A 57,671-nucleotide genomic window follows, 5' to 3' on the forward strand; every position below is an offset into this window, starting at 1 on the left:
AAATAAATGCAGTGGGCACAAGGCATATTTATGTGGCCCGCCACCGATGATTGATGCCGCCATCTCCACCTTGATGCAAAGCCGTTTATTTGAAAAAGACATCCATACTGAACGCTTTTTAAGTGCAGCAGATGGTGCAAATGGGCAATCACGTTCGGCACTTTTTAGACACATCTAAAGTCGAGTGGTTGAACCCTTAAATTATCCAATATAGCAACACCAGCGTGAGTGATCTGCACTGATTCCAGATCGCTCTCAAGATACTCATGCCAAATACTCATATCAATCAAAGGAAGATGATGATGAATAGACAACAAATCGATAGCCTCGTTCAGCAAATGAATGTCGCGACAGCAACAGGTGAAGTCAATCTGCGTGTTCAGCAAATCGTTGTTCGTTTACTTGGTGATTTATTCCAAGCCATTGAAGACTTAGATATGTCTCAAACCGAGCTTTGGAAAGGCTTAGAATATTTGACAGATGCAGGTCAAGCCAATGAACTGGGACTTTTGGCAGCAGGTCTCGGGCTAGAACATTACTTAGATTTACGTGCAGATGATGCAGATACTAAAGCCGGTATTACAGGTGGAACACCACGAACAATTGAAGGACCGCTTTATGTTGCAGGTGCGCCTGAGTCCGTTGGCTTTGCTCGTATGGATGATGGTTCTGAATCTGCGCACGTCGATGCCTTAATCATTGAAGGCATTGTCACTGACACTGCTGGACAGATTATTCCCAATGCAAAAGTAGAAATCTGGCATGCCAACAGTTTAGGCAACTATTCATTCTTTGATAAATCTCAGTCTGCATTTAATTTACGCCGCAGTATTTTCACCGATACACAAGGTCAATATATCGCTCAAACCACCATGCCTGTCGGTTATGGCTGTCCACCTGAAGGTACAACACAAGCTTTACTCAATTTGTTGGGTCGACATGGTAACCGCCCTTCGCATGTTCACTACTTTGTCTCTGCGCCGGGTTATCGCAAACTGACCACTCAATTTAATATTGAAGGTGACAAATACCTTTGGGATGACTTTGCCTTTGCTACTCGTGATGGACTGATCGCTACTGCGCTGGATGTAACGGATCTCGCGAAAATTAAACAATACAATTTGGATAAAGCCTTTAAACACATCAAATTTAATTTCCAATTGGTCAAAGACGTTGATCAAGTCCCCTCTACAGAGGTCGATCGTCGTCGAGTAGCCGCTTAGTCAACAATGTAGTGATACTAAATCCGTTTAACTACAGCTAGCTGCAATAAAAATATCATTGAAAAGGATTTTCTATGAAACAATTAATGTTCAAACTTTCAGTTCCATTGATGCTCGGTTTAACCAGTAGCATTGCCTGTGCCACAGAAAATGGGGCTGACTCATTTGCCCTCGGTGCTGAAGGTATGATGGCAGGCGCACTACCACCTGCTGGCGTGTATCTATTAAGTTATTATCAAAATTACCATGCTGGAAGTTTTGATAATGGCCCAGCGAATTTTCATTTAGATGTAAATGCCTTTATACCCCGTTTGGTCTGGATGACAGAACAAAACTATTTCGGTGGTCAACTGGGTTTCTATGCCATACAGCCTATGGTTGATCTCAGATTATCTGCAGCGGGGATGTCAGATCATAACACTGCCTTAGGTGACTTAATGTTGGGGTCAATGTTAGGTTGGCATCAAGGAGATCACCACTGGATTGCTGCGATAGAAACAGTACTCGCCACAGGTCAATATGATAAGGCCACAGCACAACAGCCTTTGGTCGCCAATATTGGCAAAAACTACAATACTGTTCGACCGATTTTTGCTTACAGCTATGCCCCAAAAAATGGTTTAGATATTTCAACTAAAATTTCTTATAGCTTTAATACTGAAAATGATGATACCCAATACAAATCTGGCGAATATTTTGCTGGTGATTATAGTCTTGGATATAAACTTACTGATCAGGTTAAAGTGGCTGTTGAAGGCTATGCTTTTAAGCAAACCAAGTCAGATAAGCAACAGGGTGAAAATATTGCGATGCGTGGACAAGTTTTAGCAATTGGTCCTGCAATACAATATCAAGATAAAAACTGGTCAATTGAAGCAAAGTATTTAAAAGAAACTCATGTTGAAAATCGTCCTGAAGGCCATACCAGTGTATTAAAATTTGTTTGGGCTTTTTAGTGGCTATGCTTTGCATTCAACAGTATTTGTTTTTTTGTGCTGATGCTCAAATGCAGTTGTTAAATCATACTCTTAACCAGTCATTAACGCCGAATGAGACTCATTCGGCGTTAATTTAGAAACCGGCAATTCAGGTTAAAGTAAAGCTGCAATATATCAACATAAATCACTTCGGTTTACGCCAAGGATTATTTATAAATCTAATACCAATTTTTTGCCTTTGGCACGAGATACACAAATCATCATCGATTGTTGTGATGCCTTTTCATCATCACTCAAATACTGATCAAAGTGCTCTGCCTCACCGTCTAGAATTACAGTTTCACAAGTACCACACACCCCTTCACGACACAAACACTCAACATCAATATTCAATGCTTCAATTGCCTGTAAAATAGTCTGGTTGCCTTGAACTTCAACTTGCTGATTAGATTTCGCCAAAACCACAGTAAACGCTTCACCATCTTCAGGTACGGTTGAAGCAAATTGTTCCCAATGAATATATTCATCTCGATAACGATGAAAATTACAACGATCAATCACCGCATCAATCATTGGCTTTGGCCCACAGACATAAACGTGTGTGCCCTTTGGCTGTGCGGAAATTAATTGATCGAGGTCAAGGCATTTCCCTTCTGAATCGACATAACTAAAAATATGTTCAGCATGTTTTTGTTTAAGCTCTTGCAACAGTGCAGCATGCTCTGGCGAACGATAGGCATAATGCAATTCGTAATCTGCCCCACGTGCAGCCAACTCATCCATTTGCGGCACAAAAGGCGTAATCCCAATCCCACCCGCAATTAAAATATGTTTTGCGCCATTTTCAGCCAGCGGAAATAAATTTTTAGGTTCTGAAATCAGAATTTCACAGCCTTCATTGCATTGCTCATGCATATAGACCGAGCCACCTTTACCTTCTACATCTTTACGTACGCATACTTGGTAAGTGCTAAGATCCTGAGCACAGCTCATCAGTGAATAGGCATTGGAAAGCTGATCATTCATTTTTACAATGATATGACTGCCCCCATTAAACTGAGGAAAATTTTGTCCATCCTGACGTTTAAATGTAAACCGTTTGATCAATGGTGTAAGTTGCTCTACCCCTGTGACCACTGATGCAAACATTTCATAATGACTTGCCATGTCTAAATCCTCTTTACCACATGTTGCTTTTTTAAGTACTTATTCAAGCGCTTTCTCATTGGAGGGCAGCGTGTTGGATGATCATCAATGAATGTCCAACACGCCTTTATCCTATAGCCCTAAACACATATATTTAATGGTCATGAATTCTTCTAAGCCATACTTAGAACCTTCACGGCCTACCCCAGATTGCTTCACGCCACCAAACGGGACCACTTCATTTGAAATTGCAGTTGAGTTCATCCCCACCATGCCATATTCAAGTTGTTCTGCGACACGCCAGATCCGTGAAATGCTTTCGCTATACACATAGGCTGCCAAACCAAAGATGGTGTCATTGGCTTGGGCAACCACATCTGCTTCATCACTAAATCGAATCAGTGGTGCCACTGGCCCAAAGATTTCTTCTTTGACAATTTCCATGCTTTGATCCACATCAGTAAGCACGGTTGGTTCAAAAAAGGTCTGTCCAAGTGCATGCTGTTTACCACCACATGCCACTTGTGCACCTTTTTTTCGTGCATCATCAATCAACTGTTGAGCCTTAAGGACGGCTTTTTCATTGATTAAAGGCCCTATCTGTACATTTTCTTCAAGACCATTGCCAATCTTAAATTTTTCAACTTCTTGCACAAATTTCTCAGTAAATGCCTGATAAACCTTGTCATGTACATAAATACGGTTAGCACAAACACAGGTTTGCCCTGCATTACGGAATTTGGCAAAAATTGCACCTTGTACTGCTTTATCTAAATCCGCATCATCAAAAATAATCAATGGCGCATTTCCACCAAGTTCGAGCGCAAGTTTTTTAATCGTGTCTGAACATTGCTGCATCAATAAACGACCAACAGGTGTTGAGCCAGTAAAAGTCAGTTTTTTGACTTTTTCATGACTGGTAAATACTGCACCGATTTCTTGTGACTGACCTGTTACAACATTGATCACCCCAGCAGGAATCCCTGCCATTTCTGCAAGTTTGGCAATGGCCAAGGCGCAATAAGGCGTTTCATTGGCAGGTTTAATCACAATCGTACAACCCGCAGCTAAAGCTGGCGCAGCTTTACGGGTAATCATAGCGATTGGGAAATTCCAAGGCGTGATCGCTGCAACCACACCTACAGGTTCCTTGGTAATGATAAAACGCTGTTGATTATTGGTGGTAGGAATCACATCACCATAAACTCGCTTGCCCTCTTCTGCGAACCATTGAATAAATGAAGCAGCATATTTCACTTCACCTAAAGCTTCAGCCAAAGGCTTGCCTTGTTCAATGGTCATGATACGAGCCAGTTCGTCAGCATGTGCCAATACCAACTGATACCAAGCCAATAATAAATCTGCGCGTTTTTGTGCAGTTAAGGCTTTCCACGTTGCTAAGGCTTGATATGCAGCATCAACCGCTAGGCTTGCTTCTGCCGCCCCCATATTGGGAATAAGCCCAATCTCTTCACCTGTTGCTGGATTGGTGACGGGTACAGTGGCATTGGATTGTGCATTGATCCACTGACCATTTACCCATCCGCGTTGTTGAAATAGCGGACTACCTTGCAAACTTGACATGTCATGATCCTATAGTTTGAAAGCAAGGTACGACTTTATTTGCCGCACCTTTAACTTGAGCGCTTCTCTAAATAACACATGATTGAGCTCTTGGCCCCAGTGATAATTTGAGAAGCTCCCTTAAATGATTATTTGTGATATTGCGCAACGAGGTTTTGGAAATAAGCAATGCCGTGTTCACTAATCCCCGAACGTTGCTTATCCGTCATGATTCGCCCTTGACCGCGATAACCACGTGACTTTAAGCCACGTTGCACACTTTCAACCAGATTTAAATCTTCTGGGCGGAAGACATTACGATACCATTCAATCAAATCTTTTTGGTCTTGAGTCAGTTCTTCATTGGTAAAGTAAATATCATAATGTTGTAATGTCGTTTCAGCATCTACAGGAAATTCATAGATCACGGTCATAAAATTACCGCCTGGTGGCACATTAAACATGGTGCAAGGCCATGTCCAAAAACCACTAAAGGTTGGATCTTGTACAGATGGATCCAGCTTGAAGGATTTTTCTGAAGAACGTGCATAACCATATTGCAAGGTCCAGTTTTGATGTGTGGTATGCCAATATTTATCCACCTGAACAGAATCAGCAAAGCCCGGATGCGCAGGTCCGCAGTGATAACATTCCATATAGTTATCTACAATCACTTTCCAGTTCGCTGGTGTTTCCGTCACAAAGCGTGCTGCAAGTTTTAAATCTTTGATCACCGCACAAGTTTCATTGAGCTTTTGTGCAAACTCAGGCAATTGATCTTCAACACAAGTGGCATTTTCATCCATATTGATAAAGATAAAACCGGCATACTCTTCAACTTTTACAGGCACCATACTTGAGTTTTGTTTATCAAAGGATTCAACATGATCACAGTTACGTGCCAGTGCCAAACTTCCGTCTAGCTTAAATGTCCATGCATGATAAGGACAGGTAATCACATTCTTCGCTTTACCACTGCCACTTAACAACTCATGTCCACGATGCGGACAAACATTATAAAAAGCCCGTAATACGCTGTCTTTCCCGCGAATCACAATAATATTTTCACCAATGACCTTACGGGTAATATAGTCATTGGCTTGTGCCACTTCACTGCCGTGTGCAACGCAAATCCAGCTTTTTGCAAAAATTTCTTCTTTTTCACGCTCGAAAACTTGAGACGATGTATAGAACACTTTGGGAAATGTCCAAGCAACGTCTGGGTTTGAACAGAAATCTTCTGGTAATTTTTCAACTGCATTCATGTTTTTACTCCATTAAACTCTTTTTTGTCCTAACGACCGTTTGTTTAAAATTGGCTGATGTTCAAATCAATTGAAAATTGGCTTTAACGAACTCAGCATGCGCTGATATAAATCTTGCACCACAGGACAGTCACGTACTAACCGTAAACTGCCATGTAGTAATCCTTTACCGAGATAAAATTCGGTTGCAATATTGGCCTGTTTTAACTTGTCAGCAAAAATACGCCCATCATCACTGAGTGGGTCATACTCAGCGACGGCAATAAAACTACGGGGCATATCGGAAAAATCCTGTGCCAACAGTGGTGATAAACGTAAGTCCTGCCAGTCGCTTGCATTTGGCGCATAGGCTTGCAAGTAATCATGCATATCCGCTAGCGACAGTAACGGTGCATCTGCTTGCTGCTGACAAGATGCCGTATCAAAACCACTACTCAAACATGGGTAAATCATTGCAAGACCACAGGCTTGAGCCCCTGTATGTTGTAATTGCACTGCAAGTGCAGCCGCTAAATTACCGCCCGCACTGTCCCCCATCAAAACAATTTGATTTGGATTAATCTTCCATTGCAAGCCATGTTGATAGAGCCAGTGATATACCGTTTCACAGTCTTCATATGCAGCTGGAAAATGGTGTTCTGGTGTTAAGCGATAATCCACACTCAGCACAGCAACATTTAAATCACGACATAAATAGCGGGTGATAAACTCATGTGAATCAAGATTTCCCACCATCCAACCGCCACCATGAAGATATAAAATACATGGCCAACCTGTCGCTGGTGCTTCGCCCAATGGTGAATACAACCGAACATTGACTGGATGATTGAGCTGCGGCACAGTTTTATTTTCAATATTGACCGTACCATCACGTGGTAAGGTGTAATGTAAGCACATCGCATCATACGCAGCCCGAATAGAATCGATATCATCATCCGCAGGTGAATAAATGCTGCTCCAATACACCAGACTTTGCATTTCTTCACTCAATCTATAGTGCATGCTCGGTTGTTGTGTCATGACAATTCCTTTTGACTGGTTTTATCCGCAGTGGGTCCAATTGCAACATCAATGTGCATATGTTTATTTGCATCTGTTTGATCTAAAGATTCCAACTCACTAAAACTCATTTGCTCTATCAGATGGGATGGAACCTTTGAATAATCCTCAATCAACCATTTCACCAAGCCATAGGTCTGTATCAAAATAATCACAATGAATGGCAAGGCAGTCACAATGGTCGCGGTCTTCATGGTGTCCAAAGGTGCTTTAGAGAAAATCATCGCAATCGGAACAAGGGTTAGCATCACACACCAGAACAAACGGGCATTTGGGGATGGGTCTTGCCCCTCACGTAAACCACGGGTACAAGTTGCCGACACTGCATAGCCCACAGCATCCATATGTGCTGCAAGAAAAATCACCATAATCCCAAGGAAAATCCACATCATCAGCTTGCCAGCAGGCAATAAACCAAGCAGTTGGCTAATCGCAACTTCACCACCTTGTTGGCTTAAAACTTGTGGCACATTGACCATACCGTGAATAAAGTTATAGACACTGTAGTTTTCAAACACCCCAAAGATGAACCATAAACCAACGCTACCACCGATGACCATGGCAAGAATCACTTCTTTGATGGTACGTCCCTTTGAAACACGCGTTACAAATAACGCCACACCTGGTGCATAAGAAATCCACCATAACCAATAAAATACGGTCCATTCACGGGTAAACTTTCCATCGCCCATTGGGTCGGTAAATAAACTCATATCGACAAAATTGGTTGCCATTAAGCCAAAGCTCATCAGCGAGTTATTCATAATGAATTGGGTCGGCCCAAAGCACAGCACATAAATCGCAAACAACACCACACCTAAACACACCATATGGCTGAGACGTTGCATGCCCTTATCCATCCCCACATAAGAACTCAGGGCGAATAAAATCGATACTGCAAAAATAATCACCACTTTGGTCATAAAGGTATTGGGGATACCTGTCAGCTGCGACAAAATATTGGTAAAAGTCACCGCAGTCAGCACCAAAGAAATTGTTAACGCACCGAACATACACAACAAGAACATCAGATCGACAAGGCGCCCAACAGGTCCAGTTGCCTTAAAGCCAGTGACCGCTTCAATCATTGAAGCCAAACTCAAGCCTTTATTCTTTCTGACATGGTAGCTATAACACAGTGAAATTGAAGCCAGCGCATAGATCGACCAAGCACTCAATCCCGAATGAAAGAATGAGTAAGCAACGCTATATTTCAATGCTTCCGCAGATTCAGGAGTTAAATTTAAACCCGGTGTTTGATAATAATAAGCCCAGTCTAAGAAGCCCCAATATAAGGTCGAAGAACCAATACCCGATAAAATGAACATGAAAATCCATGACATGGTACTGTATTGCGGTTTGCCTTCACCTAATTTGATTTTTCCATATTTACTGAACGCCAAAGCAAAGGTAAAAATAATTGATAAAAATGCAAATAAAAGCACTGGTGTAGTAAAAACAGATGTTGTCCACTTCATCCATTGAGCAGCAAGCTGTATAGATTCAGTCGAGTAAATTGCCAAACCAACCACCGAAATAAACACAACGGCAAGACTGGTTATTGCAAGTGTCTTATCTGTATAAAGTTTTGTATTTTGATTATCCATATCCATTCAATCCATCTTGGATCCTGATTGTTTATTCCCTAAGGGCGATTACTCCATCGCGAATAAGTCCATTTTTTGATGTGTTACAAATGCTGCTATCGCATCACCAACATCGTCCGTTTTGGCTGTTCCACCCACATCTGGTGTTTTTGGGCCATGTAGCAATACATGTTCAATCGCCTGCATAATCTCTTGACCTGCTTGAACCACCTGTTCGTCGCCATCTGCCAAGAAATCCAACATCATTGCGCCAGACCAGATTGCAGCAATTGGATTGGCAATTTTTTGACCATAAATATCGGGTGCAGAACCATGTACAGGTTCAAACAACGATGGGAAATTACGTTCTGGATTTAAGTTTGCAGAAGCAGCTAAACCAATCGTTCCTGTACATGCTGGTCCCAAATCCGACAAAATATCACCAAATAAATTTGAAGCAACCACGACATCAAAACGTTCAGGCTGTAACACAAAACGCGCGGCCAAAATATCGACATGCTGTTTGTCTGCCTTGATTTGCGGATATTGTTTTGCCATCTCATCAACACGTTCATCCCAGTACGGCATACTGACTGCAATACCATTTGATTTGGTTGCAGCGGTAACTTTTTTAGCATCGCGTTGATTGGCAAACTCAAAGGCATATTTCAAAATGCGGTCTACACCATGACGGGTAAACACAGCTTCTTGTAAAACAAACTCACGCTCAGTACCTTCAAAAGCCTTACCACCAATCGCAGAGTATTCACCTTCGCTATTTTCACGTACCACGTAGAAATCAATATCCCCGGGTTTTTTACCTGCAAGTGGGCATTTCACCCCGGGCATTAAACGTACTGGACGTAAATTCACATATTGGTCAAAACGACGACGGAACTGTAGCAATGACCCCCAAAGAGAAATATGATCTGGCACTTTTTCAGGCCAACCCACTGCACCAAAGAAAATCGCATCGTATTGCTGTAAAATTTCAAACCAATTGTCGGGCATCATTTTTCCGTGTTCAAGATAGTAATCACAACTTGCCCACTCAAACGCATCGAACTGTAGCGCTATGCCATATTTGTCTGCAGCTGCCTTTACAACCTTGATCCCTTCTGGTAGAACTTCTAGCCCGATTCCATCGCCTGCAATCGTCGCAACTTTATACTTTTTTGCCATAACGCTCCCTTACACCTTTGGTTAATATCCTTAGCTGTAAACATGCTATTTTCAGCAAAAATGATCAATAATAAAACTATCACCCCAATGGACACGGATCGTGAATAATCTACCTAACCTATCGGATTTAAAGGTTTTTTGCACAGTCGCAAAACGTAAAAGTTTTGTTGATTCTGCTGAGGAACTGGGTGTTTCGCCTGCGTTTATTAGTAAGCGCATCAACATTTTAGAAAACAATTTAAACTGTAAATTGTTTCATCGCAGTACCCGTCATGTCAGTTTGACTGAAGATGGCAAACTGATTTTGGAGCGAGTCGCTCATATTTTGGATGAATTTGATGAAATCAGTGAGTTGGTCAATAACCCATTAAGTACGCCCACAGGGCATCTTGATATTGTCAGCAGCTTTGGTTTTGGGCGGAAACATGTTGCACCAATCCTGTCTAAACTGCTGACCATGTATCCAAAATTAGAAATTCAGTTTGATACAATTGATAATACGAAAGATTTAATTCAACACAGTATTGATCTAGATATTCGGATTGGTAATGAAATTGCACCCAATATGATTGCCAAAAAAATGGTTTCTAATTTCCGAATTTTTTGTGCTGCACCAAGCTATTTACTGAAAAATGGAATGCCTGAAAGCTTAGATGATTTGCGTAGTCATGATTGCTTAACCATCAGTGAACGTGACCAATCCTCGGTATTATGGAAATTACGCCACGCTTCAGAAGATATGTCGGTACATGTCACCCCACGTTTTATTTCCAATAATGGTGAAATTATTCACCAATTGGCAGTCGAAGGTCATGGCATTATCTTACGTTCAATTTGGGATGTTGCAGATGAGTTGATTAGCGGTCAGTTACAGCATATTTTGCCTGAATACTGGCAAGATGCCGATGTATGGGCAGTCTATCCGTCACGTTTAAAAAGCTCGTCTAAATTACAGACCTGTATCCTGTTTATCCAAAATGAATTACAGAATCGATTGCAGCATGTTCAGAACCTATCACGTGGACAACTGATTCAACCGGTAGAATCGGTAACACAACACGCTGAAAAGGTATTTTTATAATCGAGATCAGCTGCCTGCTTTCTTTTTTTAACAACATCATGCACATTAATTCAATCATGAGCATGCAGGCAGCATATGAGCACGGCAATATTTGGCCTTATTTTAATCGCAGCGGCATTTCACGCCACATGGAATGCTATTGTCAAAGCAGGCTCAAATAAATTTTTAACCACTGTACTGGTGACTGCATCAGCAGCAGTTTTAGCAGCGCTACTACTGCCCTTTTTCCCGATACCACATCGCGCTAGTTGGCCTTATATTTTGGCCTCAACGGGAATACAGATTCTCTATTTTGGTATGGTTGCCAAAATCTATCGTGTCGCTGACATGGGACTAAGCTATCCACTGATGCGTGGTACTGCACCGCTTATTGTGGCAGTTTTAGGGACATTTTTGCTGCATGAAACATTAGAACTTAATGCTTGGCTTGGGATCATTACCATTTCCATCGGCATTTTATCTATGATCTTCGCGACCTCTCAAACAGGAAGAAAAGGGATTGGCTTAGCCTTGCTCAATGCAGTTTTAATTGCTGGCTATACCTTGGTGGATGGTCATGGGATTCGTCTCTCAGGATCACCCATTTCTTATATCTTATGGAGCTTTGTGCTCTCAGGTCTGATCTTTTTTATGTTTGCCTTGAAAATGCAATATCACCAGATGAGTGATTATTTTCGTCATAATTGGCATTTCGGTTTAATTGGTGGGATTGGCTCATTTTTCTCTTATGGACTTGCATTGTGGGCGATGACACTTGCACCAGTTGCTATTGTTGCCGCACTGCGTGAAACCTCGATTTTATTTGCTACGCTAATTTCGATCTTTATTCTTAAAGAGCAAGTTAATGTGATACGTATTGTCTCGTCATGTATTATTTTAATCGGGGCATTGATCCTAAGAGCTGCCTAACCCTAACAGCCATTTATTCCTAAGTGCCAACTATTCCTAAGAGTGGCTGGCGTAGGCAGAATCGAAAAAACCAGCCTATTTTAAATAGACTGGTTGATCTTCAATGTTAATTTTAGAAGTAATAACCAAGTGATAAGTAAAATAATTTATTCCACTGATTACCGTCGCCTTGTGCAAGACCGTTGGCACTGCCACCTGTCATTGGATCATTACGACTCCAAATATATTCGCCCTGAATCCCTACTGCTTTATAATTAAAATACACCCCAGCAATTAAACGATCTGAATCTTGATAGCCCTTTTGATCTTTAAAGAAACGGCTATAGGACAGATAAGGTTTAATATTTTCTAACTGATAAAAGGGTTGAGCCAAAGTGTAATTAATTTCATTGGCCATAAATTTGCCTTTATTGGCCACTTGGTAGGGGTAATCAAATGCCCCCATGGTTGAGCTATTTGGCAGAAGATTATCGGCATTTTTAATGTTCTGTTCACCTGCGAGGAAAAGCCATTGCCATGCTTGATAATTGGTTGTACTAAATACACTCCATGTACTTCGATGACCATCTTGCTGCGTGCGATTATTTTCCAGATCTGAGTACCAGAATGAACCACCAATCTCAGTTGAAAACTTTTGCGCTGGGTCCAACTCAAATTTTTTAGATAAGCGCGTCACCCACATATTTTTTTCATCGATATCTGTGCCTTGGCTTAAATCATCGGCTTGAACGAAGTTACCACTATAGCGACTTGCGTCTTTGGATGTCCCTGTATAGTTACCGCCATCTGTTGGATAAAAACCTAAAATAAAATTGTATTGATCATTTTTAAACTGATACTTCGCACCTAGATTTTGAATATCTTCTAAGCCAACCGTATTTAGCAAGGTTTCATAATAGCTGTTGCCCCACAGTCGACCAAATCCAAAATCAACTGACTGGAAACCCACGGTAAAGCGTTGTTGGTCTGAAATTTTATATCCAGCCCAAGCATCTTTTAGAAATAATCCATCACATAAACGGCTGTATTGGTAACAGCGTAGATCTAATGAGGCAATCCAATTTGGATTTTCATAACTCAATACTGTTTTAATATCTGCAAGCTGCCAGTCCTTATTTTTAGAACCTTCATTTGCCTCAACGATATAATCTTTGTACATATATCGGGTACGGATTGCGCCAGAAAGTTTAAGTTCACCTGATTCTGTTTTAGGGTCACCTATACTTAAATCTGCTGCAAAACTAGGCATGCTGACCAAAAGCCCCATTGAACCTATAAATAGAAATAACTTCTTCATTGTTGTACATCCTTGTTTAACCTCATATAAAAATGAAGAATTTATGTACAACAAACAATGGGCAAACTATAAAGTCGGAATTTACAGACTGTGTTTAATGCGGATTGATTCAATCACGATAAGGAGGTAAAAAACTGTGATTTTTAGGTTTTATTGAAAAACCAAACTTATGGCAACGATTCAAATCAAAGCGTCTTAAAATCAATAAAATCGTTTGAATTTTGATTACATGCAGCTAACTTTGATGTACTTTTATAAACAGAAATCTGCCAGACATTAATGTCATCATAGCTTAATGGAATACCTGCTGGAGTCTTTGCGAATTTTCCTAATGGATATAAAATAATTAGAGAAAAATCTTCTCCATAGCAAAAATTAACGTAATTATCATGATTAGTCTCGACTAATTTCCACCCTCCATCTTCAAGTTTTTTATAAATATTTTTCATTTCATCGCGATTTAAATCTGCTTTTTTAATCTTAATTAATGCATATTGCTCACCATAATTATGATTACCACGAGCATTAATATCCTTATATTCATAAATATAACCATGAAAATATGTATTCATAAAATTCTTAAATCGATCAGGAATAATTTCTGGTTTATCTGTATTTGAACATGCAGCCAGCCAAAAAACTAGAAATGAGGTTAGAATAGACTTAATAATTTTTTTCATAACGATCCTAAAAAACCTAATTATAAGTATTTTTTAATTCTATTTGGCACTTCGCTTAAAAGACCTAATTTTTTCATCTCTGCATAATATAGAGCGTAGTTTTTCCTAGCAAGCAGTTCATTTTTTTGTGCGACATAAATATCGGCTATATTTAAGTAAGCTACTGCTCTACTTGGATCTAGCTTTATAACACGGTTTAAAATGTTTAAAGATTCATTATAATAACCTAATTTATATAAATAAAATGCAGAATCATTAAGCTCTTGAACATCATTTCTGCTATATACAGGCAATTGGCAATTTATGCTTTTGATTATTTCATCTATTTCTAATCTTTCAGACTTTTTCATTTTTTTTAAATTTTGGCTTGTTGAATAATTCATATAAACAACTGCGCCTCTTCCCCCACCTACATCAGCCTCCCAAATAGGTAGATCCTTTTGCTTATCCCACTTTCCAGCACACATACCGCTTAACATTGTTGGAATAGCATCCACAATCACTTTATTTTTATTATTGATAATTAAACAATAATGTTGATTTTGATCTGAAATCGGTAACGTCAAAAAGTTATATTTTTTAGTAATGTATGAATATTCAGGAAAGACATCTTTCGATGAAAGACTAAAATTTGCATCACTTAAATTTAGCGGACTGCAATTTTTATAGCTTAAAAAATCAGGAGTTGCATGTACTGAAAAAATTGTACTGCTTAACAATATAAAGAGCGTTTTCTTTAGCATTATCGTTGTCCTAATGTTTATATCTTTATTATACGTACAGGTTCATTCATTGGCTCATAGAATTTGTTACTTTATAAAGTAATTTAGAGGCTACATGCTGTTTTAATTTTCTTAGGCCGATAAAGTGTAATATTCCAATCAATTTCATTTTGTCTCAATATATCGCCATCTTTTAGTTCAGAATTTCCTATAATACTTTTAGGAATAGACACTTCTAATTGATTTTGGTTTCTACAAAAAATTTGACTAAAACCTTCACTCCTTAGATATATCCATCCTCTTTACTTAATTTTACTCATTTTTAAATTATTAAATGATTTTAAATCCATATTTTTAGACTTAATTTTAAATATCACATACTCAGCACCAGCTGAGTTATAATAAGTCATATTTTCAGGGTTAGCCTCACCAAAAATCATATTAATTTCATGAGTAGAATCTTTCTGATTCTCTTTAATATTTTGACTTGAATCAGGTTTCACTTCTGTACAACCAGAACACAACCAACATAAAATTATTAATTTTATTAAATTCATCGCATTGACCTTTATTAAATTCTTATTTCAGTAAATTTAGATATCGATTAATTCTATGCTTATACATATCACTATAGAAATCCTACTAAATATAGTAATTTAAAAAGCATTATAAATTTATAACTATGAGAACATTCCTTAGATAAATTTTAAAAAAATTATAAGTTCTGTCTTAAAATTCTAAGTTGTAAACAGCTTTATTTATTCCAAACCTATCACTGAAATTTTATCTTAACGACAATGTTTAACACTTACATCATTATAAGATAAACCGATTGACCATTCACCTATATTCTCATATCTAATTTCAGCCCCATCGTAGCCATAATGATGAGGGTTAATAGGGTATAATATCCCATATAAATCGTCTATCCTAAACAAAATTCATAAAAGCTATCTTGATCTGAAATCATTTTCCAACCATCATTTTCAAGCTTAACTTGTATCGTTTTAAAGTTATCAAATGATAATTTTGACTTCTTGATTTCAGCTATTGCATATTTATTGTAAGGTTTATCGACCCAAATTTTTTCATTTGGGCTATAATCACCAAAATAATAATTAATTATATTAGTAAAATATTTACCTTGTTGAGTTTCTTTGGTGCTTGTACATGAGTTTACACATAAAATTATAATTGTTAATAAACTAACTTTAATCCAATCGATCATCTTTTATTTACCTTATTCGGATTAATAAATTTAAACTCAAGAGATTTAATATCTGTTTCTGTTTCAGAATAATCAAATACAGTAGTGCCAACTCTATTTTCTAGTCCAATTTGAATATTTAAAGAAAATATCTTTAGACTCTACTTAAGTTTGATTTTTTAACAAGATCGAAACTATGTTTTACACTCATCAAACCCATGAAAGCTATAGATATAGGAAATCATCCATTTATCTAGATTTTCTTTTTTTAATTGTTAAAGTATCCCCTTTTAAGTTTCTATAAATTTCTTTCGTAGGATAAACCACACTCATCATATTATTAGCACCGGAACAAAATAAATTTTGATCTTGAAACTCGGGACTAACTTCTTTCCAACCTTGATTTTTTATATTATCAACAACAGTATTATTAAAATAATTTTTAGTCATATCTGACTTTTTCACATACAGCAAATTTATTTCTGATTTTTCTTTTTTTAGAATATTCACATATTCATAATTCACATTCTTAAAAACCTTCGATGTAAAATTAACAGGATCTACATATTCTAGCCTTTCTGTCTTTTGAGTACAAGAAGTTAAATTTAATATAAATAAAAAAATGACTAATCTCATTATTGTTTTCTTTGTTTTTTCTAACAAAAACATTCACCCACCTTATTAAAATTCACTCTAAACAACTAGAGAATTTTCGTTAAAAAATTATTAATTTTTAAACATATTTCACCTCAGGTTATTTTTAAAATAATTCTCACAATTTGTATTTCCATACATATTATACCTATATAAAATAATCCATTTATCTAAATTTTCCTTACTAACATCCATGCTATCACCGCTATTGTTTACATAATGATCTTTAGTTGGATATATGATGCTTAATTCATTTTTTTCATCATAACAATAAATATTTTGATCATCAAATAGTGGGTGAATTTTTATCCAACCTTTTACTAATAGCTCTTTTTCAATATTAACTTCAAAGTTAGATTTTGACATTTTATTCTTTGGAATATAAGCATTACTAACATCAAGTTCTTCTTTGTAAAAGCTTACTTCAGTTTTATAGCTATATTTTGAAAATAACTCTTCCAATAGCTCTTCAAAATTTACTCTATCTAGCCTATCATTTTTTACAGTGCAACTACTAAGTAATATCGTAATACAAGTAAAAATTAAGCTTCTAAACATTTCAATCTACCCAACCATTTTTAGCTAATTCATCTTCTTCTAATGAAGTAAAATTACTTCTAGCACTATCAAAACGTTTTCCACAGGTTAAAAATATTGTCACTATCTATAATTTATATGTTTATCTTTCAACATTCTCTCGCCCTATCTCACAAATCCCAGCAATAAAACTTATTAACAGTCCAATAAATAAAGAACAACCGACCAACCAATTTAAACTTACCACTATTTCTTTCCCACTAGTTTCAAAAATAATTAAAGATAATGCCGTTATTAGACTAATAGTAACAGTCCTTATGAAAAAAGTTTGATATGGCTTATCCTCAATCCTTAAAAAGCTTGATATCAAAGTGATAACAAATTCTAACATTTTAATTTCCTAAAATTTAAAAATTGATAAACAAAAACTCACTTTTCTATTTATCAATTATTATTATATATTTCAATAGAATATTTAATTAAAATCTACGATTGGGAGCTTATTTTTTACGACAATCGTTAACTTTTCCTTCGCCATAATCAAGGAAGATTATCCAACTATTTTTACTAGAAGGTATAACCTCATGTCCAATAAAGCTATGGTATTTATCTTTCTCTGGGAATAAAGCTCCAAGATAAATTTTTTCTCCTAAACAATACTCATAAAAATGATCTTTATTAGAAATCATCCTCCATCCGTCCTTTTTTAATTTTGAATGCACTTGATTGTATTCAACTAGTGATAATTTAGATTTCTGTATTTTAACAATTGAATATTTATTTTCTGGCTTATCAATAGAAACATATTCATCAGGATCATAATTTTTAAAATATTTATGAGTGATAGTCTTGAAAAATCGCGCATCCTGAGTAATTTCACTATTTACACATGAAAAAGTTAAAACTATGAGTATAGTAATATAGCTAAATTTTAAAAAATTCATTTCGCATTCTCCTTATAAATAATTTTAACTTGAAATGAATTACTGCATTTTCAGTTTCAGAAATATCAAATTTTCTTGAACCTGCACTCATCTTAACACCAACTTTAGCATCAAGATTAAACCATTTTCTGCTTCGTGAGTGCTTGATTCACTATTTAAAATATTTTTTACAATTTGTCGTACCATACATATCATAACCATAAAATATGACCCATTTATCTAAGTTCCCCTCGCAACACGCTCCTATTCAGCTTTGTTCTTTCGGGTTTCTGTTTTCCATACTGAAACTTTATAAATTCGGCTTTCAGGGTTTTTAATATAATTGCACAGTACGTAAACTTTATATTTTTATTGCTATTTATAATTTTGACATTTTACTCTCAATGAAATTATATTTATCCATAAATTTCCCATATATATCTAAATCTGCATCAAATTACTCTTGATTATTAGCTATATGATATAAAAGAGGTTTGAACTCAGGATATACATCTTTAATTACATCTGATTATTTTGTCACTCTCTCTTCAATCAAGTTAAAAAAAACACTTACAGCACTTGCTGTATCAGCATTTAAAGGAATTACTTCAATATATTTTTTAATCCTAATATATAGTAATTAAATACTTTATCTGGCATATATTGTAATTCATCTATCTCCTCCCATTTATAAATAGTAGGGATTTGATCATTATTCATTAACATCCACTTAAATCCTTGATAAATTGTTAGCCTAGTATAATCTATTAACGCTTTCGATGATTTAACTGATTCCCAATCTATCAAATCAATCTCCCAACCAAATAGCGTCAAACTATGATTAGTTGAGTTATTCTTAAATAAATGACGACTAAACACTTCATGCTTTAATTAATTTTTATCAAAAATTATATCATTACATATAAACTTATCAAAATCTTTACTATATACCCTTAAATCTACTAATAATACTTCTGAGGAAAAAAAATCACCTTTATTATTATATTTTTGTCTATATATGATCTTCTCATCATTTGAACAATCATAAAAATGCTCTGCATAACCATAACTATCAATACCATCTGATTTTAAAAAAGAATACTCTATCAATCCTTTTTGAAAAGAAAAATTTCTGTCTTGAATAATATTTCTATAATAAACTTGTTTGAATGAATTTCTTTCATCCAAATTATCACCATTAAAATACATTGCATTCTTTCTATTATTTACTTTATCAATCAGATCATTAATATTTATTCTTGGATGATATTCAACTGCAAAAACATCACAATTAAATATAAAAAAACACATAAGCATAAAAAATTTCATTATTTCTAAACCACATTTTATTTGGTACAAGTTGAAACCCCTCCTTTTGTATAGGTTAAATCAACCCATACTTTATCTTTACTTTGATCCGGGTTATTTTTATATAAAAACCCATCAGGAAAAACAATTTTCATAAAGTATTTATTTTCAAAACAGTATTGATAATATTCATTATCACTTTTTATTTGAACCCACCCTCTTCTCTTTATTTTATCATTCAATATCTGAAATTTTGAGAATGTAAGGTTTTCTGGTTTTATAAATAAATAATTGGTTATTACTTGATCTTTATCGGTCACATTAACTATCTCAGGCTCATACTCTAAAAATAAATTATTGATTGTATTTTGATAAAAACTTCTAATTTCTGGAGTATTAATTTTATCCATATAAACTGAATAACCAAGATAGCAAAAAACAGTAGCAAGCAATATATATATTTTCACTAATTATCCTCACTATGTACTTGTATTCCATAGTCTTTAGAGTAACCTACAACCCTTGGAGTACCAATACCAAATCCCCAAGCTTTTGTTCCATTAGGATCTAATGCACCCTCTCCATCTGGTACAGTAAGAGTACCAACAGCACCATACCATCCTGTCGAATATGTTTCTGACCATCCTTGTAAAAACTCTGATACATAAACTGCCGGATCTTTTCCTTTCGGTTTATTCTGAATATAATTACCTGTACAAGAAAAGCCTCTTGAAATAAGTTTACTACCAATACCCTTTGTAAAATCTGATCTCGACATTGGCCGCCCTGTTAATCCCTTGAGAATTTCATCTTTAGAAATATCACTCCCAAGTGAACCACTTATAAATATGTCTTTTGGTTTATATAAATTTACAGCAATTCCAACAGAAGTAACACCCGCGCCTCCTGAACATGTAAAATATTCAACTAGTTGACAATCATAATCTATTGATTCACTTTTTTGGGCTAATTCAGCTGCTTTCATCGCATCATATTCTGCTATTTGCTTGTCATGTAATTTTTGATTTCCAATAGGATCCCTATTCCAAATCTCTTCTTGTTGTTTTTCCCAGTCCCAATGTTTTTGGTGAACAGTTTCTCTTCTTTCTTTTACTTTAGTAAACCTCGCATTTTTTTCCATTTGTGCAATGTAGTTTTTTGCTTCATCATTTTGGCCTATTGCACCAGATACATATGTTCCTGAATAACTGCCATCAGGATGTATAAATATCTTTGCTAGACCTAAAGCATCCACCCACTGATTTGGATCACTAACATACTTAGTGCTATGTAAACCACCAAATAACCCAATTGGGTCTTTACTCACATACCTTGCACTATACGGCTCGTAATAACGATAACGGTTATAGTGTAAACCTGTTTCCTTATCGTAATATTGACCCTGAAAACGAATATTACTTTGTTGCAATGGATTGTCTTGGTTTGTTGTATTTATTTCTAAAGCAGTGCCCCATGTATCCTGTTTGATTTCCCAAACACACTCGCCTAACTCATTACTTAAAGTTTGTGGTGTACCGACTTGATCACAGTGATAAAAAGCAACACGTTCTAATTCAGCTTTGTTCTTTCTGGTTTCAGTTTTCCATACAGGATCTTTATAAATCGAATAGGGTACGTTTTGGAATTGGCGATAGTCAGGTGTTTCTATCAGCTGAATAAAGCCTGTATAACCAGTCTGTAATAACGGTACAAAGCTATTCGGTTCATAAACATAGTGTTTGGTGTAGTCTTGCTGTTTTAATTGATTTTGGTTTGCTTGATATGACTCCCATATCATTAAGTCACCATCCCAACCAAATAATGTTAGGCTGTGGTCTGTTTGGTTATTCTTAAATAATCGTCTGCCAAACACATCATAACCATAGTCTGTGATTTGACCATTGTTGTCACTTTGAATCAGACGATTTAAGTTATCCCAAGTGAGTTTTAAAGTCTGACCTGCTTGAGTGGTTTCAATCACATTGCCCTGTGCATCATATTTATAATGTTTGCCTTGATACTGGCTAATCAAGTTATTTTTTACTTGCGCAGCTTGTGTGGCAATCGGATCAATTAAGTTCCCCGCAGGATCAAAACTAAAGCTTTCAGTCTTATATGGGTTTTGGCTTTTAATTAAACGCCCGATTGGATCATATTGGTAATTTAACTTTCCTAGACGACTATCATCGACTTGAGTCAGCAAATAGTTGTTATCATAGTGATAATGACGTTCTGCTTGAAATTGCACCCTGTCCGTTGTTTCTTGCTCTGGGCGAATGACTTGTGAGCTGAGTAAGCCCACATCATTATAATTCTTGGTTTGCACTAAACCATTGGCCAGCAGTCGTGTGGTTTCACGATGTAAATCATCGCGTTGGAATGCCACCATATCTTGTTGGTTAAAAGCAATACCATAAATATGCCCTGATCCATAACTTAGATTGGCTTGTACTTGTCCATCTGGTCGAATGGTTTGAGTCAAATTCCCCAATTCATCGTACTCATAACGTAATACTGCTGTGAGTGGGGTTAGATTTGCTACTTTATAATGTTGATGCTCACGTACCAATTGTCCGAGTTGATTGCGATAAAAATCAATTTGGCTTTCTGTATTGGTCGCTTTGCTGAGTTGATTATTTAAGTTGTATTCAAATTCTTCAACTTGACGATGTCGAGTTTGCAAATGGGTATAGGTTTTTGACGCGATCGAACCATCCGTATGATAGCCGAATTGAGTCAGAATATTTGGTTGGCGGATTTGAAATAAAAATCCATTATCATGATATGTAAAATGCTTTTCTTCACCATCAAAGGCTTGTTCACGCACCAATTGCCCAAAACGATTATAGTCAAATAGATATTCGGCATGGTTTTGATTGCTTAGTTTTTGAATTCGACCTTGCTTATCCCACTGGTAGCCGATTTGGTGTCTATTGGCATCGACCCGTTGTTCTAATAGCCCGACTTGATTGTATTTATATTGGGTGATTAAGCCTTTGCTATCAGTATGCTTAAGTAAACGCCCTTCTTCATCATGTTCAAATTGTTCTTTTAATCCATCAGGATAAATGATTGCTTGTAACTGCCCTCGGTCTTTACCTTGAGTACTGTAGAGATACTGAACCTGTTGTGCATCCGCAGCAGCTTGTGCAGTCAGTGTACCGTCTTCATCATATTCCCAAGCACTACTTTTCCCTGAACAATCGGTATACGACACCATCTGTCCAAGATCATTATATTGAATTTTCTTTGAGCCGCCTTTGGCATCAATCACTTCAACCAATTGATTATCATTATTATATTTATATTGGGTAGTATGCCCTAAAGGATTAATGTCTTTGCTGACATTGCCATCAGCATCATATTGTTTTTTCCAGATATTGCCTTCTGGGTCTTTGGTTTCAGTCAGATTACCATTTTCATCATAGGCAAACAGGATAATGCCACCATTTGGCTGTACAATTTTTACCAATTGATCTTGATCGTTATAGACTTGCTCAGTTTCTAAGCCTGCAAAATCAATTTGACGCGTAATTCGTTTTTGACTATCTCGAGATATCCACTTTTCACGACCATCGGCTAAACGAGTACGATAGGTAAAACCGTCTAAATCAAAATAATAATAGGTCGGAACATCATAGGCGTCATAGACGGCCACCTGACGCAAACGTGGATGCCATTCTAAACGGGTTTTAAAACTACCATCATCTGCCCATTCCTCAATCGCCTTGGCTTTGGGTGCGGTAGAGTCATATCGAATATTTTGCCCACGTCCAGTACGGTCTGTATAACGGGTCAATTGATGGGCATGGTTATATTCATAACTGCGTGTATGACCATTTTGATCAATGGCTTTGATCAGATTGCCTTGTTGATCATATTCATAACATGCCAATGCTTCTGTTTGTTCATCGACAAATGCGGCAATGACTTTGGCTTGTTCATTAAAAGCAAATTTGACTAAATGTTTAGCGCGCTTCAATTGGAAATCAATCGCTTGTAAATAGGCAAATTGTTCAAATAACAAATAGGTCAGTACTACTTTTTCATCAGTCTGATCATTAAATTGTTGAACGAGGTGATAATGTTTTCCAGCATTAAAACTATGAAAATGGAAATTCCAGTCTGATCCAAAATTCAGCAATAAATCCCCATCATCATGTGGTGCGACACTAAAGCCTTCAAAGGGTACCTGATATGTTTCATAGACGATCGAAGCAGGCAGTTGATGTTTACGTCCATTGCTGTCAATAAATAAATACCCATTTTGATTTTGTATGATCACATTGGAAAATGGCATCATCCAACGTGCGCCGATCATACTGTGGTCAAACTCATTCATCTGAGAGTTATATTGACGACTAAAGGCAAAACCAACTTTAGGCAAGTAAAAGTCTGAATGATTAACCCGCTCAGCACCAATCGCATAACTGATACTTTTATCCGTTTTAGAACTTTGATCTTGAACTAAGGTCGCACAAATCGGATCATTTAAAGCATCAGGTTGTAAGGTAACAAACTCTAAAATATCACCATTGATATGCTGCTCATGTTCGCCTGTTTGGTTTAACGGCACACTGGCTGTGGCTTTTTTACCTTGAGTTTGGATGGCTTTTAGGGTTTCTTGAATCAACCAAGCAAGGCTATATTGAGTTCCTGTATTGCTTTGTTGTTGAATCACTGTAGCAAGTTGTGGTGTCGCCTTAAGCACTTCTTCTGTTAATCGTGTTGCGATATTCGGGGTCATCTTTGCTGTCATATCAGCTTGTGCAGGTGTACCCAACAAATCAATCAATGGCTGTGCCCAGTTGCTAAACTGCTTGCTGGGATCACGTTTTTCAGCTGTGGCTCCCGCTGAAGCAACGCTGGGCAATCCAGCTACAGCACTGCTGCTAAAGGCTTGCAGAATTGAAGTCCCTAATGTCGTTGCACTCGACAATAAACCTGATAATTTACCCTGTGTTTCTTGTAGGAATTTTTCTAAATCGCCGGCCATCTGCGCATTTAAGTGTAGCTGCATACGTCGTAAATCAGCTTCTTTGATTTTGCCATTGGCTGGGTATAAACATTCGGCCATTAAACCCAGCATTGGACGTAAAGCCATACGCACATGTGCTTCTGTATTCGGTTGTAAAAATAAACCGATTAAGTTCATGCTTAACAATGCCGATTGTTGTACGCCTGCCTCAGCTTGCTTGGGTTCAATGGCAAATAGAATTAAATCCAATACACTGCCGGATAATGCAAAGATATTGGCGACTGTCGCTACATTGGCGCTTGCTTTGATCTGTTCTAGGCTGGTATTTCCACAAGCCTGTAAATAGTTTTGGATTTGATGGGCGATAAACTTATGGTCTTCTGTATGCGTCAGGCTGGCCAAATTAAATACTGCCAACTCTACCGCTGGCTTGGTCTCTTTAGCGGTTGATTGTTGCTGTGTATTTGACCCTGCGGTCTGATTTTTACTGTCTATAAATGCCATAAGCTTAACCTTAATACGTTCTAATTTTTAATTTAATTTCAATCAATTAAAATTCAAAAAAATGTTCAATTATTTATTTCGCGCGTTATATACATCTGGTTGTTCAGCAGCCGTTTTTCGCACAGTCACTTGTTTGGTGACATAACGCGACTCTTCCAGATCCATCCGTACCACATCCTTATCCATATCATAAATCGACTGCGGTTTTTTCACTTCGACTGGTGCTGTTGCTTGTGGAGTCTGTTGAGTCAAAATTGGCGCAGGCTGACTGACTTGTTGAGGAATGTTTTGCGGGATCGTGGGTACAGATGCATCGCCTTTTCGAGTGGTAATGCTATAGGTTAAGAAGCGAGAGAAATATTCATCTTTTTTAATAAAATCATCCACCACTTTCACTGGGACATCTAACCCATTTTGAGCAGCGCCAAATGACTCTGCAACAAAACCTTGCCCCAGTGACGACCCAAATCCTGTTCCAGCAGTTATATTAGAAACTAAACCACTGGTCTGTTGAGCAAACAATGCTGAGGCTTGGTCTTTAAAGAAATCGATGCCTTGATCTTTAATGTTTTGTAGGGATTGACTTGGATTAGCAATCATCTGGCCCACGTTCATCATCTGTGACGGAGATAAATTTAAATTCAATGCCGAAGAGACTGAACCTAATGCACTTTGAGTAAATTGTTCTTTAAATTGTCCCAAGCTTTGTGTGCCTAAGTCTTTTAAAGCATTTTTGCCCATATCTTTCAATGAGTCAGCATTCAAAGAGAATAAATTGTTTTTGAGTTGGGACATCATATTTTGTCCCACTGAATTTAAAGCATTTTGTGCAAAGCTTGTGGCACCACCGACCACTTCTTCTGACCAAGTATAATCACGGTTAAAATGACTTGCTTTATCCCATGCACTTCGTGGATCAGTTTCAAATTCAACTTTGGCAGGGCCAGGTGCAATACCTGTCACTTGGGCAAAGCCATTGCCATCCAGCTTGCCAGACACTTGCTTGCCAAATGAGTCAATCACTTTAAAGCCCGTTTGTTTAAAGAAGTCTTGCCCACCATAGCTTTTTAATAAGTCGAGTGCGCCTTTGAGTGGATTCGATGGCGGCAGTTGTGCTGATTTACTGACACTGGCACCCGGCTTAAATGTGTGCTGCCCTGCATTGACCTCAAACTTACCGCCTGTTTTGGGGAAAATCCCTGAGCCATTTAGGGCAATCTGTGAGGAACCGCCTGTAATCAACACTTCTTTTGGACTACTGATTTCTATCCGATCTTCTGTAGATGAGATGGTAATCCCCAGTTTGGCAAATACATCTAAAGCATCTGACTGCGCTTGAATCTCGACTTTACTCTGTGCTGCAATGGCTTTAATGCCACCTTGTGCAGCAAATAGACTCACTTTGCCTAAAGCTTGCCCCAAAAGATTCTTTTGGGTACTGAGGTTAATACTATCGCCCGCAGTATGGTTAATGATGCCTGTGGCTGAAAGATGGATATCTTCAGGGGTACTTAAGGCAATCCCATCAACAGAACTGAGTAACATGATGGCTTTTTTATACTTAGCAACATCTTTTTCAATTTCTTCGGCAAAAGCTTTGAGTTGCTCAATCGATTCTATTTCATCCGTCTTTTGATTCTTGGCAATATCGCTTAAGGCTTTACTGTTGGTCTGACTGCCTTCGAGTTGCTTTTTGGCAAGCTCTGAATCAAGATGATCACCTTTGGCTTGGTCTTGTTTATAGGTTGAAAGCAGTAAACCTTGCCCTGCACGTACTGCTCCCCATTGGTCAGTCCTAAGTTCAAAGCCTTCACCACGATCATCACTTTCCGCTTTGTCTTTAGGATGACTCAGTTTGCCCAAGTTGAGTTGGCTGGCGGCATGACTACTTTGTAACTGGCTACTGATTTGGCCAGTAGTATCGTCAAACCTTAGCTGATTGTAACCACTGCCTTGATACTCTCGACTTTTGATTCCTGCCAGTTTCTTGGTGTCAGGCAGTTTACCTTTGTCATCAAACTTGCTTGGATGGCGTTGTGCTTCATGGATACGCCCAACCACAAATGGACGGTCAATGTTGCCATCAAAGAAATCAATAACAACAATCTCACCGATTCTCGGTAAGAATCGCGCCCCATAGCCTTCACCTGCCCACGGGGTCAGGACATCGACCCAAGCTGAATCTGTGTCATTGTCATTGGAACCCGCACCGCCATCATGGGTATTGTCTTCATTACGGCTAAACAGGAAACGAACTTTGATACGCCCCCATTCATCGACATGAATTTCTTCTCCACTTGGCCCCACTACTTTGGCCCGTTGTGCTGATGCCATCGGTCGGTGTTGTAATGGGTTATAGGCTGGAACCGTGCTGATATTACGACGTTGAATGATTAAATTACTGGCTTGACGTTCATCACTCGTGTTGCTGGTGATTTGACTTGTTTGCCAATTGCTTTGTTGGACTAAAGCGGTGACTTGATCGGTGAGATCTTTAGGTAAGTTATTTTGGTTATAAAAGCTTTTAGCCGTGATTAAAAACTCTTTGTCTGCACCTGAGTGTTGATCTATCTCAGGGTGTTCATTCAGTTCAAACCAATAACCAACATGTGCATCGCGCACTGTTGACGTTGCTGTAAATTGTTTGGCTTGTGAATCGTAGTAGTTGCTGAGGTTTTGATTAAACTTTTCAATCTGACTGTTGCCCGATGGCGTTGCACCATCTTCGCCATTAAGGTCTTGAATCCAAGCAGGGCTAAAATGCCATGCTTGTTCTAAAGCTAGACTGGCATTGTCATAATTTTCACTATGGCTGTGTTTACTTTGGACACTGCCAGCGCCTTCATCAATATCCAATACATCAGCTTGCCAACGCTGGATATGTACCGAAGTCGGTTGAATGGAACGCTGACCAATAAAATTGGTGATTGAATCAGTTTTTTCTACGGCGCTGCTTCTATGGAAACGAATATTGCGGCGTTCTAAGGCACTAAATTGCGAATTATCATCAATTAAACGAAGCTTTTGTGCTTGGATTTGTTCTGTTGAACTCGACACTTTAAGTTGTGCTTCATCGATCAGCCAGTTAATCCCTTCACTTCTCATCAAACGGGTCAGGAAGTCAAAGTCGCTTTCAGATGCCTGCATAATGAATGGGCGCACATCATAGTCTTTGCTTAAACCACTCTTGTCCAATGTCAGACTTGAAGCAAACAGTGGACTGCGTTGTGCCCATTCTTGGAATACGGTTTGGATCACATCCACAACCGACTTATTCATAAATACTCGAGAGTTTCTACGGTGTTTCCAAAGTGCTGTTGGGTCTTCTACAGTCAGGCGATAGATGGTAAGAGAACCATCAGATGCGCCAATATCGGCTTGGGTCACAATCCCTGAAATACGGGTTAATTCGGATTTATCTGTGACGATATCAATCGCAGCTTGAGTTCCAATAAAGCTTTTTAAAGGAATGCTTGCTGACGTTGCAAGACAGATGAGTTGGAGCCGAACCCCCTCATTGATTTGATGTGTTCCATCGATACGTTGTAGGAACACTTGTTGGCTCAACGCCGAATTAGAAAATTGTACGTGAATCGCACGTTTTTGTGCTGATAAGCCAAGCTGCTCCAAAGCAGCGTAAATATTGTTAGACATGCATTATTATTTAATTCTAAATTGTGATCAATTGTACTAAAAAATTTAGGGCTTTGTCTATACAGACTAGTCTATCTTGTGGTTAATATTTAAGCAAAACTGCATCTATTTTTATTATAACTCATATAAAAGATAAAAATTTCTCATTGTTTTATCAAATATTTATTTAAAAATACGCTCCTGCTTAAAACACGATTATCACACTGAGCTGATGTTTGACTACCTTTATTTCGATTTGGTCGATTGGCATAATGTGTTTTAAACAGTATGAGTAAACTAAACAGCTTTGAACTGATCTTATGCCACTACAATCTGCAAAAGTCCTAGAAATAGATCTCCCCTTTTTTAAGAATGCATCATAAATATGAACCACGATTTTCTATTATGATTTTTGGTCTCTATGGTTTTATAGCGGCAATTCTCTTTAATAAAAATAAATGTGATAGCGATCTACTTTATAAATTTTTTCTAATGATTGATTAACAATTTTAATCAAATGGTCATCTAATTTCACTATAATTTAAGCCAATAATTAAATATAAACCATATTTATCAAAAACTTATAAAACAATATCATTACTTACTCTCACAGTTTACTCTTCAATAAAATTACAAAACACAACAAATTTCACGTAAATTTTAATAATAACAAAACCAATAATGATTATCATTTGCAACAGATAAAACCAGAGAATTCTAACGATGATCCATAACAATATTCTCGATTGCATAGGTAAAACTCCTTTAATCAGACTCTCAAGGATGTTTACCGATCAATCCATCACCGTTGTCGCAAAAATGGAGTTACTCAATCCAGGTGGAAGTATCAAAGATCGACCTGCATTGTATATGTTACAAGAGGGGCTTAAATCTGGCCTCATTCATAAAGATAGCCACATTGTTGAAAGTTCATCGGGAAATCTAGCAATTGCACTTGCTATGGCATGCAAAATTTACGGCCTAAAATTCACTGCCGTGATTGACCCCAAAATTGCTTCAGCCAACTTACAAATGTTGAAGCTCTATAAAGCCAATATCGAAATGGTCTCTGAAAAAGATCAAAACGGCGGTTATTTAAAAACAAGAATCGATACAGTACAACGACTTTGCCGCCAATTGCCCAATGCTGTTTGGATCAACCAATATGCAAATCCCAACAATTGGAAAAGCCACTATTATGGTGAAGCGGAAGAGATCATAAATCAAATCGATCGCAGTATTGATTACTTGGTTGTTGGTGCAAGTACTTCTGGAACAATCATGGGCGTATCTCGTCGCTTAAAAGAAAAATTCCCACATTTAAAAGTTATTGCAGTCGATATCGTCGGTTCTGTTCTCTTTGGTGGTCACTCAGGCCCACGTGAAATTCCGGGTATCGGCGCAAGTACCGTTCCTGCCCTACTCTCCCCAGATGAAATAGATGATGTCATCTATGTTGATGATTATGAGTCAGCTTTAGGCTGCCGAGAACTCCTCGAACATGAAGGCATTTTTGCGGGTGGATCTAGCGGTTCATCTATTTCAGCAATAAAAAAACTTATCCCGACCATCCCGTCTGGATCATGCGTTTTAACCCTTTTAGCAGACAGAGGCGATCGTTATTTAGATTTAGTTTATGACGAAGAATGGTTCGAAATGATCAAGAGAAGACATTTCAATAAAAATCATCTCAATCAAGAAAATTTTACTTTGCAATCCGTTGTTTAACTCCACTTTTTAGGAAATATTTATGAGTAATTTGGCTAGCCTTCGTTACCTTAGTCAATCAGATTTACTCCATCTTGGTGCAAATCACAGTAATTCGTTTATCGAAGCAATTACTGAAGGCCTCACACTTCACGCAAATAAACAGTTTGTACAACCCTTAAAACCCTATTTACGTTGGCAAGGTGCGGACCATATTGCAGACCGAATTATTGCCATGCCATGTTATTTGGCTGGAAATGATCCTATTGCAGGGATCAAATGGATTGGCTCTCGCCAACATAATCCTAAGAAATTTAATATTCCTCGTGCCAGTGCCTTAATTGTTTTAAATGACGCTGAAACAAATTACCCCGTTGCAATCATGGAAGGCAGTTTAATTAGTGCGATGAGAACAGCTGCAATTACTGGTGTATCAATTCAATATCTCGCCAAAAAAGACTTCTCAGATATCAGCGTGATTGGTTGTGGTCCGATTGCCCAAATGCAAATCAAAACGGTCTTAGAACAATATCCACAAGTTAAAAAAATACATTTATTTGATCTAAACCCTGAAGCCGCAGAAAAACTTAAAGCTTTATTTATTGGCGAATATCCAAATCTTCAAATCGAAATTCATGAAACTGCCAAGTCGGCGATCCAACAGGCAGATGTATTAATCACTTGCACAGTATCTGACAAACCCTATATCCCGTTTGAATGGCTTAAAAAAGGTTGCTTCGTTTCAAATATATCAATCATGGATATTGAACCAGAAGTTTTCCTCAAAGTTGACAAAGTGATTGTGGACGACTGGGATCAATCCAATAGAGAAAAGAAAGTCATCAATGTGTTGGTTGAAGAAGGTTTATTTAGCCGTGAAAAACTACATGCTGAACTAGGTGACATCATTATTGGGCATAAAAATGGCCGTGAAAATGATGATGAAATCATTTTACTCAACCCAATGGGTATGGCGATCGACGATATTGTTTGTGCGAAATGGTTTTTCAATGCTGCACAAAAACAAAATATTGGCACAGTTTTGCCACTTTTATAATTATAGGAACAATGCACATGTTAGATCGGATTTACACAACACAACTTCAGAAAACTATAGATGCACTCTATATGGAAAATTATGGTGAGTTCAGAAACCATATTGTCTATAAAAAGCCTTATCTTGTAATACATCTGAGTAGTGAGTTGGAACTACATTTCAACTGCTTAAAAGTAAATAGTGTAAATCCTTTCTATATCACAAAAGCAGAAGTTTTACTTCATAACACGTTGAGTCAACAGACCACTGAGATCGCGATTGCTGACGTTTTTAATTATTTAACTCAATCCTCATGGTGGCCATCAATCAACCACCAAAAGGCCATTACGTATTGGCATGATAATTTAGTTACTGCTGAAAAAATTCCTCAAATCTTACAATCCGCACTTTCTTTTTCTTCGCCACTCATAATGAGTGAACAACTTTCGCTTGTCGCTGACCGTGCATTTCATCCATTTGCACATGCGAAAGGTGAACTCAGTCCACTCATTACTCAAAAAGAAATTGAAGTGTATTGGTGGGCATTTAAAAAAGCAGATGTCATAAATAATATGGAATCCATTCCACATGATGAACTGGCTCTCCCTGTTGAGGAAAAAAATCTTATTATTGAAAAAATGCAGGCTCTCTCAAATGAATACCTTGCAATACCTGTACTTAAAACACAGCATGACTATTTAAGATTTCAAGAAAATAAATATCTAGGGATTGGCCTCGGCCTCGTCACTGCAATTGGTTGCCCAACATCCTCGCTACGAACTTTAATCAATCACTTAAATTCAAATCAGCACTTAAAGCTCTCGACCAATGCCAAAACTTTGGGGGCTATTCGCTCTATGCCTGCTCGATATTTAGCCAACGGTCATGCGGCATATGATTTTCTCAATGATGTCATCGACAAAACACCATCATTAAAACATCAGCTCTTTTTAAGCAATGAAACCCATTGGTGGGTCTTAGGAAAACAAGAACCGCTGGTACAAAATTTAGGTGTTATCGGCTGTCAAGTGAGGCATTTACCTCATTTTTGCCAAGAAAAAAATATAGCACCAATTAGCATGTCTGCTTTAAGTTGTCCTTATATTGATCCATGGGAAGCTTTAGGTATAACAGGTGACAAATGGAACTTACTTAAAGATTTGAGTACCCATTTTATTCACACTTTTCTCACACTGTGGTCTTTTGGTGTTATGCCTGAGTGTCATGGTCAAAACACCCTTGTATGTTACCAAGACAATCAATTTAAATGCTTTATTCTGCGTGACCATGACACCTTAAGAATATGTACCCCTGCGATTCAGGACAGTGGTTTTGTTCCGCCAGTCTATAAAATTGATACCAGTACGCCAAACAATCTTATCTTTAATAAAAATGAGGATTTATTTCATTATTTTATAACCCTCGGGATACAAATCAACCTATACCCTATCGCATTAGCAACATTGAAATATACCGATCATACTGAAATTGACTTCTGGGAAATGATCCAAGCGATTATTGTCAACTTTATAGAAACTGCCACGATTTCTGAACAATCGAAAAACTGTATTCAAAAATATGTTTTTGAAAGTAGCCATTGGCCATTCAAACAATTACTCACCCCTTTATTAGCCCAACAGGGTGATTCAACAGGGATGCCAAGTAAAATTGGTATGACGTCAAATCCCTACCATGCTTTATTCCAATCTTGCTATGAGACCATGGATATCTAAATCATGCGTTCCTCTGGCCTAGATCATTTGATTATTTTACTGTGTCAATTTTTTTCGACTTTTGGCTTGATGGTCTTAATACCGATCATGCCGCTATATATGGAAAAATTGACGGCGCAAATGGCAACACCCGCCATTTGGGCAGGTATAGCGCTGTCAGCACCAGCTCTAGGGAGTCTATTTACAGCCCCCCTTATTGGTCATCTATCAGATACATTTGGGCATAAAAAAGCACTGTTACTTTCCTTGGCTGGTTTCTGCATTTCTATACTTTTAATGGCGGGAGCACAGCATCTATTTGTGTTTATTTTTGCCCGTATTCTATTAGGATTTTGCGGTCTATCCGTGATTCTTTATGCCTATACCTCTTACTTGTCTAGCGAGCGACAAAGAGGTCTTGCTTTTGGACAGCTCCAAAGCAGTGTCGCACTGGCCTGCCTATGTGGTCCGGTACTCGGGGGCATATTTATGGACCATTGGAAAGTTGAAACCTTACTCAATGCCACAGCATATATTGTCATCGTTTTAATCTTAGTTGCTGCCATTTTATTGAGCCAACCTGTACAGACATCTGTCACTGAACCCGATAAAAAACCATCAACACTGCAATCCTTTGATCGAACAATTTTTTCTTGGCTCAGTGCGGGAACCTTTGTCCAAGCTGGCGGGTTCGGTTTAGTGTCCTGTTTTATCATATATATCAGTGAAATCAGTCGAAATATAACTACCCCCTTATCTATTGCGAGTTTAACAGGAACAATCCACGCACTTTCATGGGGCGCTGCATTTTTTGCTGCAACCTATTGGGGGAAACGCAACGATGCGAGAGGCGATTCATTTCATAATTTTGTCAGTGCAACGCTGATCTGTGGAATCACGGTTCTGGCTTTGACATGGACCACTAATATTTGGTTAGTGCTGCTCTTAAGACTCATACAAGGTTTCTGTTTCGCTGCGCTTATTCCCTCTATTTTTCATACGATTTCGTTAAAAACAGATGCAAGAAATCAAGGAAAAGTGATTGGTATTTCAAATAGCGCCTTTGTTCTCGGTCAACTGTTTGGGCCGATTGCGGTCACCCTCACATACTCATTTTTCAATATCACTGCCGCGTTAATTTGCACTGCATTATTTTTTATTGGTGCTGGATTAATCGTGACTTTAAACAAATTTTTAACCAATACAATTTTAGAAGAGGTACAAGAATGAACCCGATCATTACCACCGATGCATGGTCTTACAAGCTTTTTGAACAATACTTGAATACTTTTTTTCGTGAACTTCAAGTTCAACTCGAACAGCATATTCTCTCAGAACAGGATTCACCTTTAACAATACATGACGCAAATAATTCATCCTATTTTTCATACCCATTTACTGCATCTAACTCAATCATCTATGGTGCGATAGAGCATTTCTCAAGCACTGGTTATCATCGTTACCAGCGCTCTTTTTGTGTCTTCAATACTGAGGATAAGACTGTCACAAGTCTGACTGATCCTAAAGTGTTGGTTAAAATGATAACCGATGAGTTAAAGTTAAATCAGCGATTTAAAGATAAAAAGCAAAATCAGAATCTCTATGCAGAAATCGCAAACAGTATCGAAAATACCAAATTCTTTTTAGAAAACAGCGTAGATCAAATAAAGCCTAAACTGGCCTCTAGTTTTCAATCTGCTGAACAAGGCATGTTATATGGACATCCATTTCATGTGACCTCCAAAGCCAATCTAGGCTTTTCTAAAGAGGATATGAAAAAGTATAGCCCAGAGCTAGGTGCGACGTTTCAGTTACACTACTTCGCAGTGCATTCATCCTTAATCCAAAAACTTGTCAGCGATAACAATGTTGATCAACTGATTGAAGAAGACGTTTTGAAGCATGCACGACAGCGCCTTAAAGATGACTTCGAAAATTATGAACTTTTGCCTACACATCCGTGGCAAGCAAACTTTTTACTCCTACACCCTTCCTTAAAACGCTATTTAGAAAATCATGAGGTTCGATATTTAGGTGCTTTAGGACAAACCGTTTGGCCTACATCTTCAGTACGAACTGTTTGGTTATCGCAATCTAATATTTTTTTAAAACTCTCCATTGATGTACGTATTACCAGTTTTATTCGTAACAACCCTATGGATGAAATGGAAAGAGCGATTGATGCCAGTAAAATCATTCTTAAGCATCAGATCAATCAACACTATAAAAATATGCTCATTCTTCCAGAGCTTACAGCCAAAACTGTCAAAATCCCTGAGTTAGAAAGTTCTTTTGGCATTATATATCGCGCAGGATTAGCTACGGAAACGCTTGAAAATACTCGGATGCTAGGTGGTTTAGTCGAAGAAAATGAGCATCATCAGATCCCATTAATGGCGTTTATTGATCAGGCGGCACAAGCCCAAGGACTTCCAAATAGTCACTCAAAAGCCTTTCTTGCTGATTGGTGGAAACAATATATTCAAGTTTCCTTGGTTCCACTGATTGAATTGTTTGCAAATAAAGGGATTAGTGTTGAAGCCCATATGCAAAACAGTTTGATGGAATTTAAACAAGGCTTCCCTGCTCGACTGATTATTCGTGATATGGAAGGGATTAGTGTGGTTTCTGAGATGCTCAATGATCATTCCTCAGTCTCTGAAGATAGCACTGTTTGGTTTTCTCAAAAGGATGCATGGATTTTTCTGCAATATTATTTAGTCATCAATCATATTGCGCATCTAATTAGTGCGATATCAAGAGTAAGTATTATTGAAGAAAGTGAACTTTGGCAAACCACCAGACAAACCCTGATTGATGAAAACTTCTCAGATAAAGCACAGCACTACTGCAACCTTTTGCTTAACTCGCTCACTTTACCTATTAAGGCAAATATGATGAACACCTTATATCACAGTGGTGGTAACCCGATTTGGATTGATATTGAAAATCCGATTTATAAATACAGAGGCGCTCAAACACTGACCCCACTTCAAGCTACGCAACAAATTGATTATAAAGTCCAAGCGGAAAGACGTGTCATCGGGCAATTATTAGAAGCTTTAATCTTTGAAAATGCCTTTAACTACGAAAAATCAAATGGGCAAATTAAATTCTTTATTTCAGATGATCTTTTTTATAGCTGCGACGCTAAACAACATTTTAGTTTTAACCGAATTAAATTAAATCCATCGAGTTTAGTCCGTTATGATGCCGTTCAAAAGTCATCAAGCAGTCCAAATTTAAAAGCATTACTGGCTGATTTAAAACATATTATTGATGCTGATCCAATCAAATGGCAAAGCTTTAATGATGAGCTCAATCTTACCTATGTCAAACATGCACAAACACTGGGTCTATCACCCAACCAACCATTAAGAACACTGTCATATATTGAGCAAGAAGCCCGTATAAACAATGCACATCTCTATCATCCAAGTTTTAAATCTAGAATAGGCTTTGATCTTAAGGAAAATCAAAAATACTCACCTGAATTATCCCAAGGATTCTCTGTTCAATGGGCTGCTACTCATAAAAGCTTATGCAAATTGGTTTTGAGTGAAACGATCAACTTAAATCAACTGTATAAACAGCATTTTTCAGACAAAGACCTTCACGCAATCCGTGAGGAATTGACAGCACATCAAGTTGATTTCAATGATTATATTCTTAGCCCTATTCATCCTTGGCAATGGGATAAAATTATTGAATTATATTATCAAGATGCAATCAGCAATCAACTGATCATTCCATTGAAAATCGCTGGACCTACTTATTTACCGCAACAATCAATCCGAACATTATCAAACATCACGGATATTTCAGCGTTATCACTAAAATTAGCGATGAATTTAGTTAACACGTCGACCTCTCGTGTTTTAGCACCACATACTGTGCAAAATGCGGCAAAAATGAGTGACTGGCTGTATAAAATCGTTGAGCAAGACCATATTTTAGAAAAACAACGTAAACCCGTTATTTTAAGAGAAATTGCTGGCCTTTCTATCAATCAGCCGATCGCCTTAGCTGTTCAATATGGCGCACTGGCCTGTATTTGGCGTGAAAGTATTTATCATTATCTCAATGAAGGCGAATCAGCAACACCAGTTACAGGTCTAATGCAACTTGATACTGATCAAAAACCGCTGATAGACCACTGGATCAAACAATACGGGATCGAGTTTTGGTTAGAGAAGTTATTAAAAAATGCCTATCTGCCAATTATGCATATTTTATGGTGTCACGGCTTAGCATTGGAATCTCATGCACAAAATATGGTGTTAATTCACAAAGATGGTCTACCTGTTAAAGCTGCTCTAAAAGATTTCCATGATGGTATTCGCTTTAGTCGTCATTTGTTAAGAAATCCAGAGCTATTACCCGATTTACAAGACGCGCCTAAAGAACATGCCAAAATTAACCCGAATTCTTTTTTAGAAACACACGCAGCAAATGAGTTAAGAGATTTTACCCAAGATGCACTTTGGTTTGTCAATCTAGCGGAATTGGCCATATTTTTAAACACGCATTATGATTTTGATGAAATCAAATTTTGGACAATGTTAAGATCGATCATCAATCAACATAAAGAAAAGCATCCAGAATTTGCACAAAGATATGAATTGTTTAACTTTACAGATGACACTATCGATATTGAACAACTTGCAAGTCGTCGCTTCCTACCAGAAATCCGATTAAGAGTACAAACCACCCCAAATCCGTTGAGTTTAATTAAGGAAATTGAATATGAATAAAGCTTCAGTTCCCTTTAAAAAACGCATGGAAAATGGTGAGTCACTTTATGGCATATTCTGTTCTATTGCCTCGCCAATTCATGTGGAGCAATTGGGACTGGCTGGCTATGACTTTATTATTATTGACTTGGAACATACTTTATTTAGCACATCCCAAGTTGAAAGCATGATTTTAGCCGCTAGAACCATACAGCTTGATGTATTGGTTCGAGTCCCCTTAACCGCCAATCACTTGATTTTACCTTTACTCGATGCTGGCGTGACTGGAATTGTATTACCACGTATAGAAAATGCACAACAAGCCCAAGAAGCTGTGAATTATTGCCACTACATGCCCCTAGGACAAAGGGGCTTAAATTCAACTCGGTTAAATCGCTATGGCATGCAGAGCTTAACTGATTTTGTGCAACACGCACACAAAGAAACAGTTGTCGTCGCAATGATTGAAAGTTTAGCTGGTGTAGCAAATATCGATGAAATTTTAGCTATTGATGGGATCGATATTATTCTTGAAGGTGCGGCAGATCTTTCTCAGTCTATGGGCGTTCCTTGGGAAACGCGCCATCCGCAAGTTCAAGCAAAGATCCAAGAGATATATAGCAAAACTCAACAACAGGGTAAATATTTCTGCGCAATTCCGCGCCAGCCTGAAGATATTGCATTGTGGAAGCACCAGTCTGTAAAACTTTTTGTGCTCGGTGATGATCGCAGTATTACCCGTCGAGCACATCAGCTTCATATTGATTCATATAAAGAAATTGTATAGATCTCTAAAACTTGAGTGGTGTATCAGCTATTCCACTCAATTAAATTTAAGCTGAATATAAATGTTTTATTGTTTGTTTATTTGTTACTGTGAATTACAATCATTCTCAATTATACTTTCGTCAATTTAAAGCAATCTCAGGGTGAGATAAAAGGAAGCAAGATGAAAAGCAACAAAATTTTTAATAAGAAGTCTGATGTAAAAAAAATCATTCCACTTATATCAATTGGTGGGTTCATCTTTTTATCGCAATCCTCTTTTGCTATTTCACCCACAGAGGCTACAGATACAGAAAACAAAGCTGCAGTGCTTCCAACCATTACTGTCAGCGCATCACGCTCAGATGAATTCTCCTCTTCTGCAAAACAAGTGACCAAATTAGATGAAAAACAAATTGAATTTCTAAAAAATGCGTCTTCTGGAAATATCGCCACTGTTTTAGCCAAAGTTGTGCCTGGCTTATCTGATTCAAGTCGTACAATTACCGATTATGGGCAAACTTTACGCGGACGTAATGCCTTGATCTTGGTTGACGGCGTACCCATGAATTTGACACGTGATACATCAAGAGGTCTTTCATCAATCGACCCTCAAAGTATTACAGGTATAGAAGTCATTCGTGGCAGTAATGCGATTTATGGAAGTGGTGCTGCTGGCGGAACGATTTCAATCACCACCAAAGCGGCGGGCGGTGAACCGACTGCAAAAACTGTGATTGGGCTACAAAGCGCTTTGACCAATTTTCGTACAGATGCTTTAAGTGGAGATATTCATCAATATTTTTCTGGAAGCTTAAATAACTTTGACTATGCATTTGATTTTGGCTATCAACGTATTGGTAGTCCATACGATGCCCGAGGCGATCGTGTTGCACCAGAACCAAGTCAAGGTGATTTATTTGATGCGGATGCATATAGCGTAGGCGGTAAACTTGGCTATCACATTGATGATAACCAATATCTACAATTTGCAGCAAATTACTATAACGCTGAACAAGACTCTGACTATGCCTCTGACCCAAGTGTAGCAAAACTTCCTGCAGGTAGCGTACCTGCGAAAGCAATCAAAGGACTTAAATTAAAAGACCAGAATAAAAATGAAAATCAAATCTACAATTTGACCTATAACAATAAAGATTTATTTGGCAGCAAAGTTGACGCGCAAATCTATTACCGAGACTTTTTTACTCGCTTCTCGCCATTTGATGCCCGTCAAGTCAGTACCCGTGGTGGAAAAATCGATCAGGTTTATCAAAACAATAATGTTCTTGGCAGTCGCCTAACCGTAAACACTCCACTAGAATTTTTAGGTGATACGTCAATTGTTTGGGGTGGCGATTTTAGCCGTGAAAAAAGCGAAATGCCTCTAGACACGTTTGATCCTACAATTTATGACCAATCTGGTGGTTTAGAATTTGTTAAAAATGGAAAACTGATCTATTTACCTGAATTAACCACACAAAGTATCGGCGGTTTTGCGCAATTAAAACATAATTTTAATGAACAATGGTCTGCTGAAGTTGGTACACGTTATGAAGACAGTTATGCAAAAATTGATAGCTTTGTTCCACTATCACAACTAGGTAAACCAAATCCTTATACTGTTAAGGGGGGTAAAGTGACGGCCGATGCATGGTTATATAATGCCAATATCACCTTTAAGCCAACAGAGCAGCACTCGATTTACGCATCTTTTAATCAAGGTTTTCAATTGCCCGATGTAGGGGTGGTGATCCGTAATGCAACAGCAGGATTTAACTTAGCATCATCATTCCTTGAACCGGTTAAGGTGGATAATTACGAGCTCGGTTGGAATGGTCATTTTAATAATTTTAGTTCGAGCTTAGCTGTGTTCCAGTCAACTTCAGATCTGGGTGGTGTTCAATCCTTTAACAATGGCTTGATACTGACGCGTACCAAAGAAAAAGTGACTGGTGTAGAAGCAACTCTTGATTATCTTGATGATGCAAAAGTATGGGGAACTGGGGGTAGTGTTACATGGATGAAAGGCCGTGAAACCCCACAGAACAGCAATAAAGAACAAGATATGACGGGTTATCGTATCCCACCTTTAAAAGTAACAGGATACATTTCTTATAGCCCAACAGACACATGGACAAATCGTTTACAAGCGACATATTTTGCTTCAGAAGATTATCGCTTAAACGGTGCCAACAGTTTTGGCCGTTATGATGTTAAGTCATATACCACTGCAGATTTAATCAGTAGTTTTGCCCTCAATAAAAAGGATACTGTTACGATTGGCTTAGAAAATATGTTTAACCGTAAATACTATCCTTTATACAGCCAACTTCTCCGTAACAATAATAACACCAGCCATCTACTTGCATCAGGTGCAACATTGAAAGTGACTTATAGTCATAAATGGTAAGATTTGATAATAAAGCCTTATAGAGATCTATAAGGCTTTGTTGTTTTTTTATATTGTCTAGTCAAGAAATTGGCTGAATTTTGCATTTTTTACATTTTTGTATTAACATTTTTATACTAACAAAAAGCGATGCAGTGATGGAAATTGAATTTTCATGGGATGAGCATAAAGCAGAAATAAACTTAAAAAAGCATGGTGTAACTTTTGAAGACGCAGTACTGGTTTTCTATGATGCTTATGCCTTATACCATCAAGATCGCTTTGAAAATGGTGAATATCGCTGGCAAGCGATAGGTTTGGTATATGGGCAGGCTGTTTTACTGGTTGCCCATACTGTAAAGGATCATGATGGGATTGATCATATCCGTATCATTTCGGCACGTCAGGCAGAGAAAAAAGAGAGGAAACAGTATGAGCAAAACCGTTACTTACAAACTGGATTTGAATAATCCACCTACCTTGTCAGATGAACAAAAAGCAAGGTTTGAAACTTTGGCTGAACGTCCAGACAGCAAGATAGATTTTTCAGATATTCCTCAACTTGATGAAAAATTTTGGAAAAACGCTGTGCAAAATCCCTTTTACAAGCCCACCAAGCAAGTGACTACTGTCCGTATTGATTCAGATGTTATGCAATGGCTAAAATCTCAAGGCAAGGGCTATCAGACCCGTATGAACAAAATTCTTCGAGATGCTATGCTTCAAGAATTAAAGAACAATCCTTGAAAATGCAAACGAGATTTTATTTTTAAACGATTCCAATAAAATCAAAATACGACCTAAACTCACATGACAAAGAACAGCAAAAAGCCGGCAGTATTGAAACGACCGGCTTTTTTAATTTTGAATCACAAACTATTTCGCTATTTATTACGATAAACAATAAATTACGCGCTTAATTCAACTGCAAGTGCTGTAGCTTCACCACCACCAATACAAAGTGTTGCAATCCCTTTGGTTTTACCTAAGCGTTTTAAAGCATGGATCAAGGTCACAATGATTCGTGAACCTGATGAACCCAGTGGATGACCAAGTGCACAAGCGCCACCATTAATATTGACTTTTTCAGGATCAAGTTTAAATGCATCAATTGCAGCCATAGTGACCATGGCAAAAGCTTCGTTAATTTCCCAAAGATCAACATCGTCTACAGACCAACCGAGATTTTTCAGTAATTTTTCAATTGCGCCCACGGGTGCAATGGTAAATTCTTCAGGATGTTGGGAATTGGTTGTATAGCCTTTGATTTCTGCCAATACAGTTAAACCACGCTTTTGCGCTTCTGACGCCGACGTGATCAGTAGTGCAGATGCACCATCACTGATTGAGCTAGAGTTTGCAGCAGTAATCGTACCGTCTTTAGCAAATGCAGGTTTTAAGCTTGGGATTTTATCAATCTTGGCATTTTCAGGATTTTCGTCCACTTCTACAGTGATCTCGCCCTGACGTAGCGCCACTTTAACAGGTGTGATCTCGTCTTTAAAATAACCTTCTGCAATCGCTTTTTTTGCACGTGTCAGTGAGCGAATTGCAAACTCATCCATTTGCTCACGGCTATAGCCCTTTTTATCCGCCATTTCCTGTGCAAAACTTCCCATTGCACGCCCTGTACCTGCATCTTCCAAACCATCAAGGAACATATGATCAATCACTTGACCATGCCCCATCCGATAACCTGAACGTGCTTTAGGTAATAAATACGGTGCATTGGTCATAGACTCCATCCCACCGACCACAATAATTTTGGCACTTCCTGCTTTAATGGCATCGCTGGCTTGCATTGCAGCTTTCATCCCAGAACCACAGACTTTATTGATTGTGGTTGCGCCAACATGATCTGGTAAACCCGCTTTTCGCATCGCTTGACGTGCTGGACCTTGTTTTAAACCCGCAGGTAATACACAGCCCATGATTACTTCATCAATATCAGCAACAGGCACATTGGCTTGTTCAACAACTTTTTCAATGACGACTGCACCCAAATCCGGTGCAGATAAGCTTGCAAAACTGCCTTGAAAACTTCCCATTGCAGTACGACCAGCAGCGACGATGACAATCTTTTCCATTCGAGTTCACCTTGTATTTTAAATGCGTATACTTTTGAAGCGGGTATTTTTGAAAATAGCATATCCATTGATAACATGTCTAAGCCGCCAAAGCGACTTAGCATTTAAACTTGGCTGGTTAAATTATAATTTTAAGCTTGCTTTGTCACAATCAAGCCACAGCGAGATTTGAGGTGATCAGCTCTACCCCTGTTGCCGCCTGAATTTGTTCTAGGCTTACATCTTTAGCTAATTCAATCAACTCAACACCTTGGGGAGTGATATCCATCACTCCTAGATCCGTAATTATACGGTTTACGACCAGTCTACCTGTAAGCGGTAATGAACATTCAGCGACGATTTTAGGACTGCCATCTTTAGCACAGTGTTCCATCAACACCACGACTTTTTGTACACCAGCAACCAAATCCATTGCACCGCCCATGCCTTTTACTTTTTTCCCAGGGATCATCCAGTTGGCTAAATCTCCCTTTTCGGAAACTTCCATCGATCCTAAAATGGCAATATTCACCTTACCACCACGAATCATGGCAAAAGATTCAGCACTAGAGAAAAACGCAGCACCCTTACGTGCAGTTACGGTTTGTTTACCCGCATTAATTAAATCTGCATCGACAGTAGCTTGTGTTGGAAATTCATCAATCCCCAATAGGCCATTTTCAGATTGAAGCCAGACATTGATATTGTCAGGAATATAGTTGGCAACCAAGGTAGGTAAGCCAATGCCTAGATTGACATAAAAGCCATCTTCAAGCTCTTGCGCTGCACGTTCAGCCATTTCATTACGCGTCCAAGCCATGATTAAATCTCCGTCTTCAATGTCAATTGTTCAATTCGTTTTTCAGGCTGCGCATTTAAAACAATACGACTTACATAAATGCCCGGTAAATGAATTGAATCTGGATCTAACTCACCAATTTCAACAATTTCTTCAACTTCGACAATGGTCAATTTGCCAGCCATTGCACACTCAGGGTTAAAGTTTCGTGCAGTCTTACGAAAAATTAAGTTGCCAGCTTTATCTGCCTTATAGGCTTTTACCAAAGCAATATCTGCAACCAATGCTTGTTCGAGTATGTAATCTTTACCATCAAATTCGCGAACTTCTTTGCCTTCGGCAATCAATGTCCCAACACCTGTTTGGGTAAAGAACGCTGGAATGCCTGCACCACCTGCACGTAACTTTTCAGCCAAGGTGCCTTGAGGTGTCAACTCAACTTCAAGCTCACCATTTAAATATTGACGTTCAAATTCTTTGTTTTCACCGACATAGGATGAAATCATTTTTTTAATTTGTTTGGTTTGTAAAAGCTTGCCTAGACCAAAATCATCCACACCTGCATTGTTAGAAATACAAGTTAGACCCGTTACGCCAATTTCTTTTAAGGCATCAATCAATGCTTCTGGAATACCACATAATCCAAAACCACCCACTGCAAAAGTCTGGTTGTTTGCAACCACATCAGCCAAAGCTTCATGTGCATTCGCGACAACTTTGTTCATCGTTTTAACTCTATGTCCTTTAGAATTATTATTATTAACATCGAGCAAATTATTTTAGAAATTGATTCTTTCAAATGTCTAATGAGTAAAACTCATTAATCTGATTTCATCCTGAAATAGTGGGCTTTATGATGAGGTGATAGTCTCTTAAAACTGATGTGCCAATATCGTTTCAATAAATTGTGAAGAAATATTAGAAAGTTCAAAATCTTTTTTATAAATGATCCCAACCGAAAGATTGACATTGCCCTCTTCAATTTCAATCAAGACATTATTTTCTTTATCGATATAATTTTGAAAATGGCGTGGAATCGCACTGACCCCCATACCAAAAGCCACAAAATGCGACAATGAACTAATCTGATGACACTCAAGTTTTAAATCTAAGATCATATTATTTTGTGAACATTTCTCTTCCACCACGTGTCGAATGATTGAAGGTTTCTGTAAAGTGATAAAAGGATAAGCATACAGCTCACGCCATGTCACACTTTTACGCTGCGCCAACTGATGATCTTTGGGAAGTAGTGCTAAAAAATCTTCATTGAAAAATGGCTTAAATATTAATTGATCATTGTGTTGCGGTTCAAAGCAAATCCCAATTTCAAAAATGCCCTCTTGGACTTTTTCAATAATTTTTTCATTGGGAATATCATGGATTGAAAAATTGATATTGGGATGATTCTTATTAAATTCATGTAGTACAGCAGGTAAAACGGCATGTGTTGCGAAAGGCATTGAGGCAATATTCAATGTGCCACGATGTAATTTAAAACGCTGTTTGACATCTCTTTCCATGTCATCCCAATTTGCCAAAAGTTTTTTAGCAAATGGAATCAACGAATTTCCCTCAGCAGTAAGATCCACACGGCGGGTATTGCGCTTAAACAGCTTGCCACCCAACTCATCCTCTAAACTTTTGATACTTAAGCTTAAAGCGGATTGACTTAGGCAAAGTTCATTGGCAGCATTGGCATAATTCAATGTCCGAGCAAGAACTAAAAAAGCTTTTAACTGTTTGAGTGTCATACGGCAACCTAACTGATTTATAGCTCTATAATACGCTAAACCAAGCGAGTTTTGATCCTAAAATGAGTCATTTGAGCTATCGATTTGCTTATAGAATAAGATATCAATCCATGCTAGCTGATCTCGTTTTTGCTCAGATTGATGTCTTAATGAAAGTTTTTAATTTGTGTGATCTGTAAAAAATATGTCTATGCATTTAAATCAGGACAAAATCGATATATTACGTATTTCAAGCAACATACTTGTCAATAAAACTACTGCTGTAAATAAAAATTAAAATGCACAACACATACTCATTCATCTGCACTTCCAATTTGGCTTTTTTCTTTTGCTTATCTATGACCTATTGCGCAAAAACCTCATGAAACTTGTTTCTATTCATTAGTTTTCCATATTGACTCATAAATATTTTCAAATAATGCCTCGAATAATTTGGATTATAGTTTTATCCATCATTTGGAAATGGATATTCCAATTTATAAGTCTGGACGATTTATAAAAGCTAAATTTATTGATCAATATTAATTTCTCTAGATATCCATTTTTATTGGTTTCACTCACTAATGCATTTTTATGATTGAGATAGCCTTGTCGTGATTTGAGATAAAAACAAGGTGGGTTTTGACATATATTCTTTAAGGACGGAGTAAAAATATGTGGGAACTGGGTATAATTTTACTTTCTCTTGGCTTGTTGATGTACACAGCCTACAGAGGATTTTCTGTAATTCTCATGGCACCGATTTGTGCCTTATTGGCCGTCTTGCTGATTAACCCTGCCAACGTTTTACCATTTTATTCTGGTGTGTTTATGCCAAAAATGGTGGGCTTTATTAAAGATTATTTCTTGGTGTTTTTGCTGGGTGCGATTTTTGGTAAAGTCGTTGAAATGTCAGGTATTGCTGAATCCATTGCCAAAACGATTGTTAAATTAATTGGCTCTAAAAATGCAATGCTTACCGTTGTTCTGCTAGGGGCAATTTTAACCTATAGCGGCGTCAGTTTATTTGTCGTGGTTTTTGCAGTCTATCCCTTTGCAAACCAATTATTTAGACAAGCAAATATCCCTAAACGTTTGATTCCTGGCACGATTGCACTGGGTGCTTTCTCCTTTACCATGGATGCCTTACCGGGTACGCCTCAGATTCAAAACGTTATTCCAACTACATTTTTTGGAACCAATATTTATGCAGCGCCATTTTTAGGGATTATCGGTGCAATCTTTGTTTTAGGTGTTGGTTTAACTTATCTGGAATGGCGTCGTCGTGTTGCTGCTCGCAATGGAGATGGCTTTGCATCTGGTATTACTTTAACAGAAGCCGAACTTCAACAATTCGAAAATCAATCTCAGCAACAAGATAATGGTTCTGGTCTACGTCAATTTATGGCATTTGTTCCCTTAATTTTAGTTGCAGTGATGAATAAATATTTATCTACAGCAATTAAAACATGGTATCCAAATGGCTTTGATTTTAATGCGCTTGGACTAGCAAATTACACTGTCGATGTCGCAAAAACATCAGCGATTTGGGCAGTTGGTTTGGCTTTAATCGTTGGGATTATCACTGCGATTATGTTCGATTATCGTCGTGTTTCAACCAGCTTTAAAGAAGGCGTAAATGCAAGCATTGGTGGTTCTTTACTCGCTGTGATGAACACTGCATCTGAGTATGGTTTTGGTGCAATCATTGCCGCTTTACCGGGTTTTGCCGTGATCAGCCATGCTTTAGGTCATACATTTACCAATCCATTGGTCAATGGTGCAGTCACCACAACCGTTTTGGCAGGGATTACAGGTTCAGCATCTGGCGGTATGAGTATTGCCCTCAGTGCCATGGCTGACCAATACAATACAGCTATTGCAGCAATGGGCATTCCTGCTGAAGTCATGCATCGTATTGTTGCAATGGCATCTGGCGGTATGGACACCTTACCGCATAACGGTGCAGTAATTACCCTACTTGCAGTCACTGGACTTACACATAAACAATCTTATAAAGACATTTTTGCCATTACCATCATTAAAACAGTTGCAGTATTTGTCGCAATTGCTGCATTTACATGGTTTGGTATCGTCTAAGTTTATCTTCAAAATGAACACAGGGAGTCAATAATGAGTCAACTTCTCAAAGATAAAGTTGCATTTATCACAGGTTCAGCAAGTGGTATTGGACTTGAAATTGCCAAAAAATTTGCCCTTGAAGGTGCAAAAGTGGTGATTTCGGATATGAATGCGGACAAATGTAATGAAGCAGTTTTAGCCTTAACAACTGATGGATTTGAAGCCTTATCTGCACCTTGTGATGTTTCAGATGAAGATGCTTATGCTGCTGCTATTGGTCTAGCACATAGCACCTTTGGTCGTTTGGATATTTTGATCAATAATGCTGGTTTTCAACATGTTGCTGCCATCGAAGAATTTCCAACGGCCATTTATCAAAAACTACTGAATGTCATGCTGGTGGGTTCTTTTATTGGAATCAAACATGCATTTCCAATCATGAAGGCACAAAACTATGGCCGTATTATCAATATGGCTTCGATCAATGGTTTAATCGGCTTTGCTGGAAAAGCGGGTTATAACAGTGCTAAACATGGGGTGATCGGTTTAACTAAAGTTGCAGCGTTAGAATCTGCTCGTGATGGAATCACGGTCAATGCATTATGCCCAGGTTATGTCGATACACCTTTAGTACGTGGTCAAATTAAAGATTTAGCCAAAACCCGTAATGTCAGCGAAACAAGTGCACTTGAAGATGTCATTTTAGCTATGGTGCCACAAAAACGCTTACTCAATGTGGAAGAAATTGCAGATTATGCCGTTTTCTTGGCGAGTGAAAAAGCAGCCGGCGTGACGGGTCAAGCAGTGGTTATGGATGGTGGTTATACCGCTCAATAATACAGTTGATGATTGCAATGATCATGAATTTATCTCTATGTAAATCAGCTAACTAGATGTAATACATATTCATTTGTAGGGGGAAATCCTCCCCTACTGTTTTTTAGTTTTTCTATCTTTAGTTTTTATCAAAGTGAAAGGCTCACTTTGTCATGTGCCATAGCGAGACAATCCAACGTTCTCAGGTTATTCAAGGAAAATGAATATATGAAACCCATAAATAAAGTTGCCATTATCGGTACTGGTGTTATTGGTGCAAGTTGGGCAGCATTCTATTTAAGTAAAGGATTTCAGGTGAGTGCTTTTGATCCTGCAGTTGATGCAGAATTAAATTTAAAAAATAGAGTTCAAACCTATTTACTTGATCTGTTCGAATTGGCTGAAGAGCAAACCACCTCTTCTGATCATTATGTTTCAGACACTTTAAAAAATCTCACTTTTTATCAAAATCTAGCAGATGCGGTAAAAGATGCCGATTTTATTCAAGAAAATGGACCTGAGCGCATTGATCTAAAAAAAAACCTATATGCACAGCTCACTCAAAACTGCCCCAAAGATAGCATTATCGCCTCAAGTTCATCTGGCTTAAAAATCTCAGATATTCAACATGATTGCCTATATCCTGAAAGAATTGTACTGGGCCATCCTTTTAATCCACCACATTTATTACCTTTGGTTGAGATTATTGGTGGAGAAAAAACCCAAGCGAACTATATCCATGATGCTTTTGAATTTTATAGATTATTGGGGAAAAAACCGATTTTAATTCAAAAAGAAGTCAAAGGCCATGTCGCCAATCGTTTGCAGTCTGCAATTTGGAGAGAAGCGTTTTATCTGGTTTCTGAAGGTGTATGTAGCGCAGAAGATATTGATATCGCCATCACCAATGGCCCCGGATTACGCTGGGCAATATTTGGACCTTATTTAAATATGCAGTTGGCTAATCAACATGGATTTAAAGCCGCTATGCATCATTTAGGTGAACCGATGTCTGAATGGTGGGCAGATATGCACCCTTATACTTTATCTGAAGAAAAAATTGAGATGCTGAATGAAGAAACTCAGCAGTTTGTTAAAAAACTAGGCGATAAGAATCTTCAATTACTTCGTGATCAGGCATTACTTCGATCTTTAAAGATGCGTAAAGAATTAGATTTGCCTTAATAGGGTTTTACAAAAGTGAGCTTCATTGATTCTCCAGAATTCTCATCTGGAGAATTTAGTCTTCAAAAATTTAGCCAAGGGAAACAGGATCGTTGACCTTCCCGCTCCAAAATTGAATCAACATTTCAAAGCATCCCAAGCAACAATTTCAGACTGAACCTTGTTGCTTATTTTTGAATTACATCAAAAATGCCCATTAGCTTTTAGATTGTTCGAAAATTCGAATAGACATGCCAAGTTTCATATCATTATTCTTCTACTAAAAACAGTTATCGTTGTCTTATTCGCTACTTTAATCATTAAGTCGCCAAAATAAGGGAAATATTATGCTCAACAATAAAATTAAGTTAAAACAAATGTGGTAAAGCAATTTCAGTACAACGAATGAAAAATACAAACAATTCCTAATTCAAATGGTGACCCAATATGCGAACTTTCTATACGATTCTCATTGGTATAATGCTACTCCTTGTAATTCTTTTTATAAGTCGAATATTACGTGGTCGTTTTAACCCGACATTATTTTTTATTCTGTTCATCTTGATTTGGTTTGTAGCAATGAGCTGGAATATGTATATGGGCATACAAGCGGGATATGCGGTTAAAGAAGAATTCTTAATATTTTTACTTAATTTTGGTATTCCTTCTCTTCTCGCAACTTACTTCATATATAAAAATAAAAGCTCTATTTAGCTTGCTAAGGTTAAAAACCATCAGGTAAACAACGATCAAAACTAGTGATTACTTATTGTAAAGCACTCTCCCAAGAGAGTGCTTTTTGGGGTAACTTTTACTGGTTAAACATGATTAGGTATAGATTTAATCAAGTAAAATTAGCTTTCCTTTTTTCGATAAAGGCCGCAACACCCTCTTTATAATTGTCTGATTGTCCAGCAATACGTTGTAACTCTCGTTCCAACTGTAACTGTTCAGCCAAAGTATTTTGCGAGGCAGTATTTAAGGCCTTTTTAATTAGCGAAATCGAACTGCTTGGTTGCTCTGCCAAACGTTCCGCCAATTCAATCACGCCCTGATCAAAAGCATCATCTTCATAGACCTCCCAAATAAGCCCCCAATTCAAGGCTTTCTGGGCAGATAACTTATCCCCGAACATGGTCAAACCTTTGGCTCGGGCAAGCCCCACCAGATGTGGTAAATTCCACGTCCCACCTGCATCTGGGATTAAACCGACTTTGCAAAAAGATTGTATAAACGTAGCAGATTGCTTGGCCACAACAATATCGCAAGCCAAAGCCAAGTTCGCCCCTGCACCAGCCGCTACGCCATTGACCGCAGCCACAACAGGTTTAGCCATATTGGAAATTTTAACGACTAACGGATTATAAAATTTTTCTAAGGCAGCACCTGCATCATAATCAGCTGCGCTTATCACCACTTTATTTCTGGCTCTTAAATCCTGACCCGCACAGAAGCCCTTGCCTGAACCAGAGATTACAATGGCTTTAATCTCAGTAGAAACCGCCCACAGGTCTAAAATTGCAGCAATTTCACGATGCATTTGCTCATTAAAACTATTCAGCACCTCTGGACGATTTAAGGTTAAATAGCCCACCCGATTTTCCTGACGAATCAAAATATGTTGAAAATCCATTTATTTTTTACTCATTTAAATAAAAAACATCCTGACCCGGCTTAAAAAGCAAAGTCATCTTGTTCTAATTCCATTACCGCTTCAGCACCTGATGCAATAGCAGCCGCATGACTTTGGGTCCGGTGTAATAATTTTTGAAAGAAAAATTTCGCTGTGGTTAATTTAGCCTGATAAAATTTTTCGTCCTGCGTTGCTTGGCTTAACTTTTCATCTGCTACTTGCGCCATACGTGCCCAAAGATAAGCAAACACGACATAGCTAGAGAAATACAGATAATCAACTGAAACAGCGCCAATTTCTTCTGGGTTTTGCTGTGCTTTTTTGGCAACACTGTCTGTGATTGATAACCACTGTTGCTTGAGTTCCGTCAGTTTTTCCAGATAAGCTGCCAATACGGTATTTGATTGATTGGCTGTAATAAACTGTTCTATTAAATCAGTCATATTTTTTAATAGTTTGCCATCCGACTTGAGCACCTTACGTGCCAGCAAATCTAAAGACTGAATCTCTGTGGTTCCCTCATACAAGGTTGAGATACGGGCATCACGAACAATTTGCTCCATGCCATGTTCAACAATAAATCCATGCCCACCAAAAATTTGTACGCCGTGTTTTGCAGCTTCATTACCTGATTCAGTTAAAAAAGCTTTGGCAATCGGGGTTAAAAATGCCAACAATTCATCTGAGATTTTCTGTTGTTCAGGATCATTGGATGTTTCAACAATATCAACATGCTGAGCCAAAAAATATGCCAGTGCTCGACCACCTTCAGAAAAGGCTTTTTGCGTCATTAACATCGAACGCACAGCTGGATGCACAATAATCGGATCAGCATTTTTATCTGGGTATTTTGCGCCTGATAAAGCACGCATCGCCAAACGTTCTTTGGCATAACTCAATGCACCTTGAAATGAAATCTCCGAAGCCGCCAACCCTTGTACAGCTGTTCCAATACGTGCTGTGTTCATAAAGGTAAACATACAATTTAGCCCACGGTTTTCAGGACCAATTAAATAGCCCTTGGCCCCATCAAAATTTAAAACACAGGTTGCATTGCCATGAATCCCCATCTTATGTTCAATCGCACTACAGATAACCTTATTGCGATCTTGGCAATCACCTGCATCATCGAGGTTAAATTTAGGCACGATAAACAGTGAAATCCCTTTGGTCCCCGCTGGTGCTTGTGGTAGTCGGGCTAAAACAATATGAATAATATTTTCTGAAAGGTCATGTTCCCCAGCAGAAATGAAGATTTTCTCGCCCGTAATTGCATAACTTCCATCTGGGTTTGGTTCGGCCTTAGTGCGGATCAAACCTAAATCTGAACCTGCATGTGATTCAGTTAGACACATTGTCCCTGTCCACACGCCACTAATCAGTTTGCTTAAAAATTGTTGTTTCTGTACTGCTGTACCATGATGTTCAATGGTGCGCATTGCGCCATGCGATAAACCTGGATACATTGCCCAAGCCCAGTTAGAACCACACAGCATTTCTGAGATTGCAATACGCAATAAAGTAGGTAGACCTTGACCGCCATATTCAGGATCCGCCGTCAGTGAGGTAAAACCCAATTCAGTATATTTATGATAAGCCTGTTTAAATCCTGCTGGGGTTGTAACAACACCCTGATTTAAATGACAACCTTCCTGATCACCATTTTGATTGATGGGTGCAAGCTCATTTTCACAAAAGTCTGCTGCGGCATCTAAATATTGATTGATCAATTCACGACTGACCGTTTCCTGATATTTGGGTAGTTTTTGGTAGTTTTCTTCTGTTTGCAGCATTTCATGCAATACAAATTGCATATCACGCAGTGGCGCTTTGTATAAAGGCATAGTGTTTCCCTTTCAGTTCTTCTGCCGATGATGCAGATAGAGATGATTTCCCTTGGATGACAATTTTATTTTACGATTGCTTAAAAATATCAAATAAATTTCTTATTGCAAAATTTATTTTCATTTTCATTAGATAAATTTATTCAAAAATACCACCAAAAATATGACAAACCGACACAACAAACTGTATTTTAACAATAATATTTAAATAAATAAAAATTCAAGTATAATATTTGATTAAAAAATAATTTTGTATAGCAAAATATTATTTCGTAAAATTAAATTTTATAGTATGGTAATTAGATCGCTTAACACTCCAAGGATGATTTATGGATAACCCTCAATACACAGGTCTTGAATTCTTAACTGCTTTAAAAAATGGTGAAATTTCAGCGTCGCCCATGGCGCAAACCATTCCTATGCAGTTAATCGAAGTTTCTAAAGGCAAAGCGACGTATAAGGTTACGCCAAGTCAAGCGCATCGAAATATACAAGGAACAATCCATGGCGGTTTTTGTGCGACTGCTTTAGATACTGCAACGGGAAGTGCAGCACATACCTTGCTGGAACATGGCATGGGTTATGGCACGATTGATCTCAATGTGAAAATGATTCGCCCAATGCAGATCGATACCGCCTACTACGCACAAGCTGAACTGATTAATGCTGGACGTAATATCATTACCACAGAAGGTAAAATTGTGGATGAAAATGGCAAAATTTATGCTTTTGCGACGGCAACACTGATGATCATACGAAAATAATAAAAAGACTAAGCCCTTTTACGGCTTAGTCTTTTATCACTGTTTTCTTCATGGCATAAAAATCTATTCGATCAATTATAAAACTTAGAATTGCCATGGCTAAACCCACAGCCACACAGACACTCCATCCCCAATGTTTCCACGTGTAGACCGCAACCAAAGAACCCAACGCAGCACCACCAAAATACAATGTCATATAAATAGAATTAATTCGAGAACGTGCTTGTGCTGAAATTCGATAGACCAGATTTTGGTTAAGTACATGAAAGGCCGATAAACCAAAATAAGCCAAAATCACACCTCCTGCATAAGCCAGCAAAGACTGCTGGGCAAAAAACAGTGGAATCCATGCCAGTACCAATAACCACATACAAATCAGTGCAACTTTATTTTCCAATCCTTTGGCAATTTGTTTTCCCGCCCATGGGGTTGCAAACACACCCGCCAAACCAACTATGCCAAATAAACCAATTTGGAAATCATTGAAATGATAAGGCGCATTGGCAAGAATAAAAGTCATGGTGGTAAAGATCAGCGCCAATATACCAAAGCCGATCCCACCTGCCAGACCACGGCGGATTAAATGTGGCTGATCAACGGCCAATGTAAACAATGAACGATAAATTTGTAGCACTGTTAATTGATGAGATTTTCGAGCAACGGGTAATTTAAGCCACATCACTACTGCAAAAGCTAAAATCACCATACCACTGAGTAAATACACCGCATGCCATGACCAAACGGTCGAAAGTAAGCCTGCGATTGATCTGGCCAAGAGAATGCCTAAAAACAAGCCACTCATCAGTGTTCCGACAATTTGCGGGCTTTTTTGAGGGCTCGCCAAACCAGCAGCAAACGGTACCAAGACTTGTGTCGTAATCGAAAAGAAGGTGGCTAAAAAGGTAAAACCATACAATACGGGCAAACTTTGACTTAAAGAAAGTCCGATCTGGGCAAAACCTGTGCAGCACATCAACAGACAAATATAGCTACGCTTTTCAAAAAAATCACCGAGCGGCACCAAGATAAACAAACCAACTGCATAAGAGAGTTGACCAATCACAATTGTTAAAGCGACTTGTTCTGCATTGACCTGTAAGGCTTCTGCAATAGAATAAATCAAAGGCTGGTTATAATAGTTCGAACCCGCACAAATCCCACATGCCATTGCCATGATGAAAATAAAACTTTTTGACAAGATATGCGTTGTGTCAGGTTGAACTATTTTTTCCATTGCGCAGCTCACCTTATTTTAGAATTTGTACATCGACACAAAGTTAATGCGGGAAACATCTGCTGTTCTTCCATCAAACACTTCACGCTTACCTTGATGATATTCCATACCAATATCAATTTGCTCAGCAGGTGAATAAAACAGATTGGCAGCATAATCCGTTAAACGCTTATTTGCGTCAGGATTGAGTTTTGCATAGGCTGAATCATCATCAAAATCAAAAATCGATGCAGATAAATTTGCACGCCATTGCGGATTAAATTTATATGAATAACCAATATTTAAGCTATTGAGTTTATTCATCTCTAAATCTGTTTTTTGCGCATTTAAAGAAAAATCACCTGCTGCATTTAAGCTGGTTGCATTTGTCAGGCCAGTTTGTGTGGTATATGGCATGAATTTTTGATCACCCACAATATATTGATAATTCGCCTGTACAGATTGTGCTGGGCTTAGTTGGTATTTTAAACCCGCACCCGCGCCCCAACTGACTTTTTTAACCGTATCTTTCGCAACATCTACTGATTTTTCATTGACAAAACCTTGAGCCAAAGCCGTTAAGGCACCTTCTTTTACCGTATATCGACCTGTCAATGTCGGGAATGCTGAAACCCGAGAGCCAGTGTATTCCAATGCGACTTTTAAATCACTCTTGCCATTTATCTTCCAGTCATAGCGCACTTGAGGTGTACGGGTATAAGAGGTTCCCATAAACTGAGTATAATCAACGGACTCTGTTCGTGTTTCCATATTGGACATCAAAGACCATGTTTGACCGAAAGTCCAATCTTTATAAGTAAAGAAAGCATGACGAATACGGAATTTACCATCGCCTGTACCCATGTTGGCACTGTCAAAGAAATCGGCTTCAATATTTCCTGTTACAGCCTTATCTGGACTGTTGAAATACACCCCGATTCGACTGGCATTGATCATGGCATCTGAGCGGGCATGATCGGAACGCTTGTCACTTTCAAACGGAGTCCGATTTAAGCTATTGGTGGTTCTTCCTCCCGAATCTGGTGAGGACTTAAAATCAACTGCAGCATCAAGTCGAGCAATTCCATAGACTTTAACATTGTCTGTCCAAGTCACCCACGAAGGTGCAATTGGTTTCGCGGTTTCAAGTGCTTTATTTTTTTCTACATTTTCTTCAATTTTTGCTTGTTTGACCTGCAAATTATTTTGTGACAGCTTTTGAGCTTCGAGTTCTGCTTTGAGTTTTTGCAGCTCTGTCTCTAACAAATTAATCCGTTGTTCTGCTGTCACTGGTGAATTTGCAAAAATAGTCCCTGAAGCCACAGCGCAAGCTGTAGCTAAAATTAATTTTTTCATCTTTTAATCCTTAAAGAAGCTTTTTTTCCTACGCTTATAAACTAAGCGTCTCGTGCATCTATCAACGGGCAGCCCGTTACTGCCTGTAATTCATCAAAACTCAGTCCCGAAACCATTTCAGTGACATAGGCTTTGTGATCTTTTAATTCAATAATGCATAAATCGGTATAAATACGATCTACACACTGTTCCCCTGTAATGGGATAACTCAATGCATCGACAATTTTAGCTTCGCCCTTTTTGGTGACATGCTCCATATAGACATAAATTGACTTGGCTCCCACCGCTAAATCCATTGCACCACCTACAGCGGGGACATCATCAGCTTTGCCAGTATGCCAATTGGCTAAATCGCCATTCACTGCGACCTGAAAAGCACCAATCACACAGATATCCAAATGCCCACCACGCATAATGTCAAAGGAATCTCCATGATGCATAAAGCAACCACCATCCAGCAAAGTGACTAATTCCTTTCCAGCATTGACCAAGTCCTCATCTTCTTCACCTGCTTTAGGTGGCGGGCCAAAGGCCAAAACCCCATTTTCTGAGTGTAGAAAGATTTCTTTGTCTTGAGGTAAATACTTCGCAACGTTGGTGGGTAAACCTATACCTAAATTGACATAAGCTCCTTCGGGAATATCCTGAGCAATCAACTGAGCGATATCTTCACGAGAACGTTTTTGAACTGACATTAGATATCTCCTACTTTGACAACATGCTGTACAAAAATCCCAGGGGTGATAATGCACTCAGGATCAAGGCTTCCTAGATCTACCGTATGATTCACTTGAACAATGGTTGTTTTTGCCGCTTTTGCCATAATCGGGCCAAAGTTCCGTGCCGCCTTACGATAGGTCAAATTCCCCCAACGATCGGCTTGATCGGCATAAATCAACGCAAAGTCAGCTTCAAGCGGATACTCAAGTACATAGTTTCGACCGTTAATGGTTCTGGTTTCTTTGCCTTCTGCGACTTTTGTGCCATAGCCTGTCGGTGTAAATATTGCACCTAGACCTGCACCTGCCGCTTGAATACGACAGGCTAAGTTGCCCTGTGGAACCAGTTCTAACTCAATCTTTCCTGCACGATATAAGTCTTGAAATACGGTCGAACCAGCTGACTTTGGAAATGAACTGATCATTTTTCTGACACAACCTGCAATGATCAGCTTGGTCAAACCACGATCACCAGAGGCAGCATTGTTATTGACAATGGTCAGCTCTTTTTTACCTAAATCGATCAAAGCTTCAATCAGTTCCGCAGGCTGACCTGTCACACCAAAACCACTGGTCATGATGGTTGCACCATCAGGAATTGCCTTTAAAATCGGTTCAATGTCACTGGTGATTTTATTTATCATTTCGCTTGTCCCTTTTCATCCTTAAATTGACGTGACAGGTCAAATTGTCACTCTGCCTTTTGCGGGTTAAATAGTCGGTCTTTAATAAATAACAATGG

General features: G+C 38.2%; 48 protein-coding genes (2 of these 48 running past the window's edge). 18 read left to right on the forward strand and 30 right to left on the reverse strand.

Translation table 11 applies throughout. The annotated features are described in order from the left end of the window. From PYV58_RS13480 to PYV58_RS13490, 3 genes are all read left to right on the forward strand, one after another. Nucleotides 1-178: the 3' portion of a phenol 2-monooxygenase domain-containing protein gene (locus PYV58_RS13480; RefSeq protein ID WP_034615118.1), read on the forward strand. 884 nt of this gene lie to the left of the window's left edge; only the last 178 of its 1,062 coding nucleotides appear in the window; the start codon falls outside the window, past its left edge; it ends in the stop codon at nucleotides 176-178. 124 nt (nucleotides 179-302) lie between these two features. Beyond that, nucleotides 303-1,223 carry a catechol 1,2-dioxygenase gene (gene catA / locus PYV58_RS13485; protein ID WP_034615121.1) on the forward strand — a complete coding sequence of 307 codons (921 nt, stop codon included), beginning with the start codon at nucleotides 303-305 and terminating at the stop codon, nucleotides 1,221-1,223. Between the two features lie 74 nt (nucleotides 1,224-1,297). Further along, nucleotides 1,298-2,179 carry a transporter gene (locus PYV58_RS13490; protein ID WP_034615124.1) on the forward strand — a complete coding sequence of 294 codons (882 nt, stop codon included), beginning with the start codon at nucleotides 1,298-1,300 and terminating at the stop codon, nucleotides 2,177-2,179. 192 nt (nucleotides 2,180-2,371) lie between these two features. Here PYV58_RS13490 and cntB read toward each other — a convergent pair whose 3' ends face one another. The 6 genes from cntB to PYV58_RS13520 form a co-directional block, all read right to left on the reverse strand. Next, nucleotides 2,372-3,328 carry a carnitine monooxygenase, reductase subunit CntB gene (gene cntB, locus PYV58_RS13495; protein WP_034615127.1) on the reverse strand — a complete coding sequence of 319 codons (957 nt, stop codon included), beginning with the start codon at nucleotides 3,326-3,328 and terminating at the stop codon, nucleotides 2,372-2,374. 111 nt (nucleotides 3,329-3,439) lie between these two features. After that, on the reverse strand, nucleotides 3,440-4,891 hold the full coding sequence (locus tag PYV58_RS13500) for an NAD-dependent succinate-semialdehyde dehydrogenase (protein WP_004721374.1): 1,452 nt from the start codon (nucleotides 4,889-4,891) through the stop codon (nucleotides 3,440-3,442). A 128-nt stretch (nucleotides 4,892-5,019) separates the two neighbouring features. After that, on the reverse strand, nucleotides 5,020-6,135 hold the full coding sequence (cntA, locus tag PYV58_RS13505) for a carnitine monooxygenase subunit alpha (RefSeq protein WP_004721375.1): 1,116 nt from the start codon (nucleotides 6,133-6,135) through the stop codon (nucleotides 5,020-5,022). A gap of 66 nt (nucleotides 6,136-6,201) precedes the next feature. Further along, nucleotides 6,202-7,155 (reverse strand): alpha/beta hydrolase, encoded by a 954-nt coding sequence (locus tag PYV58_RS13510; protein WP_034615130.1) that lies wholly within the window; start codon nucleotides 7,153-7,155, stop codon nucleotides 6,202-6,204. Continuing rightward, the gene (locus PYV58_RS13515) at nucleotides 7,152-8,807 is read right to left on the reverse strand and encodes a BCCT family transporter (RefSeq protein ID WP_155768687.1); all 1,656 of its coding nucleotides are present in this window, start codon (nucleotides 8,805-8,807) and stop codon (nucleotides 7,152-7,154) included. Before PYV58_RS13515 ends, PYV58_RS13510 begins: the two co-directional genes overlap by 4 nt. Before the next feature lie 42 nt (nucleotides 8,808-8,849). Next, nucleotides 8,850-9,962: a tartrate dehydrogenase gene (locus PYV58_RS13520; protein WP_004721382.1), complete on the reverse strand. Its 1,113-nt coding sequence runs from the start codon at nucleotides 9,960-9,962 to the stop codon at nucleotides 8,850-8,852. 100 nt (nucleotides 9,963-10,062) lie between these two features. Between PYV58_RS13520 and PYV58_RS13525 the strand changes: the two genes are divergently transcribed. Further along, nucleotides 10,063-11,043, forward strand: coding sequence for a LysR substrate-binding domain-containing protein (locus PYV58_RS13525; protein ID WP_004721384.1), 981 nt, complete (start codon nucleotides 10,063-10,065; stop codon nucleotides 11,041-11,043). Between the two features lie 75 nt (nucleotides 11,044-11,118). Further along, nucleotides 11,119-11,952, forward strand: a complete 834-nt coding sequence (locus PYV58_RS13530; protein WP_034615133.1) for a DMT family transporter — start codon at nucleotides 11,119-11,121, stop codon at nucleotides 11,950-11,952. A 112-nt stretch (nucleotides 11,953-12,064) separates the two neighbouring features. On the opposite strand, the gene PYV58_RS13535 is transcribed toward PYV58_RS13530, so the two are convergent. The 13 genes from PYV58_RS13535 to PYV58_RS13595 form a co-directional block, all read right to left on the reverse strand. Further along, entirely contained in the window at nucleotides 12,065-13,249 is a 1,185-nt protein-coding gene (locus PYV58_RS13535) for a hypothetical protein (RefSeq protein ID WP_275059547.1), read from the reverse strand. 185 nt (nucleotides 13,250-13,434) lie between these two features. After that, nucleotides 13,435-13,929 (reverse strand): hypothetical protein, encoded by a 495-nt coding sequence (locus PYV58_RS13540; protein ID WP_034615139.1) that lies wholly within the window; start codon nucleotides 13,927-13,929, stop codon nucleotides 13,435-13,437. A 20-nt stretch (nucleotides 13,930-13,949) separates the two neighbouring features. Continuing rightward, the gene (locus tag PYV58_RS13545) at nucleotides 13,950-14,672 is read right to left on the reverse strand and encodes a hypothetical protein (protein WP_034615142.1); all 723 of its coding nucleotides are present in this window, start codon (nucleotides 14,670-14,672) and stop codon (nucleotides 13,950-13,952) included. A gap of 281 nt (nucleotides 14,673-14,953) precedes the next feature. Further along, a complete protein-coding gene (locus PYV58_RS13550; protein WP_034615145.1) occupies nucleotides 14,954-15,208 on the reverse strand; it encodes a hypothetical protein in 255 nt (84 codons plus the stop codon). Between the two features lie 368 nt (nucleotides 15,209-15,576). Then, nucleotides 15,577-15,879: a hypothetical protein gene (locus tag PYV58_RS13555; protein WP_319802592.1), complete on the reverse strand. Its 303-nt coding sequence runs from the start codon at nucleotides 15,877-15,879 to the stop codon at nucleotides 15,577-15,579. A gap of 228 nt (nucleotides 15,880-16,107) precedes the next feature. Further along, a complete protein-coding gene (locus tag PYV58_RS13560) occupies nucleotides 16,108-16,527 on the reverse strand; it encodes a hypothetical protein (RefSeq protein WP_034615149.1) in 420 nt (139 codons plus the stop codon). Nucleotides 16,528-16,602: 75 nt separating this feature from the next. Next, a complete protein-coding gene (locus tag PYV58_RS13565) occupies nucleotides 16,603-17,070 on the reverse strand; it encodes a hypothetical protein (RefSeq protein WP_034615152.1) in 468 nt (155 codons plus the stop codon). 121 nt (nucleotides 17,071-17,191) lie between these two features. Then, nucleotides 17,192-17,440 (reverse strand): hypothetical protein, encoded by a 249-nt coding sequence (locus PYV58_RS13570; protein ID WP_034615155.1) that lies wholly within the window; start codon nucleotides 17,438-17,440, stop codon nucleotides 17,192-17,194. Nucleotides 17,441-17,549: 109 nt separating this feature from the next. Then, nucleotides 17,550-17,993, reverse strand: a complete 444-nt coding sequence (locus PYV58_RS13575; RefSeq protein WP_034615158.1) for a hypothetical protein — start codon at nucleotides 17,991-17,993, stop codon at nucleotides 17,550-17,552. Between the two features lie 870 nt (nucleotides 17,994-18,863). Then, complete coding sequence (locus tag PYV58_RS13580) at nucleotides 18,864-19,331, reverse strand: hypothetical protein (protein ID WP_155768688.1); 468 nt, start codon at nucleotides 19,329-19,331, stop codon at nucleotides 18,864-18,866. Continuing rightward, on the reverse strand, nucleotides 19,319-19,690 hold the full coding sequence (locus tag PYV58_RS13585) for a hypothetical protein (RefSeq protein ID WP_126606911.1): 372 nt from the start codon (nucleotides 19,688-19,690) through the stop codon (nucleotides 19,319-19,321). The genes PYV58_RS13580 and PYV58_RS13585 overlap by 13 nt, the downstream gene beginning before the upstream one ends. A 56-nt stretch (nucleotides 19,691-19,746) precedes the next feature. Beyond that, complete coding sequence (locus PYV58_RS13590; RefSeq protein ID WP_275059548.1) at nucleotides 19,747-24,762, reverse strand: RHS repeat-associated core domain-containing protein; 5,016 nt, start codon at nucleotides 24,760-24,762, stop codon at nucleotides 19,747-19,749. A 69-nt stretch (nucleotides 24,763-24,831) separates the two neighbouring features. Further along, nucleotides 24,832-28,416, reverse strand: a complete 3,585-nt coding sequence (locus PYV58_RS13595; RefSeq protein ID WP_275059549.1) for a type VI secretion system Vgr family protein — start codon at nucleotides 28,414-28,416, stop codon at nucleotides 24,832-24,834. A 702-nt stretch (nucleotides 28,417-29,118) separates the two neighbouring features. On the opposite strand from PYV58_RS13595, the gene sbnA reads away from it, so the two are divergent. The 9 genes from sbnA (at nucleotide 29,119) to PYV58_RS13640 (ending at nucleotide 41,487) form a co-directional block, all read left to right on the forward strand. After that, a complete protein-coding gene (gene sbnA, locus PYV58_RS13600) occupies nucleotides 29,119-30,123 on the forward strand; it encodes a 2,3-diaminopropionate biosynthesis protein SbnA (protein WP_004820582.1) in 1,005 nt (334 codons plus the stop codon). Nucleotides 30,124-30,145: 22 nt separating this feature from the next. Further along, nucleotides 30,146-31,159, forward strand: a complete 1,014-nt coding sequence (gene sbnB / locus PYV58_RS13605) for a 2,3-diaminopropionate biosynthesis protein SbnB (RefSeq protein WP_004820581.1) — start codon at nucleotides 30,146-30,148, stop codon at nucleotides 31,157-31,159. 71 nt (nucleotides 31,160-31,230) lie between these two features. Then, nucleotides 31,231-32,871, forward strand: a complete 1,641-nt coding sequence (locus tag PYV58_RS13610) for an IucA/IucC family protein (RefSeq protein ID WP_155768685.1) — start codon at nucleotides 31,231-31,233, stop codon at nucleotides 32,869-32,871. Nucleotides 32,872-32,874: 3 nt separating this feature from the next. Further along, a complete protein-coding gene (locus PYV58_RS13615; RefSeq protein ID WP_034614915.1) occupies nucleotides 32,875-34,080 on the forward strand; it encodes an MFS transporter in 1,206 nt (401 codons plus the stop codon). Then, nucleotides 34,077-37,604, forward strand: coding sequence for an IucA/IucC family protein (locus tag PYV58_RS13620; RefSeq protein ID WP_034614912.1), 3,528 nt, complete (start codon nucleotides 34,077-34,079; stop codon nucleotides 37,602-37,604). The genes PYV58_RS13615 and PYV58_RS13620 overlap by 4 nt, the downstream gene beginning before the upstream one ends. Then, nucleotides 37,597-38,370: an aldolase/citrate lyase family protein gene (locus tag PYV58_RS13625; RefSeq protein WP_034614909.1), complete on the forward strand. Its 774-nt coding sequence runs from the start codon at nucleotides 37,597-37,599 to the stop codon at nucleotides 38,368-38,370. The genes PYV58_RS13620 and PYV58_RS13625 overlap by 8 nt, the downstream gene beginning before the upstream one ends. A gap of 162 nt (nucleotides 38,371-38,532) precedes the next feature. After that, nucleotides 38,533-40,761 (forward strand): TonB-dependent receptor, encoded by a 2,229-nt coding sequence (locus tag PYV58_RS13630; RefSeq protein ID WP_034614906.1) that lies wholly within the window; start codon nucleotides 38,533-38,535, stop codon nucleotides 40,759-40,761. Nucleotides 40,762-40,898: 137 nt separating this feature from the next. After that, nucleotides 40,899-41,210 (forward strand): BrnT family toxin, encoded by a 312-nt coding sequence (locus PYV58_RS13635; RefSeq protein WP_034614904.1) that lies wholly within the window; start codon nucleotides 40,899-40,901, stop codon nucleotides 41,208-41,210. Then, nucleotides 41,173-41,487 carry a BrnA antitoxin family protein gene (locus PYV58_RS13640; protein ID WP_034614902.1) on the forward strand — a complete coding sequence of 105 codons (315 nt, stop codon included), beginning with the start codon at nucleotides 41,173-41,175 and terminating at the stop codon, nucleotides 41,485-41,487. Before PYV58_RS13635 ends, PYV58_RS13640 begins: the two co-directional genes overlap by 38 nt. A 161-nt stretch (nucleotides 41,488-41,648) precedes the next feature. Here PYV58_RS13640 and PYV58_RS13645 read toward each other — a convergent pair whose 3' ends face one another. The 4 genes from PYV58_RS13645 to PYV58_RS13660 all read right to left on the reverse strand — a co-directional run bounded on the left by PYV58_RS13645 (nucleotide 41,649) and on the right by PYV58_RS13660 (nucleotide 45,359). Next, nucleotides 41,649-42,827 (reverse strand): thiolase family protein, encoded by a 1,179-nt coding sequence (locus PYV58_RS13645; RefSeq protein ID WP_034614899.1) that lies wholly within the window; start codon nucleotides 42,825-42,827, stop codon nucleotides 41,649-41,651. A 151-nt stretch (nucleotides 42,828-42,978) separates the two neighbouring features. Further along, a complete protein-coding gene (locus PYV58_RS13650) occupies nucleotides 42,979-43,626 on the reverse strand; it encodes a 3-oxoacid CoA-transferase subunit B (RefSeq protein ID WP_004721431.1) in 648 nt (215 codons plus the stop codon). A gap of 2 nt (nucleotides 43,627-43,628) precedes the next feature. Then, nucleotides 43,629-44,330: a CoA transferase subunit A gene (locus PYV58_RS13655; RefSeq protein WP_004721433.1), complete on the reverse strand. Its 702-nt coding sequence runs from the start codon at nucleotides 44,328-44,330 to the stop codon at nucleotides 43,629-43,631. 147 nt (nucleotides 44,331-44,477) lie between these two features. Further along, entirely contained in the window at nucleotides 44,478-45,359 is an 882-nt protein-coding gene (locus PYV58_RS13660) for a LysR family transcriptional regulator (RefSeq protein ID WP_034614897.1), read from the reverse strand. Between the two features lie 654 nt (nucleotides 45,360-46,013). On the opposite strand from PYV58_RS13660, the gene PYV58_RS13665 reads away from it, so the two are divergent. The 3 genes from PYV58_RS13665 to PYV58_RS13675 all read left to right on the forward strand — a co-directional run bounded on the left by PYV58_RS13665 (nucleotide 46,014) and on the right by PYV58_RS13675 (nucleotide 49,421). Beyond that, entirely contained in the window at nucleotides 46,014-47,438 is a 1,425-nt protein-coding gene (locus PYV58_RS13665) for a GntP family permease (RefSeq protein ID WP_004721436.1), read from the forward strand. A gap of 33 nt (nucleotides 47,439-47,471) precedes the next feature. Then, nucleotides 47,472-48,257 carry a 3-hydroxybutyrate dehydrogenase gene (locus PYV58_RS13670; RefSeq protein ID WP_004820558.1) on the forward strand — a complete coding sequence of 262 codons (786 nt, stop codon included), beginning with the start codon at nucleotides 47,472-47,474 and terminating at the stop codon, nucleotides 48,255-48,257. Nucleotides 48,258-48,464: 207 nt separating this feature from the next. After that, nucleotides 48,465-49,421, forward strand: a complete 957-nt coding sequence (locus PYV58_RS13675; protein ID WP_034614895.1) for a 3-hydroxyacyl-CoA dehydrogenase NAD-binding domain-containing protein — start codon at nucleotides 48,465-48,467, stop codon at nucleotides 49,419-49,421. A gap of 823 nt (nucleotides 49,422-50,244) precedes the next feature. Here PYV58_RS13675 and paaG read toward each other — a convergent pair. Together paaG and PYV58_RS13685 are read right to left on the reverse strand one after the other, a co-directional pair. Next, entirely contained in the window at nucleotides 50,245-51,033 is a 789-nt protein-coding gene (gene paaG, locus PYV58_RS13680; RefSeq protein ID WP_034614890.1) for a 2-(1,2-epoxy-1,2-dihydrophenyl)acetyl-CoA isomerase PaaG, read from the reverse strand. Between the two features lie 41 nt (nucleotides 51,034-51,074). After that, entirely contained in the window at nucleotides 51,075-52,877 is a 1,803-nt protein-coding gene (locus PYV58_RS13685) for an acyl-CoA dehydrogenase C-terminal domain-containing protein (protein ID WP_034614886.1), read from the reverse strand. Between the two features lie 329 nt (nucleotides 52,878-53,206). Here PYV58_RS13685 and PYV58_RS13690 point away from each other — a divergent pair, with 329 nt between their 5' ends. Beyond that, on the forward strand, nucleotides 53,207-53,641 hold the full coding sequence (locus PYV58_RS13690) for a PaaI family thioesterase (RefSeq protein ID WP_004721448.1): 435 nt from the start codon (nucleotides 53,207-53,209) through the stop codon (nucleotides 53,639-53,641). Between the two features lie 25 nt (nucleotides 53,642-53,666). Here the strand turns inward: PYV58_RS13690 and PYV58_RS13695 are convergent, their stop codons facing one another. The 5 genes in view from PYV58_RS13695 to PYV58_RS13715 are tightly spaced (at most 47 nt apart) and all read right to left on the reverse strand, a layout consistent with a single transcriptional unit that may run on beyond the window. After that, nucleotides 53,667-54,875: an MFS transporter gene (locus PYV58_RS13695; RefSeq protein WP_034614883.1), complete on the reverse strand. Its 1,209-nt coding sequence runs from the start codon at nucleotides 54,873-54,875 to the stop codon at nucleotides 53,667-53,669. An 18-nt stretch (nucleotides 54,876-54,893) separates the two neighbouring features. Next, complete coding sequence (dcaP, locus tag PYV58_RS13700) at nucleotides 54,894-56,210, reverse strand: outer membrane trimeric porin-like protein DcaP (RefSeq protein ID WP_004721452.1); 1,317 nt, start codon at nucleotides 56,208-56,210, stop codon at nucleotides 54,894-54,896. A 41-nt stretch (nucleotides 56,211-56,251) separates the two neighbouring features. Next, the gene (locus PYV58_RS13705) at nucleotides 56,252-56,905 is read right to left on the reverse strand and encodes a 3-oxoacid CoA-transferase subunit B (RefSeq protein WP_034614881.1); all 654 of its coding nucleotides are present in this window, start codon (nucleotides 56,903-56,905) and stop codon (nucleotides 56,252-56,254) included. Beyond that, complete coding sequence (locus PYV58_RS13710; protein WP_004721455.1) at nucleotides 56,905-57,573, reverse strand: 3-oxoacid CoA-transferase subunit A; 669 nt, start codon at nucleotides 57,571-57,573, stop codon at nucleotides 56,905-56,907. Before PYV58_RS13710 ends, PYV58_RS13705 begins: the two co-directional genes overlap by 1 nt. Before the next feature lie 47 nt (nucleotides 57,574-57,620). Beyond that, nucleotides 57,621-57,671, reverse strand: the 3' end of a protein-coding gene (locus PYV58_RS13715; protein ID WP_016539715.1) for an MFS transporter. The gene runs 1,245 nt beyond the window's last position; 51 of the gene's 1,296 nt are visible here — the last part of the coding sequence; its start codon lies off the right edge, out of view; its stop codon occupies nucleotides 57,621-57,623.

Origin of the sequence: Acinetobacter sp. TAC-1 (assembly GCF_029025845.1) — a bacterium.
GTDB lineage: Bacteria > Pseudomonadota > Gammaproteobacteria > Pseudomonadales > Moraxellaceae > Acinetobacter > Acinetobacter guillouiae.

Excerpts from the sequence above, each read along its gene's own strand:
- catA (WP_034615121.1), top strand. The coding sequence starts at position 303 with ATGAATAGACAACAAATCGATAGCCTCGTTCAGCAAATGAATGTCGCG.
- PYV58_RS13490 (WP_034615124.1), top strand. The coding sequence starts at position 1,298 with ATGAAACAATTAATGTTCAAACTTTCAGTTCCATTGATGCTCGGTTTA.
- cntB (WP_034615127.1), bottom strand. The coding sequence starts at position 3,328 with ATGGCAAGTCATTATGAAATGTTTGCATCAGTGGTCACAGGGGTAGAG.
- PYV58_RS13500 (WP_004721374.1), bottom strand. The coding sequence starts at position 4,891 with ATGTCAAGTTTGCAAGGTAGTCCGCTATTTCAACAACGCGGATGGGTA.
- cntA (WP_004721375.1), bottom strand. The coding sequence starts at position 6,135 with ATGAATGCAGTTGAAAAATTACCAGAAGATTTCTGTTCAAACCCAGAC.
- PYV58_RS13510 (WP_034615130.1), bottom strand. The coding sequence starts at position 7,155 with ATGACACAACAACCGAGCATGCACTATAGATTGAGTGAAGAAATGCAA.
- PYV58_RS13515 (WP_155768687.1), bottom strand. The coding sequence starts at position 8,807 with ATGGATATGGATAATCAAAATACAAAACTTTATACAGATAAGACACTT.
- PYV58_RS13520 (WP_004721382.1), bottom strand. The coding sequence starts at position 9,962 with ATGGCAAAAAAGTATAAAGTTGCGACGATTGCAGGCGATGGAATCGGG.
- PYV58_RS13530 (WP_034615133.1), top strand. The coding sequence starts at position 11,119 with ATGAGCACGGCAATATTTGGCCTTATTTTAATCGCAGCGGCATTTCAC.
- PYV58_RS13535 (WP_275059547.1), bottom strand. The coding sequence starts at position 13,249 with ATGAAGAAGTTATTTCTATTTATAGGTTCAATGGGGCTTTTGGTCAGC.
- PYV58_RS13540 (WP_034615139.1), bottom strand. The coding sequence starts at position 13,929 with ATGAAAAAAATTATTAAGTCTATTCTAACCTCATTTCTAGTTTTTTGG.
- PYV58_RS13545 (WP_034615142.1), bottom strand. The coding sequence starts at position 14,672 with ATGCTAAAGAAAACGCTCTTTATATTGTTAAGCAGTACAATTTTTTCA.
- PYV58_RS13550 (WP_034615145.1), bottom strand. The coding sequence starts at position 15,208 with ATGAATTTAATAAAATTAATAATTTTATGTTGGTTGTGTTCTGGTTGT.
- PYV58_RS13555 (WP_319802592.1), bottom strand. The coding sequence starts at position 15,879 with ATGATCGATTGGATTAAAGTTAGTTTATTAACAATTATAATTTTATGT.
- PYV58_RS13560 (WP_034615149.1), bottom strand. The coding sequence starts at position 16,527 with ATGTTTTTGTTAGAAAAAACAAAGAAAACAATAATGAGATTAGTCATT.
- PYV58_RS13565 (WP_034615152.1), bottom strand. The coding sequence starts at position 17,070 with ATGTTTAGAAGCTTAATTTTTACTTGTATTACGATATTACTTAGTAGT.
- PYV58_RS13570 (WP_034615155.1), bottom strand. The coding sequence starts at position 17,440 with ATGTTAGAATTTGTTATCACTTTGATATCAAGCTTTTTAAGGATTGAG.
- PYV58_RS13575 (WP_034615158.1), bottom strand. The coding sequence starts at position 17,993 with ATGAATTTTTTAAAATTTAGCTATATTACTATACTCATAGTTTTAACT.
- PYV58_RS13585 (WP_126606911.1), bottom strand. The coding sequence starts at position 19,690 with ATGGATAAAATTAATACTCCAGAAATTAGAAGTTTTTATCAAAATACA.
- PYV58_RS13590 (WP_275059548.1), bottom strand. The coding sequence starts at position 24,762 with ATGGCATTTATAGACAGTAAAAATCAGACCGCAGGGTCAAATACACAG.
- PYV58_RS13595 (WP_275059549.1), bottom strand. The coding sequence starts at position 28,416 with ATGTCTAACAATATTTACGCTGCTTTGGAGCAGCTTGGCTTATCAGCA.
- sbnA (WP_004820582.1), top strand. The coding sequence starts at position 29,119 with ATGATCCATAACAATATTCTCGATTGCATAGGTAAAACTCCTTTAATC.
- sbnB (WP_004820581.1), top strand. The coding sequence starts at position 30,146 with ATGAGTAATTTGGCTAGCCTTCGTTACCTTAGTCAATCAGATTTACTC.
- PYV58_RS13610 (WP_155768685.1), top strand. The coding sequence starts at position 31,231 with ATGGAAAATTATGGTGAGTTCAGAAACCATATTGTCTATAAAAAGCCT.
- PYV58_RS13615 (WP_034614915.1), top strand. The coding sequence starts at position 32,875 with ATGCGTTCCTCTGGCCTAGATCATTTGATTATTTTACTGTGTCAATTT.
- PYV58_RS13620 (WP_034614912.1), top strand. The coding sequence starts at position 34,077 with ATGAACCCGATCATTACCACCGATGCATGGTCTTACAAGCTTTTTGAA.
- PYV58_RS13625 (WP_034614909.1), top strand. The coding sequence starts at position 37,597 with ATGAATAAAGCTTCAGTTCCCTTTAAAAAACGCATGGAAAATGGTGAG.
- PYV58_RS13630 (WP_034614906.1), top strand. The coding sequence starts at position 38,533 with ATGAAAAGCAACAAAATTTTTAATAAGAAGTCTGATGTAAAAAAAATC.
- PYV58_RS13635 (WP_034614904.1), top strand. The coding sequence starts at position 40,899 with ATGGAAATTGAATTTTCATGGGATGAGCATAAAGCAGAAATAAACTTA.
- PYV58_RS13640 (WP_034614902.1), top strand. The coding sequence starts at position 41,173 with ATGAGCAAAACCGTTACTTACAAACTGGATTTGAATAATCCACCTACC.
- PYV58_RS13645 (WP_034614899.1), bottom strand. The coding sequence starts at position 42,827 with ATGGAAAAGATTGTCATCGTCGCTGCTGGTCGTACTGCAATGGGAAGT.
- PYV58_RS13650 (WP_004721431.1), bottom strand. The coding sequence starts at position 43,626 with ATGGCTTGGACGCGTAATGAAATGGCTGAACGTGCAGCGCAAGAGCTT.
- PYV58_RS13655 (WP_004721433.1), bottom strand. The coding sequence starts at position 44,330 with ATGAACAAAGTTGTCGCGAATGCACATGAAGCTTTGGCTGATGTGGTT.
- PYV58_RS13660 (WP_034614897.1), bottom strand. The coding sequence starts at position 45,359 with ATGACACTCAAACAGTTAAAAGCTTTTTTAGTTCTTGCTCGGACATTG.
- PYV58_RS13665 (WP_004721436.1), top strand. The coding sequence starts at position 46,014 with ATGTGGGAACTGGGTATAATTTTACTTTCTCTTGGCTTGTTGATGTAC.
- PYV58_RS13670 (WP_004820558.1), top strand. The coding sequence starts at position 47,472 with ATGAGTCAACTTCTCAAAGATAAAGTTGCATTTATCACAGGTTCAGCA.
- PYV58_RS13675 (WP_034614895.1), top strand. The coding sequence starts at position 48,465 with ATGAAACCCATAAATAAAGTTGCCATTATCGGTACTGGTGTTATTGGT.
- paaG (WP_034614890.1), bottom strand. The coding sequence starts at position 51,033 with ATGGATTTTCAACATATTTTGATTCGTCAGGAAAATCGGGTGGGCTAT.
- PYV58_RS13685 (WP_034614886.1), bottom strand. The coding sequence starts at position 52,877 with ATGCCTTTATACAAAGCGCCACTGCGTGATATGCAATTTGTATTGCAT.
- PYV58_RS13690 (WP_004721448.1), top strand. The coding sequence starts at position 53,207 with ATGGATAACCCTCAATACACAGGTCTTGAATTCTTAACTGCTTTAAAA.
- PYV58_RS13695 (WP_034614883.1), bottom strand. The coding sequence starts at position 54,875 with ATGGAAAAAATAGTTCAACCTGACACAACGCATATCTTGTCAAAAAGT.
- dcaP (WP_004721452.1), bottom strand. The coding sequence starts at position 56,210 with ATGAAAAAATTAATTTTAGCTACAGCTTGCGCTGTGGCTTCAGGGACT.
- PYV58_RS13705 (WP_034614881.1), bottom strand. The coding sequence starts at position 56,905 with ATGTCAGTTCAAAAACGTTCTCGTGAAGATATCGCTCAGTTGATTGCT.
- PYV58_RS13710 (WP_004721455.1), bottom strand. The coding sequence starts at position 57,573 with ATGATAAATAAAATCACCAGTGACATTGAACCGATTTTAAAGGCAATT.